Origin of the sequence: Luteimonas sp. RC10, from assembly GCF_014192745.1 — a bacterium.
Lineage (GTDB): Bacteria > Pseudomonadota > Gammaproteobacteria > Xanthomonadales > Xanthomonadaceae > Luteimonas.
In genome coordinates this window covers 164,989-222,659 of the sequence record NZ_JACHYJ010000002.1, presented here as the reverse complement: position 1 = coordinate 222,659, position 57,671 = coordinate 164,989, and the positions used below count along the sequence as shown (strand labels likewise).

Sequence of the window (57,671 nt, the reverse complement as noted above, 5' to 3'; positions counted from 1 at the left end):
TCTGTCCGGCGACCAGCGCGAACGGTGCGCTCGACTGCGCGAGTTCGGCGACCGGTACGATGCCCATCATCAGCACCGAGGACACCAGATAGACGACACCGGCCAGCAGGATGCCGCCGAGCGTGGCGATCGGCACATTGCGGTCCGGGTCACGGACGACACCGGCGACCATCGCCCCGGTCTCCAGGCCGATGAACGCCCAGAACACCACCGACAGCGAGCCGATCGCGACCGCTGCGTCCGATTGCCCGCTGACGTTCCAGCCGGCCAGGTACAGGTCGGGATCGAAGTGCGCCCAGCCGGCGATCAGGATCGCGGCGACCGGCAGCAGGCCGAACACCACGCAGAACGACTGGAACCGGGCGATGGTGCGCGGCCCGAACAGGTTCAGCGCGAACATCGACCAGATCAGCACGACCTGGCCGACGACCTGCGCGACGGGCGTCGCCTCGATCGGCAGCAGGATGATCAGATAGCCAAACGCAGCCACCGCGATCGCGTTGTTGCCGATCCACGATGACAGCCAGTACAGCGTGGAGGCCAGAAAGCCCATGTCGCGACCCAGCGTCGGGCGGATGTAGTCGTCGGGCGATTCGAGGTTCGGGTACTGGCGGGCCAGGCGTGCGAATGCGCCGCCCAGTGCGACGGCCAGCAGCGTGCCGAGCAGCCACGACAGCGCGGTCACCGCGCCCGAGCGCGCCAGTGTGGCCGGCAGCAGGAAGAAGCCCGAGCCGATCATGTTGTTGGCGACCATGAACGTCGCCAGCACCGGTCCGATCTTCCTGGCCGTGGGAGCAATGGACATCGCGGAATCTCGCAGTGGCGCGCGGCGCCGGGTCGGAAACGACACGGCCCGCGCGATGCGGGCCGTGGAGGGCACTCAGCGGGCGTTGCGCAGCTTGCTGTGCCGGTAGCCGTAGGCGAAGTAGATCGTGAAGCCGATCACCGTCCAGCCCAGCAGCACCATCCAGTTGAGCATCGGCATGATCGCCACCAGCCCCAGGCACGCCAGCACACCCAACGTGCCGACGACGTAGACCGCGGGCGTGCGGAACGGGCGGTGCAGCCCCGGCTGCGTGCGCCGCAGCACCATCACGCCCAGGCACACGGTCGCGAACGCAACCAGTGTGCCCATCGATACCACATCGCCCAGCAACTGGATCGGCAGCAGCGCGGCCATGACCGCGGCGACCGCGGCAACCAGCACGGTGCCCTTGTGCGGGGTGCGGAAGCGCTTGTGCACCGCGCCGAAGAAGCGCGGCAGCAGCCCGTCCTGGGCCATCGAGAAGAAGATGCGCGGCTGGCCCATCAGCATCACCAGAATCACCGTGGTCAGGCCGGCGATCGCGCCGACTTCCACCAGGATCTTGAGCCAGGCGAGGCTCGGGTAGGCCTCCAGCGCGGTTGCCACCGGCTTGGCGGTACCGAGCGCGGTGTAGGGCACCATGCCGGTCAACACCGCCGAGACCGCGATGTAGATCAGGGTGCACAGCACCAGCGAGCCGAGGATGCCGATCGGCATGTCGCGCTGCGGGTTCTTGACCTCCTGGGCGGCGGTCGAGACCGCGTCGAAGCCGATGTAGGCGAAGAACACGATCGAGGCGCCGCGCAGCACGCCCTCCCAACCGAAGCGGTCGCCGCCCTGGTTCTCGGGAATGAACGGCAGCCAGTTGTCGACATTCACGTACTGGGCGCCGAACGCCAGCAGCAACAGGATCACCACGACCTTGATCGAGACGATGATCGCGTTGGCGGTCGCCGACTGGGTGATGCCGACGTAGCACAGCGTGCCCACCGCGCCGACGATCAGCAGCGCCGGCAGGTTGAACAGCGCGCCGGTCAGCACGAACCGGCCGAACTCGCAGGCGCCGGCCTGCGCGGCTTCGTGGGTACAGAAGTTGATCGGCGCCTGGGTCAATGCCGCGGGCAGATGGAGCCCGAACGATTCCAGGAAACTGACCGTATAGCCCGACCAGCCGACCGCGACCGTCGAGGCCGCGAACAGATACTCGAGCACCAGGCTCCAGCCGACGAACCAGGCCAGCGCCTCGCCGAGGGTGGCGTAGGTGTAGCTGTAGGCGCTGCCCGAGGCGGGGATCATGGCCGCGAACTCGGCGTAGCACAGGCCCGCCATCGCGCAGGCGAAGGCGGCGATGACGAAGCTGAGCATGATCGCCGGCCCGGCATGGTTGGCGGCCGCGGTGCCGGTGATCACGAAGATGCCCGCGCCGATCACCGCACCCAGTCCCAGCATCACCAGGTGCTTGGCGGTGAGCGTGCGCTTGAAGCTGGCCTCGCCCGACAGGCTGCCTTCGACCGGCTCCCCGGCGTCGACATGCGGTTGGGCCTGGATGGGCTTGGTGATCAGCAGGTTCTTGAGCATCGGGTTCCCCGGGTTGGACGGTCGGTCGGGCACACGAATGGGCGGCTCCCTGCCGATACCCCTTTTCCCGATGCGCCCCGCGAATCGCCGTACCTTGCCAAACGCAGCGTTCCGGCACAAGCAACGCGCCGCATTCATTGCAGGCCGTCAGACGAGGCGTCCCGACAGCAGTGGCGGCAGTGGCGATACCGTTGGCCCCCGGCAGATTCCCGGTGGGTTCATGCTGCAGTGCGCAACGTCCGGTCCCACAGTCGGCATGCGTTCGTCGCTACAATTGTCCGCTGACCTTGGTGCAGAAGCGGAGCGGCCGTGGAGTTCGGTTTCAACGAAGAGCAGTTGATGATCCAGGACATCGCGCGCCGGATCGCAAAAGAGAAGATCGCGCCCAGTGCCGAGCACTTCGACCGCACGGGCGAGTTTCCGCTGGAGAACATCCGGCTGCTCGGCGAAAACGGCCTGATGGGCATCGAAGTGCCGGTCGAGTACGGTGGCGCGGGCATGGACCCGATCGCCTACGTGCTGGCGATGATCGAGATTGCCGCGGGCGATGCCGCGCACTCGACGATCATGTCGGTCAACAATTCGTTGTTCTGCAACGGCATCCTGACCCACGGCACCGAGGCCCAGAAGCGCACCTACGTCTCGGCGATTGCCGAAGGGCGGCAGATCGGCGCGTTCGCGCTGACCGAGCCGCAGTCGGGCTCGGATGCGACCGCGATGCGCTGCCGCGCGGTGAAGCAGGCCGACGGCAGCTTCGTCGTCAACGGCAAGAAGAGCTGGATCACCTCCGGCCCGGTCGCCAAGTATTTCGTGCTGTTCGCGATGACCGAGCCCGACAAGGGCGCGCGCGGCGTCACCGCGTTCCTGGTCGACGGCGAGCGCGCGGGCTTCCATCGCGGCAAGACCGAGCCCAAGCTCGGCATCCGCGCGTCGGCGACCTGCGAGATCGAGTTCCAGGACTATGTCGTCCAGCCCGACGAGGTGCTGGGCGAGGAGGGGCAGGGCTTCAAGATCGCGATGGGCGTGCTCGATGCCGGGCGCATCGGCATCGCCTCCCAGGCGATCGGCATCGCCCGCGCCGCGTACGAGGCGACGATCGCCTACGTCAAGGAGCGCAAGGCCTTCGGCCAGCCGATCGGCGCGTTCCAGATGACCCAGGCCAAGATCGCCGACATGAAATGCCGGCTCGATGCGGCGCTGCTGTTGACCTTGCGTGCGGCCTGGACGAAAGGCCAGGGCCAGCGCTTCGGCAACGAGGCCGCGATCGCCAAGCTCACCGCGTCCGAGACCGCGATGTGGATCACCCACCAGGCGCTGCAGATCCACGGCGGCATGGGCTATTCGAAGGAAATGCCGATCGAGCGGTATTTCCGCGACGCCAAGATCACCGAGATCTACGAGGGCACCTCGGAGATCCAGCGGCTGGTCATCGCCCGCAACGAGACCGGCCTGCGCTGAGCGCTTCGTGATCCTTCGCCCTGTTCCCGTCGTTCGTTCCACCGGTCCGCGCCGCCCTGAGGGCTGCGCGGCCGCTTCTGTCGTCCCCGATCCGGCCGCCAGCCGCACTGCGTGCAGCTCGCCACCCGTCGTTTTCCTTTTCCCTGTCGGCCCGCGTGAGAACGCGGGCCTCATTGCATCGGACCTATCGTCGTCATGAGCACATCCCGCAAGACCGGTACTCCTTCTTCCAAACGCAAGGCCGCCGCGGCCCCGGCCCCGGCACCGCGCAAGCGCGCCAAGCCGCAGGGCAGCGACGCCAGCGTCATGCCGGCGCCGTCCCGGCCCGCCGGCGCCAGCTTGCTGGACCCGATCTTCGAGGCGGTGCGGCGGCGCACAGGCAAGGCCGCGGGCCGCGGCGCCGATGCGTTCGCGCAAGGCTTCTACCGGCGCATGACCGAGGACGAGATTCCGCTGCACAGCGCCGAGGGCTGGGCGGCCCTGGCCGCCGACCTGTTCGAGTTCGCCGCGCGCCGCAAGCCGGGCACCGCCAACGTGCGGTTGTTCAATCCGGCCCAGGACAGCCACGGCTGGGAATCGCCGCACACCGTGCTGCAGATCGTCAACGACGACATGCCGTTCCTGGTCGACTCGGTGACCATGGCGCTGGCCGAGCGCAGCATCGGCGTGCACGTGCTGGGACACCCGGTCCTGCACATCGCGCGCGACCGCAGCGGCCGTTTGACCGGCGTGGGCGAGGGCGATGCCGAGTCGGTGATGCACCTGGAGATCGATCGGCAGACGCCCGAAGCGAGCGCGCAGATCGAACAGGTCGTGCGTCGCGTACTCGACGACGTGCGCGCGATCGTGGCCGACTGGGGCCCGATGCGCGAGAAGATGCAGGAGGTCGCCGCCGATCTCGTCTCCCGGCCGATGCCGGTCGCCGACGCCAGCCGGCGCGAGGCGCAGGAGTTCCTGCGCTGGGCCGCCAGCGACCACTTCACGTTCTTCGGCTACCGCGAGTACAAGGTGCGCCGCAAGGGCGCCGACGGCGTGCTCGAGCCGGTCGCCGACAGCGGCCTGGGCCTGCTGCGCACGCCGGCCACGGTCAAGTCGCGCCCGCTCAGTGAGCTCGGCGCCGATGCGCTGCGACGTGCGGGCGAGGTCGACGCGCTGATCCTCACCAAGACCAGCGCCCGTTCCACCGTGCATCGTCCCGGCTACATGGACTACATCGGCGTGCTGCGCTACGACGCCAAGGGCCAGGTGATCGGCGAGCAGCGTTTCCTCGGCCTCTACACGTCCAGCGCCTACACCCGCCGGCCGTGGGACATCCCACTGGTGCGCGAGCGGTTCGAGCACGTGATGAGCGAGTCCGGCCTCAAGCCGACCGGCCACAGCGGCAAGACCCTCAAGCACCTGCTCGAGACCCTGCCGCGCGACGAGCTGTTCCAGTCCACGCCCGATGAGTTGTTCCGTCTGGGCACCGGCATCCTCGGGCTGCAGGAGCGCGTGCGCAGCCGGTTGTTCCTGCGCCGCGACCGTTACGGCCGCTTCTACTCGGTGCTGGTCTACATTCCGCGCGACCGCTTCAACACCGACGTGCGTCACCGGGTGGAGGACATGCTGCGCGAGACGATGCAGGCCGACCACGTCGATGCGCACGTGGTGCTGGGCGAGTCGCCGTTGGCGCAGTTGCACCTGATCGTGCGCCCGCGCGCGGGCGTGCAGGGCGATGTCGACCAGGCCGCGCTGGAGCAGGCGCTGCAGAAGATCGTGCGCAACTGGCACGACGACCTGCGCGACGAGCTCGTGCGTCGCCAGGGCGAAGGCGAAGGTCTGCGCCTGGCCGGTCGCCTGGGGCGTGGCCTGTCGGCCGCCTACATCGAGTTCGCATCGCCGGCGGTCGCGGCCACCGATGTCGAGAAGCTCGCCGACGCCCAGGCGAGCGGCGCGCTACAGCTGAGCTTCTATACCCAGGCCACGTCACCGGCCGGCGACGCGCTGCTGCACTTCAAGCTCTACCGCAGCGGTCAGCACCTGCCGCTGTCGGAGGTGCTGCCGGTGATGGAGAACCTCGGCCTGCGGGTCATCGCCGAGAATCCGACGCGTCTGGTCGTCGACGGCACCACGCTCTACATCCAGGACTTCTTCGTCGAGACCCTGGCCGCGAACGTCGACATCGACGCGCGCGCGGCCGCGTTCACCGAAGCGTTCGACCGCGTGTGGCGCGGCGATGCCGAGAACGACGGCTTCAACCGGCTGATCCTCGCCGCCGATCTCGATTGGCGCCAGGTGGCGATGCTGCGCGCGTACTGCAAGTATCTGCAGCAGGTCGGCGTGCCGTTCTCGCAGGCCTACGTCGAAGACACGCTCGGCCGCTATCCGCTGCTCGCGCGCTTGCTGGTGGAAGTGTTCCAGGCCCGCTTCGATCCGGCCACCGGCCGCGAGAGCGGGGCGCAGGTCGCCGCCGGCATCGAAATGCTGTCCAGCCAGCTCGGTGCCCTGTCGGGCGATGAGGCCACGCTGGCACTGCTGCAGCCGGTGCTCGATGCCCGCGCACAGGATCGCGAGGCGCAGTACGAGGCGGCCCGCACCGCGCTCAAGGGGCTGCTCGACCGCGTCGCAAGTCTCGACGAGGACCGGATCCTGCGCAGCTACCTGGGCGTGATCGACGCGACCTTGCGCACCAGCTACTACCAGCGCACCCGCGAGGGCGCAGTGCGCGACACGATCGCCTTCAAGTTCGACTCGGCGCGTGTGCCCGAACTGCCCAAGCCGCGTCCGTATCGCGAGATCTTCGTCTACGGCCCGCGCGTGGAGGGCATCCACCTGCGCTTCGGGCCGGTCGCCCGCGGTGGTCTGCGCTGGTCGGATCGCCGCGAGGACTTCCGCACCGAGGTGCTGGGCCTGGTCAAGGCGCAGATGGTCAAGAACACCGTCATCGTGCCGGTCGGCTCGAAGGGCGGCTTCATCGTCAAGCGCCCGCCGGCCGGCAGCGACCGTGATGCGCTGTTCGCCGAGGGCGTGGCCTGCTACACGCTGTTCATCAACGGCCTGCTCGACATCACCGACAACATCGTCGACGGCAAGATCGTGCCGCCGCGCGACGTGGTCCGCCACGACGACGACGATCCGTACCTGGTCGTCGCCGCCGACAAGGGCACCGCGACGTTCTCCGACATCGCCAACGGCATCGCCCGCGAGCACGGCTTCTGGCTCGACGATGCGTTCGCGTCGGGCGGCTCGGTCGGCTACGACCACAAGGGCATGGGCATCACCGCGCGCGGCGCCTGGGAATCGGTCAAGCGCCACTTCCGGGCGATGGGCCGCAACTCGCAGACCCAGGACTTCACCGCGGTCGGCGTCGGCGACATGTCCGGCGACGTGTTCGGCAACGGCATGCTGCTCTCGCAGCACATCCGGCTGGTGGCCGCGTTCGACCATCGCCATGTGTTCATCGATCCGGCACCGGATGCGGCGGTCTCGTTCGCCGAGCGCCAGCGGCTGTTCGCGCTGCCGCGTTCGAGCTGGGCGGACTACGACGCCAAGCTGATCGCTAAGGGCGGCGGCGTGTGGCCGCGCAGTGCCAAGTCGATCCCGCTGTCGAAGGAAGCCCGTGAGGCGCTGGGCATCGACGGCGACACCGCCGCGCTCAGCCCCAACGAGCTGATGTCGGCGATCCTGCGCGCGCCGGTCGATCTGCTGTGGAACGGCGGCATCGGCACCTACGTCAAGGCGTCGTCGGAAAGCCATGCCGATGTCGGCGACCGCGCCAACAACGCGCTGCGCGTCGACGGTCGCGAGCTGCGCTGCAAGGTGGTGGGCGAGGGCGGCAACCTGGGCATGACCCAGCTCGGCCGCATCGAGGCCGCGCAGAATGGCGTCCTGCTCAACACCGACTTCATCGACAACTCCGCCGGCGTGGACACCTCCGACCACGAGGTCAACATCAAGATCCTGCTCAACGATGTGGTGCAGGCCAAGAAGCTGACCGTGCCCGCGCGCAACAAGCTGCTGGCGTCGATGACCGACGAGGTCGCCGAACTGGTGCTGTGGGACAACTACCGCCAGAACCAGGCGCTGAGCCTGATGGAGCGCATGAGCGTCTCGCGGCTGGGCTCCAAGCGCCACTTCATCCGCACCCTCGAAGCCCAGGGCCTGCTCGATCGCCAGATCGAGTTCCTGCCCTCGGATGCCGAACTGTCCGAGCGCAAGGCCAAGGGCCTGGGCCTGACCCGTCCCGAGCTTGCGGTGCTGTTGTCGTACTCCAAGCTCGTCGCCTTCGACCAGATGCTCGCCTCCGACATCCCCGAGGACCCGTACCTGTCGCGCGAACTGCAGCGCTATTTCCCTGTGCCGTTGCAGAAGAAGTACGCCGCGACCATGGAGCAGCACCGCCTCAAGCGCGAGATCATCGCCACCGCGGTGACCAATCAGATGATCAACCGCATGGGCGCGACGTTCCTGCTGCGCATGCAGGAAGACAGCGGTCGCTCGCCGGGCGAGATCGCCAAGGCATTCACGATCACCCGCGAGACGATCGAGGCGCGCGCGCTGTGGAACAGCATCGATGCGCTCGATGGCACCGTGCCCGAGTCGGTGCAGGTCGATGCCCTGCAGGTGATCTGGAACCTGCAGCGGGCCTTCACTCGCTGGCTGCTGGCGCGTGCCGGTGCGATCCCGGACATCACCACGGCCGTGGCGCGCTATCACGACGGCTTCCATGCCATCCGCATCGGCAGCCAGATCATCGCCGACAGCCAGCGTGCCGAGCACGACGCCAGCCTGCAGGCCTGGCGCGAGAAGGGCGTGCCGGAAGACCTGGCCGAGCAGCTCGCGGCGCTGCCGTATCTGGAAGCGGCCTGGGACATCATCGAGGTTGCCAGTGAGACACGGCGCAAGCCGATCGATGTCGCGCGCGTGCACTTCCGTCTCGGCGAAGCGCTCAATCTGCCGTGGCTGACCGCGCAGATCGACGCACTCGAGGTCGATGGCCGTTGGCACGCAGTGGCACGCGGCGTGCTGCGCGAGGACCTCGGCCAGCAGCATCGCCTGCTCGTGGGCCAGGTGCTGGCGATGCCCGGCGACACGCCCGAGGAGAAGGTGCGGACCTGGCTCGAGCGCGACGATCCGACGCTGCGCTTCACGCTGGCGATGCTGGCCGAGCTCGCGGCGCAGAAGACGCTCGACTACCCGACCGTGTCGGTCGCGGTGCAGCGCGTCTCGCAGCTGGTCCAGCGCAGCTGAGGCAGGCAGGGAGGGCGCATGGGCGCCCTCCCTGCACGTTGGCGGGGCCGAGTCGTCGACCTACTGCTGCGGCATCGACCCGCCACCCCATCACCTGCGCTAAGCTGCGCGCCGACGTTCCCGCACCGGCCCGCCGATGACCGCAACGCCCCGCATCGCCTTCGTTGCCAGCCAGACCGCCGATGCCCAGGAGGCGCTGCAGGTGCTCGGCGCCGAGCACGGCCAGTGTGATCCGGCGGATGCCGATGTCCTGGTGCCGCTCGGCGGCGATGGCTTCATGCTGCAGACGCTGCATCGCCATGGCCATCTCGGCAAGCCGGTCTACGGCATGAAGCTGGGCACTGTGGGGTTTCTGATGAATCAGCACCGGCAGGGCGACCTGCTGGCGCGCATCGCCGCGGCCCAGCCCGCGGTGCTGCATCCACTGGAAATGCTGGCCGAGACCGAGTCCGGTGCGACCGTCTCGTCGCTGGCCTACAACGAGGTCTCGCTGCTGCGCCAGACGCGTCAGGCCGCGCACATGCGCATCGAACTCAACGGCGTCACGCGCCTGGAGGAGCTGGTCGGCGATGGTGTGATCCTGTCCACCGCCGCCGGTAGTACGGCCTACAACTTCTCCGCGCACGGCCCGATCCTGCCGCTGGGCGCGGGCATCGTCGCGCTGACCCCGATCGCCCCGTTCCGTCCGCGCCGCTGGCGCGGCGCCATCCTGCGTGCCGAAACCGAGGTCCGCTTCCGCGTGCTCGATCCCTACAAGCGCCCGGTCAGCGCGACCGCCGACTCGCACGAGGTCCGCGATGTCGTGCAGGTCACCGTGCGCGAATCCGAGCGCACGGTGACGTTGCTGTTCGACCCCGAGCACAATCTCGAGGAACGCATCCTCAGCGAGCAGTTCGTGGCGTGAGCCGCACGGGCGCTGATGGCGCCCATGCCGGCCGGCGGGTCCGTCCCTGGACCCGCCGGACGCAGCCTCAGCGCAGGCCTTGCTCGATCGCCCGCGTCAGCGTGCCGCTGCTGTCGTCGCCGCTGAACTCCCAGAAGAACGCACCGCCCAGGCCCTGGGCCTTCACGTAGGCCATCTTCTCGGCGATCAGCGCCGGGTCGTCGAACGACCAGAACGTCGTGCCGTTGTAGATCCACTGCGCGCGCGCGGTCGAATCGACGAAGCGCGGCCAGCCGAGCGTCTTGAGCACCTTCCAGTCCTCGATGCCGGCCTCGTACGTGCCCGGCGCCGCGGTGCCGGTCTGGTACAGCCCGTTGTTGGTGTTGGGGACGTTGGTCCAGCCGCGCCCGTAGTAGCCGATGCCCAGGTTGAGCTTGGATGCCGGCACGCCGAGGTCCAGGAACGCCTGGATCGCATCGTCGGTGTTGTACAGGCGCACATCGCCCGTGGACGGGTCGCTCGGCGATGCGAACAGCGCCGAGTGGTGGTTGGTGCGAGGCTCCCAGCCGCCGTGGAAGTCGTAGGTCATCACGTTGATGTAATCGAGCGACGGGTGGTAGAGGTTCGGGTCGGTGACGCGGATCTTGTCGACGCCCGCACCCACCGCCACGGTCAGCAGCAAGCCCGGCCGCACCGCATTGAGCTGGCGACGGAACTCGGCCAGCAGCGCGGTGAAGTTCTGCCGGTCCTCCGCCGTCCCGCAGGCGATTCCGCAGGCCACCGGATACTCCCAGTCGATGTCGATGCCATCGAACACGCCGGCCGCAGCTGCTGCGCCGCCCGCCCCGTCGGTCACCGGCAGGTTGCCGCGGATGTAGGCATCGATGCATGAGGCCACGAAGGCCTGCCGGTTCTCCGGCCGCGCGGCTTGCGAGAACCCGCGCGACCAGGTCCAGCCGCCGAGCGAGATCAGCACCTTCAAGCCCGGATGGCGGGCCTTGAGCTTGCGCAGCTGGTTCCAGTTGCCGCGCAGCGACTGGTCCCAGGTATCGGCCACGCCATCGACGCTTTCGGCGGCCGAGAACGCCTTGGTGTAGTCGGCAAACGCGTCGCCGCCGGCCCCGGTGTTCGGGTCGGCCGGCTGGGTGACGCCGACCTCGCAGCGGTTGTTGCGCACATTGCCGAACGCGTAGTTGATATGGGTGAGCCGGGCGGCCGAGCCGCTGGTCTCGATATCGCGCACGCGGTAATTGCGCCCGTAGATGCCCCATTGGGTGAAGTAGCCGATCACCCGCTTGTCGCCGCCGGCATTGGCCGCGGTCGTGCGCGCGACGATCTCCGGCGATGAGGCCGACGCGTTGCCGCTGCGGTCGCGTGCGCGGACCCGGTAGGTGTAGGCGGTATTGGCCGATAGGGGGCTGTCGGTGTAGCCGGGCGTGGTCGGCGAGCCGACGATCTGGCCGTTGCGATAGACGTCGTAGCCGGCCATACCGCTGCCGCCGACGTTGTCGGTCGATGCGGTCCAGCTCAGCGTGATGCTGGCGGCCGTCTGCTGCGTCGCCTGCAGCCCGGTCGGCACGCTGGGCGCGGTGGTGTCCGGGCCGGTGCCGCCGCTGACGGTGATCGTCACGGCGGCCGACGTGGTGGTAGCCCCCTTGTTGTCGGTGGCCACGGCGGTCAGCACGTGCTGGCCTGCGGTCGCGTTCTGCCAGGTCAGCGAATACGGCGCGCTGGTATCGGTGCCCAGCGACACCGCGCCGCGGAAGAACTGCACCGAGGCGATCGTGCCATCGTTGTCATTGGCGTTGGCGGAGATCGTGACGTTGGCGCCGGTGGCGAACGTCGCCCCCTGAGCCGGGGCGGTGAGCGAGACGGTCGGCGGCTGGTTGGCGGTGCCGCCGCTGCAGGCGCCCAGGTCCTGGTACCAGCCACAGGACGTGCAGTAGTCGGGCGCCGCGTTCCAGATCTGGGTGCGCGCCTCGTAGAGGCGGTTCTGGTAGGTCAGGCGGTCGCCCGGGTTGTAGATCGTGCCAGCGTTCCATGCGGGAACGCCGGCGCAGGCGGCGGTTTGCGCCTGTGCGCTGGTGGCCATGCCGGCCGAAGCCAGCAGGCACAGCGACCAGGCGGCGAGTCTGTGATGCATCATGACGAAGTCTCCTTTTCCGATGCCGAGTGAAGCCGGCGCCCAGCCGCCGTCGGCAAGCCGATCGCGGAGCGCAGCGCCGACCGGATGCCCTTTCCGCCGCCTCCTGTGATCCAGGGGGCAGCGGAAACCGGTACGAGGTCGGGACGAGGAGCGGTCGGCCGCCATGTGCCTCCCGAAAGACAACGTTGTCAATGCCGAATGCCCGGAATGCGAGGCCAGTCACGCTTGTGCGGACTGCGGGCCGACAACACCGGGCATTCATGATGCGGCGCAGCGAACGCAGCCGCTGCGTTTGCGGCGCGCGGCCCGGCACTTCGGGCGCATCAGGCAGCATGAGGCGACGCGCATGCGGTCGGAGGCCTGGGCGTCTTGGCCGCCTCGACCCGAGGGCGGCTCCGTCTCGACAGCGCGAGCGGGCGGCGGGGGCAAGCCGCAGCCCGGGGCTGGCATAATGCGCGGTCGGCCCGCGATGTAATTCGGCGGCGCGGTCCTGCCGCTGATCCGACGATCCCCGCTGGCGCGGAGGCGCCGTCCCCTCGAGCTCACGACATCCTGCCATGCCCGACACTTTCGTTCCCACGCTGACCGTCGCGATCTCTTCGCGGGCGTTGTTCGACCTCGAAGACAGCCATGCGCTGTTCGAGAGCGAGGGGATCGATGCCTACGCCGAGCATCAGCGCGCGCACGAGGACGACGTGCTGGAGCCGGGGATCGCATTTCCTGTCGTGCGCAAACTGCTGGCGCTCAACGTCGATGCGCCGCCCGATGCTCCGCGCGTGGAGGTGATCCTGCTGTCGCGCAATTCGGCCGACACGGGCTTGCGGATCTTCAATTCGATCCAGCACCACGACCTGGGGATCACCCGGGCGACCTTCACCTCGGGCGAGCCGACCTGGCCGTACATCAAGCCGTTCGGCACCCAGCTGTTCCTGTCGGCCAACCCCGATTCGGTGCGGCGGGCGTTGGAGAACGGCATCGCGGCGGCGACGATCATTCCGGCGCGCGCGCCGGCGCATCGCAACGACCAGTTGCGGATCGCATTCGACGGCGATGCGGTGATCTTTGGCGACGAAGGCGAGCGTCTGTCCCAGGAAGGCGGCCTGGACGCGTTCCACAAGCACGAGCGCGAGCGTGCGCGCGAAGAAATGACCGGCGGGCCGTTCCGCGGATTCCTGGCCGCGCTGCACGACCTGCAGGCGGCGTATCCGGCGGGCAAGGACGCGCCGATCCGCACGGCCTTGGTCACTGCGCGCTCGGCGCCGGCGCACGAGCGGGTCATCCGCACGCTGCGCGCCTGGGGCGTGCGCCTGGACGAGGCGCTGTTCCTGGGTGGGCGGCCGAAAGGCCCGTTCCTGGATGCGTTCGGGGCAGACATCTTCTTCGACGATTCGCAGCACAACATCGATTCGGCGCGGCCGCACGTCGCCGCCGGGCATGTGCCGCACGGCTGGTCCAACCGCTGAGCGCCGGCATGGGGCAGGGGGACGACACCGGGGGGGCGTCGTGGTGGACGCGATGGCTGGCGCATTGGCGCGGCCGCGGCGCACCCAAGCGGCCCTATGTGCGCCGGCACGATGGCTTCACCTCGCTGCAGTTCGTACGGCGGCAGACGCAGAGCCGCATGGTCAGCGGCGATCCCGATCGGCTGCTGGTCGACTACACGCGCACGATGTTCGCCGCACTGTTGTGGCAGCCGGCACCGGCGGTGCTGGGCATGATCGGCCTGGGGGGCGGTTCGCAGGCCAAGTTCGCCTATCGCCAGCTGCCGGACACGCGGATCGAGGTGGTCGAGAACAACCCGCACGTGGTCGCGCTGCGCGCGGAGTTCGGCGTGCCGGCCGACGACACGCGGCTGGAGGTCGTGATCGATGACGGCGCGCGGTTCGTGGCGTCGCGTCCGGGGCGTTTCGACCTGCTGTTGGTCGACGGCTACGACGAACACGGCATTCCGGCGGCACTGTCGAGCCAGGCGTTCTACGATGCCTGTCGCGATGCGCTGGTCGCCGATGGCGTGCTGGCCTGCAACCTGTATGTGCGCGATCCCGAGACCCACGTGGCCCGGCTGCGACAGGCCTTCGGAAACGCGCAGGTGCTGGTGGTCGACGAGCCGAAGATGAGTAACCGGGTCGCCTTTGCCTGGCGGGGCCCGCTGCCGGCATTGGAGGCCGAGGCGCTCGTGGCGCGGGTGCCCGAACCGGTACGCGCGTTGTTGCCGGAGGTGTTTGTGCGTATCGCCGCGCGCGTGGTGCGGCACAGGACGATGGCCGCGCGCGCGCCCTAGCGATGTGAGCCACGTCGCGGTTCAGCGCATGGGAAGCTTGAAGATGGGCGGCTTGTGTCTGCCGCAGATGAGGACATGGGGAGATACAGCATGCAATTGATCTATCTCGCGCTATGCGTGTTGGGCGCTGTGCTTCCGCTCTCGCGGTTCCTGCCGTGGCTTGCCCAGCATGGCCTCGATGTTCCGCGATTGATGTCTGAAGCAATGGCGAGCCCTGTTTCCGCATTCGCCTGGGCGGATGTGCTCGTGTCTGGAATCGTCGTCATCGTGCTGATCGTTGTCGAAGGGCGACGGATCCAGATGCGCAGGCTGTGGCTTCCACTTGGATGCTTGGTTGTCGGCCCTTCGCTCGCCTTGCCCGCGTTCCTTCTGATGCGAGAGCGCCATCTGGCCGCTGTCGGGCGCCTGCGATAGCGTCGAATGGGGCGCGCGTGGTGGACAGACGCGGCTTCGCCCGGCGTCTTGATGCCGCTCGGCCCGCGCGCCGTTGCGCCCCCTGCCGAAGCCGGTCAAAGTCCGGGGCTGTCTTTCGATCGGGGAACCCGAATGCAACGTTGGATCATGGGGATCGCCTGCGCGCTGGTGCTGGCGACCGGGACACCGGCCGTCGCCGCGCGCCAGAGCGCGGGCATGACGCTCGAACAGGTGGCGCAGACGCGGACGGCGAACCAGGCCGCGATCAGCCCCGACGGCAGCGAAGTGGCCTACGTCCTGTCGGTGCCACGCGCCCTGGGCAAAGACCCCGATGGTCCGGCGCGCAGCGAGTTGCACGTGGTGGACCGCGCAGGCCATGACCGTGGATTCGTGACCGGCCAGGTCGATGTGTCCGCACCGCGCTGGCTGCCCGATGGCCAGTCGATCGCGTACCTGAGCAAGCGCGAAGGCGACGCGACCCGGCGGCTGTACACGATCCCGCTGCGCGGCGGCGAATCGACCGCGGTCGCGCACCTGGCCGGCGACATCAGCAGTTTCGATCTCTCGCCCGACGGCCGCCGCGCCGTGCTGCTGGCCGCGCAGCCCGAGGACGCGGCACGCAAGCAGCTGCGCGAGCAGGGCTTTTCGCAGAAGGTCTACGAGGAGGACTGGCGCCCGGTCGAAGTGTGGATCGCCGAGCTGGGCGGCAGTGCATCGCCGCGCAAGCTCGCGATCGACGGCAGCGTGCGCACCGTGCGCTGGAGCCCGGCCGGCGATCGGCTGGCGGTGGTTGTGGCCCCGCGCCAGCTCACCGACGACATGATGGTCGATGCACGCGTGCGCATCTATTCGGTCGAAGGCCGTGAACTGGGGCGCGTGGACAATCCCGGCAAGCTCGGCGAGATCGCCTGGAGCCCGGACGGCGAGCACCTGGCGATCATCTCGGCCGCCGACGCCAACGACCCGAGCGAAGGCCGGCTGACCGTGGTCGGCAAGAGCGGCGGCGCGCAGCGCGACCTGCTGCCCGGACTCGAAGGCCACGTCTGGCATGTCGGCTGGCGCGATGCCTCGACGCTGGTGTTCCTGAGCCAGGAAGGCGTGCAGAGCCGGCTGGCCGAGATCGGTGTGGACGGCACCGGTCAGCGCACGCTGCTGCGGGCCACGGGTCCGGTGCACATGGGCTTGAGCGTGGCGCGCAACGGCGACGTCGCCCTGGTCGGCAGCACGCCGGCGCATCCGTCCGAGATCTTCCACCTGGCCGCCGGCAGCGCCGAGCCCAGGCGGTTGACCGACAGCAATCCGTGGCTCGCCGATGTGCGCCTGGCCCGGCAGGAGATCGTGCGCTACACCGCGCGCGATGGCCTGGAGCTCGAAGGCCTGTTGGTGCACCCACTCGAGCGTCGGGGCCAAGCGCGGGTACCGCTGGTGGTGGTCGTGCATGGCGGCCCGGAATCGCACAACGTCAACGGTTGGCTCAACAGCTACGCGCAGCCGGCGCAGACGCTGGCCGCGCAGGGCTTCGCCTCGTTCTTCCCCAACTACCGCGCCAGCACCGGTCGCGGCGTGGCGTTCTCCAAGCTCGACCACGGCCGGCCGGGCATGGAAGAGTTCGACGACCTGGTCGACGGCGTCGATCATCTGATCGACATCGGCCTGGTGGACCGCGACAAGGTCGGCATCACCGGCGGCTCCTACGGCGGCTACGCCAGCGCCTGGGGCGCCACGTACTACAGCGAGCGTTTCGCCGCTTCGGTGATGTTCGTCGGCATCTCCGACCAGGCCAGCCTGGTCACCACCGGCGACATCCCGCGCGAGCAGTACCAGGTGCACATGCAGACCTGGCCGTGGGAGAGCCCGGAGATGTACCGCCAGGCCAGCCCGATCACGCATGCCCAGAAGTCGCGCACGCCGACGCTGATCCTGCACGGCGAGGCCGACCCGCGCGTGCCGGTGATGCAGTCCTACATGCTCTACCGGTATCTCAAGCTGGCCAGCCAGGCCCCGGTGCGTCTGGTGCTGTATCCCGGCGAGGGCCATGGCAACAGCCGCGGAGCCTCGCGCTACGACTACTCGCTGCGCCTGGTGCAGTGGATGCGCCACTACCTGACCGGACCGGGCGGCGAACCGCCGGCCTACCAGCTCGATTACGCGCTGCCGAAGGCGGACGCCACGCGCTGAGATCTGTATCGAGGCCGCGTCCTTCCCGATGCATCGGGAGGGCGCACGCCTGGGACGGCAGCCGCCGCGCAAGCGCATGCAGGGCGGTCGCGCTTTCACAAGATCGTCGCTCGCGCGTCACGTGTCCTTGCCCGACGCGTGGCTAGGGTAGGCGCCATCGCTCCACGGCAACGCGCAGTCATTGCCCGCCTGGACGATGCGGCCCGCGGCCCTGATCGCGATCACGCCGCGCCATCCCTCATTCGATCGGAGACCCAGATGACCAACAAGTCCGCGCATACGCTCAACGACCTTATCGCCATCGCCCGCGACGGCAAGGATTTCTACGAGGAGGCTGCGCAGAAGGTCGATCACGCCGAACTCAAGACGCTGTTCTCGCGCATCGCCGCGCACAAGTCGCAGCTGGTCACCGACCTGAGCGCCGCGGTGCAGGCCGTCGGCGGCAAGCCGGAGACCTCGGGCACGATGGTCGGCACCCTGCAGCAGTTCTACGGCAAGGTCCGCGCCGCCTTCGGCGACAAGGAATATGGCTACGTCGCCGAGCTGGAAGAGTCGGAAGACCGCCTGCTCGAGGCATTCGATGAAGCCGCCCGCGACGCCGACACGCCGCCGGCCGCGCGCGATGTCGTGACCCGTCTGCTGCCGGAGGTCCGTGCGACCCACGACGAGCTGCGCGCCCGCAAGCATGCGCTCAAGGCGCTCAAGGACCGCGGCTGATGCTTCGGCCGGTGTCTCGGACCGGCTGACATGGTTGCTTCCAAGCCCCGGCTCGCGCCGGGGCTTTTTTGTGGCTCGTGGCCAGGCATTCGCTCTCTGACGAGCAAATGCGCAACCTTCAGTCGACGCGCAGCAACCCGCGCAGCAACAGGTCCAGCGCATCGAGACTTCGCGCCAGTCGTGTGGGGCCGTCGTCGCCGGTCGCAATCCAGAACGCAGCCTCGGCCAGGCTGCCGTGAATCAACGCGGCCAGCGCCTGCGGATCGGTCGTGGCGACGACGCCTTGTGCCATCAGCGCTTCGAGCAGGCCCTGCATCGATGCGATGCACGCGCGCTGCGATTGTGCCGATGCGCCGCCCAGCACGATCCGGGCATCGCGTAGCACGACCTGCTGAATCTCCGGTTCCAGGGCCATTTCCAGATAGGCGCGGCAGCGGCTGGTGAGTCCGGTCCAGGGCGTATCGGCCGCCTCGGAGAGCGCGTGCAGGCGCGCGTCCATCTCGGCATCGATCTGCGCGACCACGGCGGCCAGCAGGCCCGGCTTATCGCCGAAGTGGTGGTACAGCGCGCCCCGGGTGAGGCCGGCCTGCGCGGTGAGCGCATCCATCGACGCCTCGGCATAGCCATGGCGAGCGAATGCGTCGCGGGCGGCGGCCAGCAAGGCCGTTCGGGTTTTCTCCATCTCCGCGCGGGTGCGACGCGCCATCGCCCATCTCCTCGATACCGGCACAGTGGTGTTTACATACGATGCGTATGAATCTACGATTGGATTCATACGCGATGTATGTATTGTCTGCTTGCCGCTCGACCTCGGCAAGCGCATCCAGGAGGCCCGTGTGCGCAATCCCTATGTCGACCTGTTCGCCGCGCCCGGCACCCGGGGGCTGGTGCTGGCCGGAGCGCTGGCCCGACTCCCGTTGCCGATGGCCGGCATCGGCATCATCACGATGCTGGCGCAACTGCGCGGCAGCTATGCGCTCGCGGGCGCGGTGTCGGCGACGTTCGTGCTGACCTACGCGCTGCTGTCGCCGCAGATCTCCAGATGGGTGGACCAGTACGGGCAACACCGCGTCTTGCCGATCGCGACCGCGATCAGCGTTGCCGGCTTTGTGCTGCTGATCGCAGGATCCCACTGGCCCGTCGCCGACTGGGCACTGTTTCCGGGCGCGCTGCTGGCCGGCTGCATGCCGAGCATGTCGGCGATGGTGCGGGCGCGCTGGACGGCGATCTATCGTGGGCAGCCGCGGCTGCAGACCGCGTACTCGCTGGAAACAGTGCTCGATGAGGTCGTCTTCATCGCGGGTCCGCCGCTGTCGGTGGGCCTGTCGGTGGTCGTCTGGCCCCAGGCCGGGCTGCTGGCGACGGCGCTGTTGCTGGCCCTGGGCACGGCGGCGCTGGTCGTGCAGCGTGGCACCGAACCGCCAGCCGCCGGGCAGGCGTGCGGCGATGATCGTTCGGCATCGGTGATCCGCCTGACTGAAGTGCGGTTGCTGGCGCTGCTGATGCTGGCAATGGGCGTCATCGTCGGCACGGTGGATATCGTGAGCGTGGCGTTCGCCGGGCAGATGGGCCAGCCCGCTGCTGCGAGCCTGGTGCTGTCGGCCTATGCCTTCGGATCGTGTCTGGCCGGATTGCTGTTCGGCGCCGTGCGCGTCCCGATGTCGCTGCATCGGCAACTGCTGGCCGGCGGGCTGGCGACGGCCGCGACGACGTTGCCCTTGCTGCTGGTCGACAGCATCGGCGCACTGGCAGGTGCGGTCTTCGTCGCCGGGCTCTTTTTCGCGCCCACGATGATCGTGGCCATGTCGCTGATTGAGCGGGTGGTGCCGGCGCGCCGATTGACCGAAGGCATGACCTGGCTGCTGGCCGGCCTGAATGTCGGCGTGGCGCTGGGGGCGGCGGCGTCCGGACAGGTCGTCGATCACAGCGGCACGCGCGTCGGCTTCGCCGTTGGACTGGTGGCTGGCGCCGCGGTGCTGCTGTTCGCGTTGTGGGCCAGCGTCCGCCTGCGCGGATGCGGCGCGCAGGCCGGCGAGCTCGTGTGACGCGCGGCATCGCGAGCGTGTGGCGCCGGTCGTGACCGGTCAGCGCAGGCTGCGCAGGGCGCGGGTGCAGATGCGACGCGTGGCCTCGGTCGGCTGTCCCTGGCGCCAGTGCGCGCAGAGCGCGCGCACCCAGTCGGGGCGATCCTTTGCCGCATCGTTGAGCCAGTTCGCCACCGAGTCCTGGACGTAGGTGGCGGGGTCGGCGTGGAGCGGTTCGAGGATGGGCAACGCGGTCTGCGGCTGCTGCTTGAGTGCCGGGATGTGCGCGCACCAGACGCCGCGCGGGCGCAAGGCTTCGCTGGCGAAACGGCGCAGTCGCTCGGATGGCGAGGCGGTCCAAGGAGTCAACTCCGTGATGGCTGCCTCCAGGTCCCGGGCCAGATGCGGGCGAACCGCCATCCAGGCCCATTCGCGCACGCCAAAGTGCGGGTCGTCGGCCAACGGTCGGATCGCTTGCAGCCGGCCGGGCAGGTCGAGGTCCAGCTGCTGCCCGATCATGAAACAGGCCCAGCCGCGCACGGTGTCGGCGGCATGCGCCTGGCAGCGCGCAATGCTGGTCGGGCCCAAGGCCTGCAGCAGCATCCCGGCGATCGCGTGCATGCGCTTGAGGATGCCGATCCCGCAGGCGGCATCCGCCTTGGCCAGCGCGTGCGGCGGCAAGTCCGGAAAGACCGCCCGCAGCAGCCGAGCCTGATCGAGCGCGAGACCTTCGGCCAGCGTCGCACTGGACAGCGTGCCGAGCGACAGCGCCTCGAGCACGTCGGCCGGGATGTCGGCGCTGCGGGTGGCGCCTGTGCGACGGATTGGCGCGCTCATCGCGTCGCCGCCTCCAGGGCATGGGGCAGCCGCGTTGCGACCTTGTCCAGCAGCGTCGCCAACTGCGTGCACTCGCTTGCGCTCAATCCACCGAACAGGCTGGCGATCCACCGCGTGTGCGCATCGAACACCTGACGCGCCCGCTGTTTGCCCTTGCGGGTGAGGTGGATGCGCAGGGCGCGGCGATCATGGGGATCGGCCCGGCGTTCGATCAGGCCGTTGCGTGCCAGGCCGTCAAGCAGCCCGGTGACGGTGGCGCGGGTGACGCCCGCGCGTTCGGCCAGTGCATGCGGGGCCAGCCCGTCGCCGGCCTGGAGCAGGAAGAGCAGCACAAAGCGCCCTTCCGACAGGCCATGGGGGGCCAGCAGCGCGGCGCAATCGCGATCGATCGCTGCGGCCAATGACAGTGTCTGGAAGCACAGGGCCATGCCGTCGACATCCGGGAGTTGCCGATGCTCGGCTTCCTGCAGCAATGCCCTGTACTTCTGCGCCAATTCCATAAGGGTGCCGCCAGATGATATGGCGGCTAATCATAGCCGCGACGTGCCGAGGTGTCGACCGTGGCAGCGTCATCACAGCTGCGGCCCAAGCGCGCCGGCTCGGCCAGAAGTGAAGTGGAGCGTTGACAGTTCGTTAACGAACGATAATCATTCTCGTATCGGCGCATGCATACGGCGCTGATCCGTCGCAGTCGCCACCCGTGCGAGACCGCTCGCACCGGCCAGCCCTCCCTGCCACCCGTCGCGTCGCTTTGGCGCGCGACGCGTGCCGCCTTTTGCCCGTCCTAAGGAACCCCCATGTCCCGTTGTACCGCTCGACCTGTCCGCCCCACCACGTCCCCCGTGCTCGGCTGCGCCGTCGCCACGACTGCGCCGCCGGCCCGTCGTCCATTGGCGCTGGCGCTCGGGGTGCTCGTGGCGGCCGCGCCGCTGCTGGCGCAGGCCGAAGACAACGACAGCGGCCGGTACGCGGATGCGACCTCGCTCGACCAGGTGGACGTGCACGGCACGCGCTACGCGGCCGGGATCAAGCAGGCGGTGGACCTGAAGGACATTCCGCAGACGATCTCGGTGATCTCGCGCGAGCAGATCGAGCTGCGCAATCTCTACACGCTCGAGGACGCGCTACTGCAGACGCCGGGCATCACGGTGACGGGCGTCAGCTCCGAGGGGCAGACCTACATCTCGCGCGGGTTCAACATCAGCACCTATCTCATCGATGGCGTGCCCTCGACCGGCTATCCGGGGCCGCGCCCGGACCTGACCGTATACGAGAGTGTCGAGGTCCTGCGCGGTGCATCGAGCCTGTTCTCCGGTGCCGCGCAGCCCGGCGGCGCGATCAACCTCGTGCGCAAGCGCCCGCAACACACCTTCCACGCCAGCGGCGCGCTGCTGGCCGGCAGCTGGGACAACACCCGCGCCGAGATCGATGTCGGCGGGCCGCTGGTCGAGGGTGGGCAACTGCGCGGCCGCTTCGCGGCCTCGGCGCACGAATCCGACATGTTCTACGACGTCGGCCGCCGCGAGCGCTACGTCGCCTATGGCGTGACCTCGCTGGACCTGGGCGACGCCGCCACGCTGACCGTCGGTGCGCACTATCAGGATTACCTGGCGCCGATCCAGACCGGCCTGCCGGGCTACGTGGGCGGCGGTCTGCTGCCGGTCCGGCGGTCCACGTATCTGGGCGCCGACTGGAACGCGCTCGACAGCCAGAGCCTCGTCGGCTTTGCCGAACTCGACTGGCGTCTGGGCGAGGACTGGCGCGCCAAGGTCACGTTCCAGCGTGCCCGCGACGAGTCCGAGAACTACTACGCCTACGTCGGCAACGGCGCGGTCCGGCCGGACAACGGCTGGGTCAACCAGATCGCCTACTACGGCGACACCACCGAGCGCTGGACCAGTGTCGACGTCAACGTCGGCGGCGCGTTCGAACTGTTCGGTCGCGACCATGACGTGCTGATCGGCGCCGACCTGCAGAAGAGCGACTACAGCTACGTCGAATGGCGCGACAGTGCGTTCGCGCGCATCGACGTGTTCAATCCCGATACCGCGATCCCGCGTCCGGCCTACCAGCCCAACAGCGGGGGCCTGAGCAAGACCCGCCAGTGGGGCGTGTACGGCCATGCCAACCTGAGCCTGAGCGAGCACCTGCACCTGTTGGCCGGCGCGCGCCTGAGTCAGTGGCAGATCGAACAGCGCGACGGCTTCACCCGCGACCGTCCCAGCCTGAGCAATCCGCAGCCGGTGCGTCTGGGGCCGTGGACCGAGAACCGCATGCCGTCGGAAGTCACGCCGTTCGCCGGCCTGACCTACGCGTTGAGCACGCAGTGGACGGCCTATGGCAGCTACGTCGAGAGCCTGCAGCCGCAGCAGAACCGCACCGCCGACGGCAGATTGATCGATCCCTCGCGCGGCGAGCAGTGGGAAGGCGGCGTCAAGGGCGCGCTGATGGACGGTCGCCTGCTGCTCAGCGCAGCCGCCTATCGCATCGACCAGGTCGGCCGCGCCCAGCCCGATCCCGACAACGAGGGCTTCTACGTCGCCGAAGGCGAGGTGGAATCGAAGGGCGTCGAACTCGAAGCCAACGGCCGCATCACCGACAACTGGTCGATCTTCGGCGGCTACGCCTACAACATCAACGCCTATGCGAAGGACACCACCAACGAGAACCGGCCGTTCACGCGGATCTCGCCCAAGCACGGCCTGAAGCTGTTCACGCACTACGACGTGACCGCCGGCGTGCTGGCGGGATTGCAGCTGGGGGCGGGCGTGAACTGGTACTCGCCGGTCGAGGGCGGCATTGCGGAGGCGGCCGTGCCGACCGTGGTGCGGCAAGGCGGCTACGCCGTGGTCGATGCGCTGGTGGGGTACCGGGTGCGTGACAACCTGACCGTGCGCTTGAACGTGGGCAACCTGTTCGACAAGGTCTACTACACCCGCATCTCCGCCACCGGCCGCGGCAACTTCTACGGCGAGCCGCGCAACGTCACGCTGTCGCTGCGTACGACGTTCTGATCGGGGGCGTGTCGGGCGGGCCCGTGCCCCCACCCGACACGCTGCGCGTGTCGACCTCCCCCGCACGCGGGGGAGGTGATCGTGTGCAGTGCCTGGCGCCTCCCCGCGTTGCGGGGCATTGCGCCCTTTTCGGGTGGAAGGCTGGGATGGGGGGCGCTTTCCGCGCCGAGCCCGCGCCCCACCCGACACGCTGCGCGTGTCGACCTCCCCCGCGCGCGGGGGAGGTGATCGTGTGCGGTGCCTGGCGCCTCCCCGCGTTGCGGGGCATTGCGCACTTTTCGGGTGGAAGGCTGGGATGGGGGGCGCTTTCCGCGCCGAGCCCGCGCCCCACCCGACACGCTGCGCGTGTCGAATTCCGCCGCAGGCGGGTGAGGGGACGCGGCGCAGTCCGCACCTTTGCAAGCCACGGCCCGTCCTGTCCAGAATGCCGGCTCCCCCCGCGCCGCTTTCGCCATGTCCACGACGCCGCCCAACTCGAAAGGCCGTGTGCTGTTCGCCAGCCTGATCGGCACGACCATCGAGTTCTTCGACTTCTATATCTACGCCACGGCCGCGGTGCTGGTGTTTCCGGCGCTGTTCTTTCCCGACGCCGATCCGGCCGCGGCCACGCTGCAATCGCTCGCCACGTTCGCGTTGGCGTTCATCGCCCGCCCGATCGGTTCGGCGGTCTTCGGCCACTATGGCGACCGCATCGGTCGCAAGGCCACGCTCGTCGCCGCGCTGCTGACGATGGGCATCTCCACCGTCGTCATCGGCCTGCTGCCCACGCACGCCCAGATCGGCATCGCCGCGCCGATCGCGCTGGCGCTGTGCCGCTTCGGCCAGGGCCTGGGACTGGGCGGCGAGTGGGGTGGGGCGGTGCTGCTGGCGACCGAGAATGCGCCACCGGGCAAGCGCGCCTGGTACGGCATGTTTCCTCAGCTCGGCGCGCCGCTGGGCTTCTTCCTGTCGACCTCCACCTTCCTGTTGCTTGGCCGGCTGATGGACGAGGCCGCGTTCCTCGCCTGGGGCTGGCGCATTCCGTTCCTGGCCAGTGCCCTGCTGGTGCTCGTCGGTCTGTGGGTGCGCCTGCGCATCACCGAAACGCCCGATTTCCAGCGCGTGCTCGACCGCCATGCGCGGGTGCGCCTGCCGATGCGCGAAGTGCTGCTGCGCCATGGCCGTGGCGTGGTGCTGGGTACGCTGCTGGCGCTGGCGACGTTCGTGCTGTTCTATCTGATGACGGTCTTCGCGCTGAGCTGGGGCACCGCGCAGCTTGGCTATACCCGTGAGCAGTTCCTGCTGCTGCAACTGGTCGGCGTGCTGTGCTTCGCCGCGACGATTCCAGTCTCGGCGCTGTATGCCGATCGCGTCGGTCGTCGTCGCACGATGATCCTGGCCAGCATCGCGATCGCGCTGTTCGGCCTGCTGGGCTTTGCGCCGTTGTTCGTCGCCGGCAGCCCCGGCGCCACACTTGCGTTCCTGATGCTCGGCCTGGCGCTGATGGGCCTGACCTATGGCCCGGTCGGCACGCTGTTGGCCGAACTGTTCCCCGCCACCGTGCGTTACACCGGCGCCTCGCTGGCGTTCAATCTGGCCGGTATCTTCGGCGCTTCGCTCGCGCCGTACCTGGCGACGTGGCTGGGCGGGCGCTTCGGCCTGCAGGCGGTCGGCGCCTACCTCGCGGTGGCGGCGCTGTTGAGTCTGGGCGCACTGCTGGCCTTGCCGCGCGACCGCCCGGCGGCAAGCGCGCGCGCAGACGCCGGCCGCGGCACGTAGACTGATCCGCCGCCGTGCCGGAGTCCCGCATGAACATCTGGCTGTGGTCCAGCATCGCGCTCGCCGCGGTCGTGGGCATGGCGTTGCCTTTGCAGGCATTGCTCAATGCACGCCTGGGCGCGTTGACCCACGGCGCGCTGTTCGCGTCCTTCGTTTCCTTTGCTGTCGGCACCTGCGCGCTCGGCATTGCGCTCGCCGCCAGCCGCACGCCCTGGCCGACGCTGCGCGAGCTCGCCGCGTTGCCGCCGTGGCTGTGGCTGGGCGGGCTGATCGGCGCGGTGTTCGTGTTCAGCGGCACCTTGCTGGTGCCGCGGCTCGGTGCGGCCGGGATGATCTGCCTGATCGTGGCCGGGCAACTGGTCGGCTCGCTGCTGGTCGATCATTTCGGCGTGCTCTCGCAGCCGCGCCCGATCGACGCGATGCGCGTCGTTGGCGCGGTGCTGGTGGGCATCGGCGCGCTGCTGGTGGTGCGGCCGTGGCGGGTGGCGACATGACCCGACCGGACCCGATCGTGTTGCCACCGCCGATGCGGGCGGCGTTGGAGACCGCCTACGCCACACCGCCGCGCGCCTATCACAACCTCGAGCATGTGGCCGAACTGCTGCGCCACTACGACGCCGTCGCCGCGGATGAGGGCTGGGCGCAGCCGGTCGAGGTGTGGCTGGCGGTGCTCTATCACGACGCGATCTACGAGGCCGGCCGCAGCGACAACGAGGCCCGCTCGGCGCAGTTGGCGGCCGATGCGATCGCGCGTTGGCTGCCCGAGGCGGGCGTCGATACCGCACGCGTGATCGAGCTGATCCAACTCACCGCGCGCCACGGCAGCCTCGCGCCGGACGACTTCCCGCACGATGCGCAGGGCGACGACACCCGGCGCTTCCTCGACTGCGATATGGCGATCCTCGGCGCCGAGCCGACCGCATTCGATGCCTACGACCGCGGCATCGCGTCCGAGTACCGCCACGTGCCGCGTTGGCTCTACGCGCTCAACCGTCGCCGCTTTCTCAAGTCGCTGCTGGCGCGCGATCGGCTGTACCTTGACGACGGCTTCCATGCCCGGCTCGATGCGCAGGCACGCCACAACCTGCGCCGTGCGGTGACGACCAAGCGCTGAGGCCGGGCTATCATCGCCGCACGCTGCCGCTGCAGCGGCGCCGCCGTCTCCGTCTTCTCCGATCGCCCATGGCCAAACTGCTGCTCAACCTGCGCTACGTGCCCGAGGACGAGGCCGCCGATGTGCGCGCCTTCCTCGACGAGGCGCGCATCGACTGGTACCAGACCCGGCCCAGCCCGTTCGGCATCTCGCAGGGCGGGATCTGGCTGCGCGACAACGACGACCTGCCGCGCGCCAAAGCGCTGATGGCCGACTACCAGGCCAAGCGCCAGACGCAGGCGCGCGCAGCCCAGGCGCAGGCAGAACGCGAGGGCACCGCCGAGACCTTCGCCGACATCGTGCGGGCCGATCCGCTGCGGGTGGTGCTGATCGTCGTCGCGATCGTGGTGCTGATCGGGTTGATGGCCGTGCCCGGCTACATGCTCTCGCGCTGACGCCACGTCACGCCGATGCGACGCCGGTCGTCGCACGCTCTGATCGTCCCGTCGTCGTCCTGGCCGGCATTGCTGCCGGCGGACGGGGACGGGCTCTCCTTCGCACTCGATGAGCGCATCGTCATGTCCGGCACGCCGACCCGCGCGCAGCCCAAGCCCAAGAGCAAGCCGTGGACGCGGCCGAACCCGAAGCCGCGAGCCGCACGTACCCGGCTGAGCACAGCGCAGAAGGATGCGGCGCAGCAGCGCGCCGATGAGCACGGTCGGCGTTATCCCAACCTCGTCGACAACATGTGGGCCAGCCGCCATCTCGCGAAGGATGGCTCTCCGAAAGCGTGAGCGCGGTCCGCCGGGCATGACCATCGGCACGGCGCCGGGTGCGCCGGGATTGTTAAGGTCGATGGTTGCCCGCGCATGCGGGCCCGCCCCATCGCCTTTCGGAGATTCCATGCGTCGACCCCGACCGCTGCAGCCGCTGCTGCTCGCGAGCCTGATCGCGACCTTCGCCCTGCCTGCCGCCGCGCAGCGCGACATCCGCTTCGACAGCGCACAGGCCCCGGCCGGTGGCACGCTGGTGCTGGCGGTCCCGGAAGTGGCCGAGGGCGCTGTGCGCGACGGTGCGTTCGCGCGGATCGACGCCGCCAGCCAGGGCGCACTCTCGCGGGCCATCGCTGCGGCGGGCTTCAGCGGCAGGGCCGACAGCCAGCTCGACCTGCCGGGGATCGCCGGCTACGACCGCGTGCTGCTGATCGGGACCGGGGCAGGCACGCCCGATGCGCGCCGGATCGAGGACGTCGGCGGCCTCGTCGGACGGTTTGCCGCGCGCAGTCGAGCGCCGCAGGTCGACGTGCTGTGGGAGGGCGCCGAACCGGGCGCGGCCGCGCAACTCGCGTTTGGCGCGGCGCTGGGCCAGTACCGCTTCGACAAATACCGCAGCGGTGGCGATACCGAGGCAACCGGCACCGGCACCCTGGTCGTGCGCAGTCCCGCCGGCGCCGAAGCCGCGCGCCAGTGGGACGGCGACTGGAAGGCGGTGGCCGAGGGTGTGGCGTTCGCGCGCGATCTCGTCACCGAGCCGGCCAACGTGCTGTACCCGGAAGAGTTCGTCGCGCGCACGCGTGCAGCCTTCGCCGGCAAGGCGAACGTCAGCATCGAGGTGCTCGACGTGCCGGCGATGGAGAAGCTGGGCATGGGCAGCCTGCTGGCCGTGGGGCAGGGCAGTGCGCGACCGCCGCGGCTGATGGTCGTGCGCTACAACGGGGGCACGCGCGGCGAGGCGCCGGTCGCGTTCGTCGGCAAGGGCATCACCTTCGACACCGGCGGCATCTCGATCAAGGGCAGCGACAACATGTGGCGCATGAAGTACGACATGACCGGCGCGGCCAGCGCGACCGGCGCCGTGCTCGCACTCGCGGGCCGCAACGCCAAGGTCAACGCCGTGGCTGTCGCCGCGCTCGCCGAGAACATGCCCTCGGGCACTGCCGCGCGCCCCGGCGACGTGGTGCGCACGGCGTCCGGCAAGACCTACGAAATCATGAGCACCGATGCCGAAGGGCGCATGGTGCTGGTCGATGCGCTGTGGTATGTGCAGCGTCAGGACAACCCGCGGGTGATCGTCGACATCGCCACGCTGACCGGCGCGATCGTCACCGCGCTGGGCAATGACTACGCCGGCCTGTTCACCCGCGACAATGCCCTGGCCGCACAGCTGACCGCCGCCGGCCAGGCCGCCGGTGAGCCGGTCTGGCGCATGCCGATGCATCCGGGCTACGGCAAACTGCTCGAGTCGCCGATCGCCGACCTGCGCAACGGCGGCGGCCGCCCGGGCTCGGGCACGGCGGCGCATTTCATCGGCGAATGGATCGATCCGGGTCGCGCGTGGGCGCATCTGGACATCGCCGGCATGGCCTGGCGCGACGGCAACGAACTGTCGACAACCCCGGCCGGCGCCTCTGCTTTCGGTGTGCGGCTGTTCGACCGCTTCGTTCGGCAGAATTACGAGCGCTGAGGTCCAGCCACCGCGCGCCACTGCAATCGCGCTCCCTCCCCGCGGCGCGGGAGGCTGTCCCGCAACAACGGCACGCCGATGCGATCGTGCTCCCCCACACCGCGGCGCGGGAGAGGCTGTCCCGCAGCAACTGCACGCCATTGCGATCGTGCTCCCTCCTCCGCAACGCGGGGGAGGGCTGGGGTGGGGGGATGGACCGCTGGCGGAACGTCTCGACCCCCGAGATCGGCTCACATGTCACGCTCCGGTTGCTTGGCGCCCCGATCGTTCGCGCGCTTTCAACCGGTTCCCGCAGGGGGCGCAATTCGGCGCAGGGGCCGTGGGCGGGCCCGCTACAATTGCGCCCATGATCGACAACCTCGCCGCCTACCACTTTGTCGCCATCGACGACCCCACTGCCGTCGCCGACTGGCTGCGCGCGCTGGCCGAAGCCGGCGAACTGCGCGGTACGGTGCTTGTCGCGCCTGAGGGCATCAACCTGTTCCTGGCCGGCCGCGTCGAGGCGATCGACACGCTGGTCGACGCCGTACGCGCAGACCCGCGCTTCGCCACGCTGCAGATCAAGCGCAGCCGCAGTGAAGCGGTGCCGTTCGCGCGGCTGAAGGTCAAGGTCAAATCCGAGATCATCAGCTTCCGCCGGCCCGACGCGATGCCCTTGGCCGCACCGGCGCGCGCGCCCGACGTCGCGCCCGAGGACCTGGCGCGCTGGATCGCGCAGGGCCACGACGACGCGGGTCGCCGGCTGGTGCTGCTCGACACGCGCAACCGCGAGGAAGTCGCCCATGGCAGCTTCGCCGGCGCGCTGACCCTGCCGATCGACAACTTCACCGAGCTGCCCGATGCGCTCGTGCCGCACCGCGACGCGTTGCGCGATGCGACCGTCGTGAGTTTCTGCACCGGCGGCATCCGTTGCGAGAAAGCGGCGCTTTGGATGCGCGCCGACGGCATGAACAACGTGCTGCAACTCGACGGCGGCATCCTGGGCTACTTCGAGCGCGTGGGCGGCTTCGGCTACGACGGCCGCTGCTTCGTGTTCGACGATCGCGTCGCGCTCGATCCCGCGCTGCGCCCCCTGCACGACGGCGTGGAGGCCGCATGAGCTGGCTCGGCTTCGTGCTGGTCATCGTCGGTATCTGGCTCGCGTTCAAGGTCGCGGGCGTGGTGCTGCGGCTGCTGGTGACCGGGTTGATCCTGGTCGCGGCCTACTGGTGGCTGGCGCCGTACTTCGGCTGGCCGCCGCTGGCCGAGGTCTGGCACGTGCTGGGGCCGGACGTCCGGCTGCCGGATGTGTCGCTGCCGGAGATCGGGGGACGGCTGTAAGCGGCAAGCCCGAACCCCCACCCGACGCGCGGTGCGCGTCGACCTCCCCCGCAGGCGGGGGAGGTAGGGCTCTGGCCTTCCCTGCAACGCGGGTGCTTCCGCTCAGCCGAACTCCCGCGACGGCAGCACGAAGCGGCGATCGGGCCGGCCAACCAGGTCGAGAAAGGTGTTGAACACCGCTTCGGCGCGCGTCTGCATCGGCGCGATGTGCTGAGCGGTGAGTGCGCGGATCGCCTCAGCATCGTGCGGCAGGCCGGCGCTGGCGAGTTCGTCGCGATAGGCCGGCGTCCCGAGCCAGCGTTCGATCAGCGGCGCGTCCATCTCCAGATGGAACTGGAACCCGTAGGCGTTGTCGCCGTAGCGGAAGGCCTGCTGCTCGCAACTGTCGGTGCGCGCCAGGTGCACGGCGCTGCTGGGGATTTCGAAATGCCGGCCATGCCACTGGAACACCGGCGCGCCTGCGCCGAGCGGGGCGAGCACGGGGTCGCCGAGCCCGGCCTCGGTGCTGCGCAGCGGGTACCAGCCGATCTCCGGCCGCGCGATGCGCCGCACCGGCGCGCCGAGCACGTGCGCCAGCAACTGCGCGCCCAGGCAGATGCCCAACACCGGACGGCCGAGTTCGAGCATGCGCTCGATCGCGCGCAACTCGGTCAGCAGGTGCGCCCGCGCATGCCGGTCCTCGACGTTCATCGGACCGCCCAGCACGATCAGGCCGCGGTAGCGGTCGACATTGGGCTGCGCATCGGGCTCGCGCTCGAAGTTGACGAAGCGGATCCGGTGCCCACGCCGGCGGATCAGCGGATCAAGCGTCCCCAACGGCTCGGCGGCGACATGCTGGAAGACAAGAATGCGGGGCATCCCCCGATTCTAGGCATTCCCCAAACCGGGGTCAGAGTCGAATTTCGACAACAACCGGGGTCAGAGTGGATTTTCGGGTGAAATTCGACTCTGACCGCGGTTTTGGAGTCAGTCGCGGCGGGGGCCTTTGCGCGGGCCGCCGGGGCGGAAGCCGGGCTTGCCGTGCGGCTTGCCGGCGAATGGACGCTTGCCGGTACGCGGCGGGGCGGCGGCCATGTCGGCCTCCTCGGCGCGGCGCATGCGGATCGACTGGCCGGCGACGCGGACTTTCTTCAGGTGTTCGAGCAGTTCGCGCGGCATGCCTTCGGGCAGGTCGACCAGGCTGTAGTCGTCGCGGATGTCGATCCGGCCGATATAGCGGCTTTCCAGGTCGGCCTCGTTGGCGATCGCGCCGACGATGTTGCCCGGCTGCACGCCATGCACATAGCCGACCTCGATGCGGAAGGTCTCCATGCCCACGTCGGGCTCGCGCGGACCCTGGTCGGGGCGCGGCGCGCGGGGCTCGCGGGGTTCCCGCGGCTCGCGTGCTGCGCGCGAGGCCTCACGGCCGCCGGGGCGCTCGACGAACTCGCGCTCGAACGGCTTCTCGGGCTTGCGCGGCGGGTCGAGCAGCAGCGGCGTGTCGCCCTGGACCAGCGTGGCCAGGGCCGCGGCGATCTCGACGGCGGGCACGTTGTGCTCGCGCTCGTAGCGGTCGACCAGGTCGCGGAACTGCGCCAGCTGCGGGCTCTCCAGCGCGCCGGTGATCTTTTCAAGGAAGCGGTCGACGCGGCGCTCGTTGACGATCTCGACCGTCGGCAGCTGCATCTGCTCGATCTTCTGCCGGGTCGCACGTTCGATCGCGCCGAGCATGCCGCGCTCGCGCGGGGCCACGAACAGGATCGCCTCGCCGCTGCGCCCGGCACGACCGGTGCGGCCGATCCGGTGCACGTAGCTTTCGGTGTCGTAGGGGATGTCGTAGTTGAGCACGTGGCTGATGCGCTCCACGTCCAGCCCGCGTGCGGCGACGTCGGTCGCCACCAGCACGTCGATGCGCCCATCCTTGAGTTGCTGGATGGTCTTCTCGCGCTGCTTCTGGTCGAGATCGCCATTGATCGCGGCCGCGGCCAGACCGCGCGCCGAGAGCTTCTCGGCCAGTTCCTCGGTCGCCAGCTTGGTGCGCGCGAAGATGATCATCGCGTCGAACGGCTCGGCTTCCAGGATCCGGGTCAGCGCATCGAGCTTGTTGGTGCCGCTGACCATCCAGTAGCGCTGGCGGATGTTGGCGGCGGTCGTGGTGGTCGCCTTGATCGCGATCTCGACCGGCTCGCGCAGGTAGGTCTGCGCGATGCGCCGGATCTGCGTCGGCATCGTCGCCGAGAACAGCGCCACCTGGCGCGAGTCTGGCGTCTTCTTCAGCACCGCTTCGACATCGTCGATGAAGCCCATGCGCAGCATTTCGTCGGCCTCGTCGAGCACCAGCGCGCGCAGTTCCGACAGGTCCAGCGAGCCGCGCTCGAGGTGGTCGATCACCCGGCCCGGCGTGCCGACGATCACCTGCACACCGCGCTTGAGCGCCGACAGCTGCTGGGCATAGCCCTGGCCGCCGTAGATCGGCAGCACATGGAAGCCGGGCATGTGCGCGGCGTACTTCTGGAACGCCTCGGCGACCTGGATCGCCAGCTCGCGGGTCGGCGCCAGCACCAGCGCCTGCGGCTTGCGGGCGGCCGGGTCGATGCGCGCCAAGATTGGCAGCGCGAACGCGGCGGTCTTGCCGGTGCCGGTCTGGGCCTGGCCGAGCACGTCGCGACCTTCGAGCAGCGGCGGGATGGTCGCGGCCTGGATCGGCGACGGCGACTCGTACCCCACGCCGGCCAGCGCGCGCAGCAGCGTCTCGGGCAGGGCGAGGTCGGTGAACTTGGGGGAGGGGGCGTTGGGGATGGGCGTCTCGGCGCTCATGGTGCGGTCTCTCGTAGCGCCGGCGCAGTGCCGGTCGGGGGAACCGCATAGTGTAACCCGCCGGGGCGCCTGGATTCGCGGAAAAGACGGTGCAACGCCAGGGTGACGCCGATCAGGGGCGCCGCGGAGGCGTGGTCCCGGCTTTGGTGCGGGCGCCTGCGATGGGCCGGGTGAGGTCCTGATCCCGAGCGAGCGCAGCGGCCCATTGGGGGGGCGGGCTTGCAGCGATTGCCGGCCCTCTCGGTGCGCGGGTCACCCCGATTCTCCGCGTCTTGTCATGCCCTGGCCCATCATGGCCGCCAAGAGCCGAACGCAGAGGACCCGATGGCGACGATCCGCGTGCATCACCTGAACAACTCCCGCTCCCAGCGCGTGCTGTGGTTGCTCGAGGAACTGGGGCAACCCTACGAGGTCGTGCGCTACCAGCGCGACGCCCGCACGATGCTCGCCCCCGAGGCGTTGCGTGCGGTGCATCCGCTGGGCAAGTCGCCAATAGTGGAGCTCGACGGCCGCGTGCTGGTGGAGTCGGGGGCGATCGTCGAAACCCTGGTCGAGCGCTTCGACCCCACGCATACGCTGTCGCCCGAACCGGGCGACGAGGACGCCTGGCTGCGCTACCGGCAATGGCTGCATTACGCCGAAGGCTCGGCAATGCCGCCGTTGCTGTTGACCCTGGTGATGGCGCGCCTGCGCAGCGCGCCGATGCCGTTCTTCGTGCGACCGGTCGCGCGCGGTATCGCTGACCGGACGATGCAGGCCTTCGTCGGCCCGCAACTGTCCACGCATCTGGGTTACGTCGAGCGCGAACTGCAGGCGCAGCCGTGGCTGCTCGGCGAGCGCTTCAGCGCGGCCGACATCCAGATGAGCTTTCCGCTGGAGGCGGCAGTCGCGCGCGCCGGCGAGTACGTCGGTCCCCGCATCCGCGATTTCGTCGAGCGGATCCATGCACGGCCGGCCTACCGGCGTGCGCTCGAGGTCGGCGGCCCCTACGAGCTGGGGCGATGAGCGCGACGGTTCTGCCGCAGGTCGCGCTGGCGCATGGCCTGCGCTTCGACAACCGTTTCGTGCGCGAGTTGCCGGGCGATGCCGAGGCCGGCAGCCGGCGGCGCCAGGTCGAGGGTGCGTTGTGGTCGCCGGTGCTGCCGACGCCGGTCGCCGCACCGCGCCTGCTCGCCCATTCGGCCGAGATGGCGCAGGCGCTGGGCTTCGATGCCGACACCGTCGCCTCGCCGGCGTTCGCGCAGGTCTTCGGTGGCAATGCGCTGGTGCCGGGGATGATGCCCTACGCCGGCAACTACGGCGGGCACCAGTTCGGCCATTGGGCCGGGCAGCTCGGGGATGGCCGCGCGATCACACTGGGCGAGGGCGTCGCCGACGACGGCCAGCGCTGGGAACTGCAGCTCAAGGGCGCCGGCCCCACGCCGTACTCGCGCACGGCCGACGGCCGGGCGGTGCTGCGCTCGTCGATCCGCGAGTTCGTCTGCAGCGAGGCGATGCATCACCTGGGCATCCCGACCACCCGCGCGCTGTCGCTGGTGGCGACCGGCGATGCGGTCGTGCGCGACATGTTCTACGACGGCCATCCCGCCGCCGAGCCGGGGGCGGTGGTGTGCCGGGTCGCGCCGTCGTTCGTGCGGTTCGGGCATTTCGAATTGCCGGCCGCGCGCGGGGACCTTGCGCTGCTCAAGCGGCTGGCCGACTTCACGATCGCGCGCGACTTCCCGCATCTGGCCGGCCACGGTGAGACGCGCTACGGCGACTGGTTCGCCGAAGTCTGCACCCGCACCGCGGAGATGATCGCCGGCTGGATGCGCGTGGGTTTCGTGCACGGCGTCATGAACACCGACAACATGTCGATCCTGGGCCTGACGATCGATTACGGTCCCTACGGCTGGATCGACGACTACGATCCGGACTGGACGCCCAATACCACCGACGCCCAGGGCCGGCGCTATCGCTTCGGCTGGCAGCCGCGCATCGCGCACTGGAACCTGGGCCGGTTGGCGCAGGCGCTGGCGCCGCTGTTCGGCGAGGTCGCGCCGCTGCAGGCCGGGCTCGACGACTATGCCGCCGCCTACGGCGCCGCCGATCGCCGCAATACCGCCGCCAAGCTCGGCCTGCCGGATGTGCGCGAGGGCGACGTCGCGTTGATGCAGCGCCTGCACGGGCTGCTGCAGGCAGGGGAGGCCGACATGACGCTGTTCTTCCGCGGGCTGGCCGATCTCGACCTGGCCGCGCCCTCGCTCGATGCGATCGGCGAGGCGTTCTACGACCCGGCGCGCCGCGCGGCGGTCGAGGAGGGGCTGGTTGCGTGGATGCGCGACTATGCCGCGCGCCTGGCCGACAGTGCCGAACCCGCTGCGGACCGGCGTGTGCGCATGCACGCCGCCAATCCGCGCTACGTGCCGCGCAACTACCTGGCGCAGCAGGCGATCGACCGCGCCGAAGGTGGCGACGCGGCGGGCATTGCCGAGCTGCTGGACGTGCTGCGCCGCCCCTTTGATGACCAGCCGGGCCGCGAGGCCTTCGCCGGCCGCCGTCCGGACTGGGCGCGCACCAAGCCGGGCTGCTCGATGCTGTCGTGCAGTTCCTGACGCGCGGTGTCCCGGGCGACCGAACGGGACGTGGCGCCGGTCGTGACCACGGTCGCGGCTTGCCGACACCGGGCATGGCAGGCTGGTGTGGTCTCTGGCTGCCTGGAGGTTCAATGAAAGCGCTCGCTGCCTCGCTCTCGGTGCTGCTACTTGCCGCGTGCACCGACGCAGATCGTGCGCCGACAGCGTCCGACGCTGCGGCCGACCCTGGCGTTGCGCCGGCATCGGACGCCCGCGCCGTCACCGTTGTGCCGCCTGTCACGACCGGCGATCCGGTGCCGGCGCCGGAGAACGCCCCATTCTGTCCGGACGGCGAGACCGTGGTGTTCGGCTGCCGCAACGCGGACGGAGCCAATGCGCTGTGCGGGTCGCCCGACAGCGCGCGCCTGACCTACCGGAGCGGCGCAGCGCTGGGCGCGCCGCCGCCCGTGGTCTATCCGTCCGGCGACACCGCGCCGTCGCAGGCATTTCGTGGCGGCACGTTGACGTACTCGGGCGGTGGCGGCGCCTTCCTGCGTTTCGACCACCAAGGGCAGGTCCACACGCTGTACACCGGCATCGGCCGCGGCTGGGAGAAGGCGGGCGTGGCGATCGCGCCAGTCCCTGGTGGCGACGCGGTCGAGCGCAGTTGCGATGGCGAAGCGCTATCGCAGATCGGGCCTGCGCTGTTCGCGCAGTACGGCATCCCGACCGACCCGGCAGGCTTCGAGATTCCCTGAGTGTGACGCGCGCGGTGTCGGTGTCAGGCGCGCGCTTATACGTCCGGTCGCAGTGCAATTGGACGACCGTGCCGCGACCGGGGGTCCGCAATGCCGCCACCGACCATCGCCGGTGGCGGGGCGTGGCTCAGTTCAGGATCGCGCTGGCGCGCGCGTAATAGGCCTCGCGGTCGGCCAGGCCATTGGTGCCGCCGTTGATCAGCCGAGTGACCTGGGTAAAGTCGCCGGCATCGGCGGCGGCATTGATGTCGCGGCTCTGCCAGTACCAGGCGGCGATGCGTGCCGCGTTCTCGGGCTGCGCGGCGAGCTCGGGATTGTTGACCAGGTCCAGACCCAGCGCGCGCCCGGCCTCGGTGTAGTTGTGGCGGCCGGTCACCTGGATGTAGCCGCGGCCTTTGTAGCGCTCGCCGTCGCCGGGCTGGGTATTGCCCAGGTCCGCGCGGCCTTCGTACGCCGCGCCGCTGGCGATCTCTTCCATGTAGTGGAAGCCGCCGCTCTCGTGCGCCAGCTGCGCGATGAACATCGCCTGGCGCTGCGGGGTGTCGATGTTGGCCTCGGCCATCGCTGCGTTGAGATGCGGCGCGACCGCTTCGGCCTTCGCCGTGCTGAGCGTCGGCACGATCTGCTGCAACTCGGCCGCGGTGACGCCGTCCGCGCCACCGGTCGCCGGCGGTGCGGTCGGATCCGGGCCCTCGACCGGGCCGGCACCGTCGCCGCCGGTCCCGCCGCCGCTACCGCCGGGCAACTGGATCCGGTCGCCGACGACGATCAGGTCGGGGTTGCGGATCTGCGGGTTGGCCTCGAGCAGCGCCTGCACGGTCGTGCCATTGGCCGAGGCGATGCCCGACAGCGAGTCGCCGGGCTGCACGGTGTAGCTGCCACCGGCGCCGCTGGCGGCCTGCGTGGTCCCGCCAGGGACGTTGATGGTATCGCCGGGATAGATGACATCCGGGTTCAGCACCTGCGGGTTCGCCGCCAGCAGCCGGTCGAGCGGCACGCCGAGCTGTGCGGCCAGGCCGGATAGGGTGTCGCCGTGCTGGACGGTCAGCGCGCGCCCGCTGGGCGCATCGGAGGCGGGAAGGGCGGTCTGTGGACCGACGGCGGAAATGGCGTTCATCGACGTCTCCTTCGGGGGCGGATCGCGCTGCGAAGCGGGCGTGCGATCAAGGGGGTGCCTTCTGGATACCCCGGTGCCGGCGCCGGTCCAACTAGGGATCACCCTAAGGGCGCGGCTTCAGGTTCGTCCGATGTCCAGGACTGCGACGACGGTCCGGTGCGCGGCGCGGACCGCTACACTGTGCGGATGCCTTTGATGACCTTGAATGCCGTCGACTACAGCGTCGGCGGCCCTTTGCTGCTGGACGGTGTCGAGCTGGCGATCGAGCGTGGCGAGCGGATCGCGCTGATCGGCCGCAACGGTGCCGGCAAGTCCACCCTGATGCGCCTGATCGACGGCGAGCTCAAGCCCGACGACGGCGAGATCCGCCGCGAGCAGGGCGTGCGCGTGACGCGCCTGGAACAGGAAGTGCCCGCGGGCGCCGACGGCAGCATCTTCGACGTGGTGGCCGGCGGTCTGGGCGAGGCGGGCGCGGCGCTGGCGGAGTACCACCGCCTGCTGCACGCCGAGGACTACGACGCACTCGCCGACGTGCAGGCGCGCATCGAGGCCCTCGACGGCTGGCGCATCGACCAGCGCGTGACCGAGGTCCTCGAACGTCTGCAGCTAGATGGCGATGCGGCCTTCACCCGGCTGTCGGGCGGCATGAAGCGCCGCGTGCTGCTGGCGCGTGCGGTGGTGTCGGCGCCAGACATCCTGCTGCTCGACGAACCGACCAACCATCTCGACATCGCCGCGATCGACTGGCTCGAGGGCTTCCTCAAGCAGTGGTCCGGCGCAATCGTGTTCGTCACCCACGATCGCCGATTCCTGCGTTCGCTGGCGACGCGGATCATCGAGATCGACCGCGGCAAGCTGACCAGCTGGCCCGGCGACTGGGACAACTACGTGCGCCGCCGCGAGGAACGTCTCAACGCCGAGGCGCAGGAGCAGGCGCGTTTCGACAAGCTGCTGGCGCAGGAAGAGGCGTGGATCCGCCAGGGCATCAAGGCCCGCCGCACCCGCGACGAAGGCCGCGTGCGCCGGCTCAAGGCGATGCGCCTGGAACGGGCGCAGCGCCGCGATCTCACCGGCAACGTGCGGATGGCCGCGGCCTCGGCCGGCAATTCCGGCAAGAAGGTCGTCGAGCTCAAGGACATCAGCTTCGGCTTCGGCGATCGCACCCTGATCCGCGATTTCTCCACCACGATCTTCCGCGGCGACCGCATCGGCCTGATCGGCGCCAACGGCACCGGCAAGACCACGCTGCTCAAACTGCTGCTGGGCGAACTGCAGCCGCAGACCGGCGAGGTGCGTGCAGGCACGCAGCTGCAGATCGCGTACTTCGACCAGTACCGCGCGACGCTGCGCGAGGACTGGAGCGCGTTGGAGAACGTAGCCGAGGGCCAGGACTTCGTCGAGATCAACGGCGCCCGCAAGCACGCGATCGGCTATCTGCAGGATTTCCTGTTCACGCCCGAGCGCGCGCGGGCGCCGATCACCCGCCTGTCGGGCGGCGAGCGCAACCGTCTGCTGCTGGCCAAGCTGTTCGCACAGCCGTCCAACCTGCTGGTGATGGACGAACCGACCAACGACCTCGACGTCGAAACGCTGGAGCTGCTCGAAGAACTGCTGGGCGAGTATCCGGGCACGTTGCTGCTGGTCAGCCACGACCGCGAGTTCCTCGACAACGTGGTCACCTCGACGCTGGTGATGGAAGGCGAGGGTCAAGTCGGCGAGTACATCGGCGGGTACGAAGACTGGCTGCGCCAGCGCCCGCAGCCGGGCGAGGCGCTGCCGGCGACCACGCTCGCGCCGAAATCCGCGGCGAGCGCGGTCCAGGCCGCTTCGGCGCCAGCGGTGGCCGAGGCGCCGGTCGCGGCCAAGCGCAAGCGCAGCTACAAGGACCAGCGCGAGCTCGAACAGTTGCCCGGCCGCATCGAGCAGTTGGAGACCGACATCGCGCGCATGACCGAGGAGATGAACACGCCGGCCTTCTATCAGCGCGATCCCTCGGCGATCGCCGCGCACGGCCAGGCGTTGCAGGAGGCGCAGGACGCGCTCGATGCGGCATACCTGCGCTGGACCGAACTCGACGCCTGACCCTCAACCACGACGGCCGCCCCGTGCTGATCACTCGACCGCTGCCCGCCGACACCGATCTGCTCGCGCTGCAGCGCGCCGCGCCCGCGCGCCATCCGCTGCTGCTGCAGTCGGTCGCGCACGGGACCGCACAATCGCGCTGGGACCTGCTGCTGGCGACCGACGGCGCCTCGCTGCGACTGGACGTCGACGGCACCACCCGCGATGCCGACGGCGAAAGTCTCGACGGCGCATTCCTCGATCTGCTCGATGCGCAGTGGCATGCCGCACGCATCGATCGCGATGAGCCCCGCTGGCCGTTCCGCGGTGGCTGGGCGCTGTACATGGGCTATGAACTCGCCGCCCAAGTCGAACCGGTGCTGGACTTACCCGACGCGGTCGGCGATCTGCCGGTCGCAATGGCCTGGCGCTGTCCGGCCGCGGTGCTGCGCGACCACGCCACCGGCGAGGTCGTCGCGGTCGCCGAGCCCGGCCACGCTGCGCTGCTCGATGCCCTGACCGAGGCGGCTTCGGTGGCGGTTGCGCCGCTGCCGGCCTGGCGCGAACCGGTCGCGCTCGACGAGGACGCTCCGGCGCGCTTTACCGACGGTGTGCGCTGCGTGCTCGATTACCTCGCCGCCGGCGATGTGTTCCAGGCCAACCTCTCGCGCGGCTGGCGTGCGCGCTTCGACGGCGCACTCGATCCCGCCGCACTCTACGCCCGCCTGCGCGAGCACAACCCCGCACCGTTCGCCGGCCTGCTGCAGGGCGCGGGCTGGGCGGTCGCCAGCGCCTCGCCCGAGCGTCTGGTCTCGGTGCGCGGCGATCTCGTCGAGACCCGGCCGATCGCCGGTACCCGCGCCCGTTTCGACGGCGACGACGACCTGGCCCGCGTGCAGGAACTGGTGGGCCACCCGAAGGAGCGCGCCGAACACGTGATGCTGGTGGACCTGGAGCGCAACGACCTGGGGCGCGTGTGCGTGGCCGGCAGCGTCGAGGTCGACGAGCTGATGTGCGTGGAGAGCTACGCGCATGTGCACCACATCGTCAGCAACGTCCGCGGCCGGCTGCGCGCGGACGCGACGCCCGGCAGGACGATCGCCGCGGTGTTTCCCGGCGGCACGATCACCGGCTGCCCGAAGGTCCGCTGCATGCAGATCATCGCCGAACTCGAAGGCCAGGGCCGTGGCGCCTACACCGGCGCGATGGGCTGGCTCAACCGCGACGGCGACCTCGACCTCAACATCCTGATCCGCAGCGCCGAGATCGAAGGCGACACCGCACGCTTCCGCACCGGCGCCGGCATCGTCGCCGACTCCGACCCTGTGCGCGAACTCGACGAAACCCGCGCCAAGGCCCGCGGCACCCTCCGTGCGCTGGGGCGCGAAGGCTGAGGCGCGTTTCGCGCAAGCACGGATGCCTCGCGTGATCACCTCCCCCGCCTGCGGGGGAGGTCGGCGCGCAACGCGCGCCGGGTGGGGGCACGGGCTCGTCGCGTAAAGCACCCCCATCCCAACCTTCCCCCGTAAACGGGGGAAGGAGCTAAAAGCCGTCATCGCACGAACACCTCCCCGCCCGCGGGGAGGTCTGCGCACAACGCGCGCCAGGTGGGGGCAAGTGCTCGTCGCGTAGAGCACCCCCATCCCAACTTCCATCCGTGAAGGGTGCAATGCCCCGCGATGCGGGGGAAGGCGAACGGCCGCCGCGCGCGATCACCTCCCCCGCTCGCGGGGGAGGTCGGCGCGCATCGCGCGCCGGGTGGGGGTGCGGGCTCGTCGAGTAAAGCGCCCCCATCCCAACCTTCCACCCGTGAAGGGCGCAATGCCCCGCGATGCGGGGGAAGGCGAATGGCCGCCCAGCACGATCACCTCCCCCGCTCGCGGGGGAGGTCGGCGCGCAACGCGCGCCGGGTGGGGGCAAGTGCCGTCAGTGCTCCGTCACCGACACCAGCGGCACGCGCTTGACGCCGCACAGCAGCCGGTACGCGCTCGTCTGGCTGCGCGCGACGACCTCGCCGGCCGGGACCTGGCGGCCCCACAGTTCGACCCGGCTGCCGACGCCGGCGTCCGGATGCTCGGTCAGATCGATGGTGAGCATGTCCATCGACACCCGACCGATCAGCCGGCCGGGCTGGCCGTCGATCGCGACTGGCGTGCCGGTGGCGGCGAATTGCGGATAGCCGTCCGCGTAGCCCATCGCCACGACGCCCACGCGCGTTGGCCGCGGCGTGACGAAGGTGCCGCCGTAGCCAACGGGTTCGCCGGCCGGCAGGTCGCGCACTGCGATGACCTGCGATTCCAGCGTCATCACCGGCTGCAGCTGGGCCGCGGCCGGATGCCCGGTCGCAAATGGCGACGCGCCATAAAGCATCAGCCCTGCGCGCCCCCAGTCGCCGCGCGCCTGCGGCCAGGCGAGCAGGGCGGGGGAGTTGCACAGGCTGGTCTCGCCGGGCAGGTCGGCGGTCACCGCGGCGAACGTGGCGATCTGCTCGCGTGTGCGGTCATGCGCAGGCTCGTCGGCGCGCGAGAAGTGGGTCATTTTCACCAGACGGCCGACCTGCGGTAGCGCGCGCAGCCGCTGCCAGGTGGCGGCATAGGCATCGGGATCGATCCCGACGCGGTGCATGCCCGAATCGAGCTTGAGCCACACGTCCAGCGGCCGCGACACCGTCGCGCGCGCGAGCGCCTCGACCTGCCAGGGCGCGTGCACGACCATCCACAGATCGTGTTCGGCAACCAATGGCAGCTCGTCGGCGGCGAGCACGCCCTCCAGCAGCAGGATGGGCGCGGTGACGCCGGCCTCGCGCAGCGCCAGCGCTTCTTCCAGGAACGCGACCGCGAACCCGTCGGCTTCGCGCGACAGTGCCTGCGCGCAGCGCACCGCGCCGTGACCGTAGGCGTCGGCCTTGATCACCGCCAGGGCCTTGCCGCCGGCGAGGCGGCGAGCGAGTCGATAGTTGTGGCGCAGGGCGTCGAGGTCGATCAGCGCACGAGCGGGGCGCATTGCGGTGTCCTTGCTGCGGGGGAAATCAGCGCGCCATTGTCGCGCCTGCGACACTGCGCGTGTCCGACCGCGACGCAGTGTCCCGCGCGTGTCCGTAGCGGGAGAGGTCGAGCCCGTCGCCGCGGATCGCGGTCGGCTGCATCGCCATCAGATCGGCCAGATAGCGGCCCGAGCCGCAGGCCATCGTCCACCCCAGCGTGCCGTGGCCGGTGTTGAGGAACAGATTGCGATAGCGGGTGGCGCCGACCACGGGCGTGCCATCGGGCGTGGTCGGCCGCAGGCCGGTCCAGAAATCAGCCGCAGCGAGGTCGCCGCCCTGCGGATACAGGTCGCCGACCACTTTTTCCAGCGTCGCGCGCCGACGCGGATCCAGGCGCATGTCGAACCCGGCGACCTCGGCCATGCCGCCGACGCGGATCCGAGTGTCGAAGCGCGTGATCGCGACCTTGTAGCTCTCGTCGAGCACCGTGGAGACCGGCGCCATCGCCGGGTCGCGGATCGGAATCGTCAGCGAATAGCCCTTGAGCGGATACACCGGCAGGTGCAGGCCCAGCGGCCGCAACAAGGCCGGCGACCAACTGCCCAGCGCCATCACGTAGCGGTCGAAGCGTTCCAGGCGGCCCTCGATGCGCACGCCCTCGATCCGGTCGCCGCTGCCCTCGATGCGCTCGATCGTCTGTCCGAAGCGGAATGTCACGCCCGCGTCCCGGGCCAGTTCGGTCAGCCGCTCGGTGAACAGCCGGCAGTCGCCGGTCTGGTCGTCGGGCAGGCGCAGCGCGCCGGTCAGGCGGTCGGCGACGCCGGCCAGCGCCGGCTCCACGCGCGCGATGCCGGCGCGGTCGAGCAGTTCATAAGGCACGCCGGCTTCGTCGAGCACGGCGGTGTCGCGCCCGGCGTGATCCAACTGCGCCTGGGTGCGGAACACCTGCAGGGTGCCCAACTGGCGCGCCTCGTAGGCGATGCCGGTCTCGGCGCGCAGGGCGTCCAGGCAGTCGCGGCTGTACTCGGCCAGACGCACCATGCGCTCCTTGTTCACCGCATAGCGCGCGGCGGTGCAGTTGCGCAGCATCTGCGCCAGCCACAGGTACTGCTGCGGATCGGAGGTGAGGCGGATCGCCAGCGGCGCGTGGCGTTGCATCAACCAGCGGATCGCCTTGAACGGCACCCCCGGCGCCGCCCACGGCGACGCATAGCCGGGCGAGATCTGGCCGGCGTTGGCATGGCTGGTTTCGCAGGCCGGGCCGTTCGCCCGGTCGACCACCGTCACCTCGAACCCGGCGCGCGCCAGATACCAGGCGCTCGTCACGCCGATCACACCGCTTCCCAGCACCAGCACCCGCATGTGCGCGACTCCGCAAGACATTTCGCCGGCGCAGGGCGCGGCCGGCACGCAATCCGCGCAGTATAGTGGCGGTCCGATAGTCGATTCCGCTGTTTTGAGGCGCGGTTCACGGCGGATTGTCCTGTCGCGCGCCGCTCTTGCCCGGAGTTTTTCATGCCCGTTCCGCGCACCACCCGCAGTCGCCCGCTCGACCGCATCGACGCGCGCATCCTGCGCATCCTGCAGGAGGATGCGCGCATCTCGTTCACTGAACTCGGCGAGCGGGTCGGGCTGTCGACGACGCCGTGCACCGAACGCGTCCGCCGGCTCGAGCGCGAGGGCGTGATCCAGGGCTATCACGCCCGGCTCGACCCCGCGCGGCTGAAGGCTGGACTGCTGGTGTTCGTGCAGATCGGCCTGGCCTACAAGTCCGCTGACATCTTCGAGGAATTCCGCCGCGCAGCCCTGCGCGTGCCCAACGTGCTCGAATGCCATCTGATGTCGGGCGATTTCGACTACCTGATCAAGGCGCGCATCCCGGAGATGGCCGCCTATCGCGAACTGCTCGGCAGCAGCCTGCTGACGCTGCCGCATGTGCGTGAATCGCGCAGCTACATCGTGATGGAGGAAATCAAGGAGACGCTGGCGCTGGCGATTCCGGACTGAGACGTCGGGCGGCGCTTGCGCCCGACGTTTCATCGATGACGCCGCCTCTTGCCATGGCCCGTATCCGTTGCCCTCGCTGTCTGCGCCCGGTCTCGCATTGCCTGTGCGCGTGGATCCCCGATCTGCCCAGTCGCAGTCGGATCCTCGTGCTGCAGCACCCCGACGAGGCGGCGCATCCGCTCAACACCGCACGGCTGGCGGCACTCGGCCTGCGCCGCGCGACGCTGTGGGTGGGCGAGCGATTCGCCGACCTGCCGGCCTGGCTCGAGGCGCCCGGTGTGCGTGCGCTGCTGCTGTTTCCAGGCGAGACGGCCGTCGATCCCGAGGCGTGGACGGCGGCAGGCGAGGGCGCGCCGACCCTGCTCGTGGTGCCGGACGGCACCTGGCGCACGGCGCGTCGCCTACTGCGCCTGAACCCCGAGCTCGCAGCGCTGCCGCGCCTGGCGCTCGCGCCGGACCGGCTCTCGCGCTACCGCGTGCGCCGCGCCCGCGAACCGCACGCACTCGCGACCGTCGAAGCGATCGCCGCCGCACTCGACGTGCTCGAGCCCGGCGGCGGCTTCGAGGCGTTGCTCGCCCCGTTCGACGCGATGGTCGACGGGCAGATCGCGGCGCAGGCAAAGCGGGAGACGGGCGAGGCGGGGGTGTCGGCCGATACCGCGGTTACGGACGAAGCCCGGGCTGCAGACCGATAGGCCATGGATGGCGCATGACGTGGGGCGTTCTGCCCGCACGCGTATTGGTGCGGAGACGCCATCGCGCCAGCCCATGCCCCCACCCGCCACGCTGCGCGTGTCGACCTCCCCCACGCGTGGGGGAGGTGACCATGCGACGCAGCGTTGCTGACGTCTTACCCGCGCGCTGGGGACGAACAATGCGCGACCTGCGGTTTACTTCGTGAAGGGCGCACGTGACGACTCCTTCCCCCGCTTGCGGGGGAAGGTTGGGATGGGGGCGCTTCTCACGCGCGGGTCTGGTCCTTCCGAGAGCTGCGCGCGTTGTGCCTTGCGGCGGACGTGGCCATGCGCCTCGGTGTGGGTTACTTCGTCTTCATCTGCAATGAAGCGGACGCGCTGCTACTCCTTCCCCCGCTTGCGGGGCATTGCGCGCCCTTCAGGGGTGGAAGGTTGGGATGGGGCGCTTCTCGCACATTCCGATCCGCTGCTCGCGCGCGCCTTCAACCCGCGCAGCAATGGCATCCTTGCCGACTGTTCTCGCCTTGATGGATATGCCGATGTCGCTCCCACTCTCCGACCAGATCGTCCTCGTCACCGGCGGCGCCCGTGGCCTGGGGGCCGCGATCGTGCGCGCGTTCCTCGGCCAGGGCGCGCGCGTGGTGGTCAATCATTTCCGCAGTGTCGCGGCCGCGCAGGCGCTGGCGGAGGAATTCGGTCCCGAGCGCGCGCTCGCGTTGCGCGCCGATGTCACCGATCCCGCGCAGGTCGCGGCGTTGTTCGAGCAGGCGCGCGCCCGGTTCGGTGCGCCGGTGACCACTGTGGTCAACAACGCGCTCGTCGATTTCGCGTTCGATGGCGATGCCCGCCCGCAGGGCGAGACGATCGATTGGGCGCGGTTCTCCGCGCAGTTCGAGGGCAGCGTGCGCGGGGCGCTGAATACTCTCCAGTCCGCCGTGCCCGGCATGCGCGAGCGCGGCTTCGGGCGCGTGATCAACATCGGCACCAACCTGTTCCAGAACCCGGTCGTCCCGTACCACGACTACACCGCGGCCAAGGCCGCGCTGCTCTCGCTCACGCGCACGATGGCCGCCGACCTCGGCCCGCACGGCATCACCGTGAACATGCTGTCCGGCGGCCTGCTGCGGACCACCGATGCGAGCGCCGCGACGCCCGAGGCCGTGTTCGACCTGATCGCCGCCAGCACCCCGCTGCGCCGCGTGACCACGCCAGCCGAGTTCGCCGACGCGGTGCTGTTCTTTGCCTCACCATGGGCCCGTGCCGTCACCGGGCAGAACCTCGTTGTCGACGGCGGGCTGGTCAAGGACTGAGCGGTCGCCGAGCGCAGCGGCTCGCACCGCCGCGCTCGGCGACCGCTGTTGTGCCGACACGCGGGTGCGTATGCTCGCTGCCGGTCACGAGCAGGGGACAGGCATGGCGCATCCGCAGGGCGGCTTTCGCATTCGCAACGGCGTCGTGGTCGGCGGCGTCCTGCTGGCGTTCGTGCTGGTCGCCGCCTCGCTGCCATTGATGTTCTTGATGCTGCCGCCCCTGGTGTTTCCGCCGGTGGCGTGCGCGATCAGCGCCGCGCTGTTCGCGCTGTGCTGCGCCGATCGCAGCAAGTCGTGGCAGCTGCGGCTGGCCACGCTGTCGCCGATCCCGTTCGCGGTCGCGGTGTTCGTGCTCTTCCTGGGGCTGATGTCCAAGGAGCACTGGCACTGACGCCGCCGGTCGCGGCTCCTGAGACCGCCCGCGCGCACGCTGCCGCGACGGCGACCTGCAACCGGTGCACACTGCATCCGGGCATCCGCCAAGGCCGGTGGCAGGCATCGGCCGCGTTCGACGCAGGCACGCAGGAGGCAGCATGGCGACCACGACCCCCCGCGCCGGCAAGGCGCCGCGCACGACAGCGGCCACGCCGCGGCTGTTCGACGCCCGGCCCGACACCGCCGACTTCCGCGACCGCATGTTCGAGCCTTCGCTGGTCGACGTGCCCTCGGAGATGCCGCTCGCGCACTTTCTCGCGCTGAAGGTCCCCGTGCTCGACCAGCGCAGCGACGGCGCCTGCACCGCCTACGGCCTGGCGACCGTCGCCCACACACTGCTGCGCCGCCGCCGGCCCGAACCGGTCACCCGGCGCGTGAGTACGCGCATGCTCTATGACATGGCGCGTCGTTACGACGAATGGGAAGGCGAGGACTACACCGGCTCGAGCTGCCGCGGCGCGATGAAGGGCTGGCATCGCCATGGCGTCTGCGCCGAGGAGTGCTGGCCGGCCCGTCCCGGGCCGCTGCACGAGGTCTACACCGAGGAACGTGCCCGGGCCGCGCAGGAACATCCGCTCGGCGCCTACTACCGCGTCAACCACAAGGACCTGGTGGCGATGCACGCCGCCTTTGCCGAGGCCGGCGTGCTCTACGCCTCGGCGGCGGTGCACGACGGCTGGCTGGCGCCACCGGCCACCGGCGTCATTGCCTGGGCCGAGCAGCCGGTGGCCGGCTGGCATGCGTTTGCGATCGTCGGCTACGACCGCGACGGCTTCTGGCTACAGAACTCCTGGGGCACGCGCTGGGGCCGACGCGGTTACGGCTGGGTGAGCTACGACGAATGGTTGCAGCGCGGCACCGATGTCTGGGTCGCGCGGCTGGCCGTGCCGGTGCGCCTGCAGCGCGTCCAGGCCACTGCCACCAGTAATTCGTTTCTGGCCCGTCAGTCCAACAGCTACGCCCAGGCCGACCTGCGCCCGCACATCGTCAGCCTCGGAAACGATGGCCGTCTGCGCACGACCGGCCGCTTCGGCACCAGCCAGGAGGCCGTGCGCCACTTGGTGCGCGACGATCTTCCGCGCATCACTCGCGACTGGCCGAAAAAGCGCATTGCACTCTACGCGCACGGTGGCCTGGTGCCCGAGGAGGCCGCCATCCAGCGCGTCGCCGACCTGCGCGAGCTGATGCTGCCGCAGCAGGTCTACCCGCTGTGCTTCGTCTGGAAGACCGGCTTCTGGAGCACGCTGGGCAACCTGCTGCGCGATGCCGTGCGCCCGCGCACCGAGGGCCTGATGGACCGCGCCAAGGGTCTGCTGCTCGACCGCGTCGACGACACCATCGAACCGCTGGCCCGCGCACTGGGCGGCAAGGCGCTGTGGGACGAGATGAAGGAGAATGCGCTGCTGGCGACCAATGCGGTCGTGCGCAGTGGCGATGCGATCACCGAAGCCGGCGGCGCGGCCCAGGTCGCACGCCTGCTGGGCGAGTGGATGCAGGCCGACCCCGACGTCGAGCTGCATCTGGTCGGCCACAGCGCCGGGGCCGTGCTGCTTGCGCCGCTGGCGCAACTGTTGACCACCGAGGGCCGCGTCGCCGACGGCCCGGCCGAGACGATGCAGGGCATCGGCCAGCGCATCGCCAGCCTCACGCTGTGGGCGCCGGCGATGACCATGGACTTGTTCGAGCAGACCTTCCAGCCGGCACTGCAGAGTGAACGCATCGGCCACGCCGCGCTGTTCACGCTGACCGACCGCGCCGAGCAGGACGACCATTGCGCGCGCGTCTACAACAAGTCCTTGCTGTACCTCGTCGCCCACGCCTTCGAGGTGCGTGCACGCAGCTGGGTACGCAGCGAATATCGCCATGGCACGCCCTTGCTGGGCATGGCCCGCTTCATCGAAGCCCACTCCGGCATCCGCGACCTGCTGGCCACCGATCGCCTGGACTGGATCCAGTCTCCGGCCCGCGAGCCGCCGGCCGCCGTTGCCGATGGCAGCGCGGCGACCCGGCACGGCGATTTCGACAACGACCCCGAAACCCTGCAGGCCACCGTGTGCCGGATCCTCGGCCGCCGCGACGGCCGCGCGCCGGTGCGCATCCACCGCACCGAGTCCGGCCTGGAAGACAGCCGCAATCGCCTATGCGAGGCATTGGACGCCGCGCCGCCGCGGGGCTAAGTGCCGGCGGCGCGTATCACCACGTCGCCCATCGGAGGCGGGCGACGCTCAGGGCGTTTCGAGCCGGCACCGCGGCGGAGAAAACATCGTGTTCGCGCACGGGGACCTGCCGACCTGGACGAGCTGCAAGCTGCCGAGCGTCGCCGCTTGCCGCACGACCGCAGCCAGCCACCGGATCTCGAACTGCGAGCCGATGCAGGCCCCAGGGCCAGCGGAGAAGGGCATGAACGCCGCCGGACGCGGGTCCTCGTGCCAGCGCTGCGGCGCGAAGGCGCACGCGTCCGGCCAGGTATCGCGATGCCGGTGCAGCACGAACACCGGAATCACCAGGTCGTCATCGCGCAGCGCTTTGACCGGCCCGACCTGATGGTCCTTGAGCACGCGCCGGCCATGCGCCGAGGCCGGTGGCCACAGGCGCAGCAATTCCAGCGCGACATGCTCGGGCTTGCAGGTGAACACCTGCGCCCGGCTGTCCGCGGAGGTGTCGACGCCGGCCACGGTGTCCATGTGCAAGACACACGCAAGCCACGCCAGCATCACCGCCGAGGCGCCGACCACCGACAGCACGGCGTGCAGATAGACCTCGCCGCGCGCCGCGCCGGTCAGGACGCCATCGTTGCGCAGCACCGCCGGCAGGTCCGCATCGCAGGTCGTGAGCAAGGCCGCGACCCGCGAGGCCAGCCCCTGCGCGCGTGCGATCTGCGCATCGTCGAGTGGCGCGTTGACGAGCTTGGCGTGGAAGACATCACCGATGTACACCCGGACTGCAGCCGCCAACTCGGGATTGCAGTCGAAGCCCAGCATGTCGGCGACCGAGTCGAGCGCGGCCAGCAGGGCGGCGCGATGCAGATCCCCCGATGCCGCCGCGAGCGCCACGACGGCGATACGCGCTGCCGCATCGACATCGTGCCGGGCGGCAGCGCCGTGCAGCCAGCGGTTGAGTTCGGTGACGGTGGCGGCCGGCACCCGCTGCTTGTCGCCGAACTGCCACACGCTCGGCTCGCGCGCCAGGCAGTTGTCGCTGTCGAGCAAGGCCCGGCGTGCCAGCGTGGCATCGCACACCACCACATCACCGATCCAGGCGCGGTAGACCGGCCGGCGTTCGCACTTGCGCAGCAATGCCTCCATGCGCCGCCAACCGGCATCGTCGGCGACACGGCCGCCCAGGAATCGGCCCACGACGGGGAGCTTGTCGAGCATGGATGTCCTTCTCCATAAAACAAACGCCGCGCAGCATGACGCTGCGCGGCGCAGTGTCGACGCGCGACTCAGCCCAGATAGATGCTCGGCCAGAGGTAGGCGTACTTCCACACAGCCTTCTGGCGGCCAGACCCGGTACGCAGCACCGAACGCACGAAACGCTTCATGATCCTGTCTCCTTGTGTCGTCATGAGATCGAGAACAACGGGGCAAACCGCCGATATGACCGCAAACCGACCCGCGGGACGTACCGACACCCGTTGCGTTCCAACTGTCCTAGCGCGAACCGATGCGTCTGCGCATTCTTCCTGCAAGCGCCGCGATCCGCGCCGGCAGTCTAGGCACAGTTTTTGGTCGCTTGCAATCACCGGGCGCGCTGGACGCTGGGGGCGTCCCGAGAGTGCAGGGCCATGGCCAGACGACGCCCTTCACGGGCATTCGTTGGCCGCCAACGCATGGGATACCCGGGCAGGCGATAGCCCACGCGCCGTGCTCGTGACAGTGCGGTGGCGGGACGCAGGTCATCCGAGTGCTGACAAGCGCATACTCCGGGCCTCTGTCGTCGATGGCTTCTGGAGGCCGCTATGCCGCTTGTTCGTATCGATCTGCGTAAAGGCAAGGACGCCGAGTATCGCGAGCGGGTGGGGCAGGCAGTCCAGGACGCACTGGCAGGCGTGGGCGTACCCAGCGACGACCGCTTCCAGGTCATCCAGGAGCATGACGAGGCGGGGCTGGTGTTCGATCCCGGCTATCTCGGCATCGCGCGGACAGATGACTTCATCGCCATCCAGATCACCTGGAGTGAAGGCCGCAGCCTTGAGCAAAAACGGGCGCTTTATCGCGCGATCGCCGTCGGCTTGCACGCCCAGGTCGGCCTGCGGCCTGAGGATGTGTTCATCAACCTGGTCGAGGTCAAGAAGGAAAACTGGTCGTTCGGGAACGGCGAGGCGCAGTACGCGCCCTGAGGTCGGCTGCGATCGTGCCCACCGCGGCGTGCTTGGCATCGGCTGGTGACGAGTCCGTCGCGAAAAGCACGGTTCTTTGCTGAAAATCGGCGTTCAACGTGTTTCCAGCGAAGCCTGCAGCGCCGTGGCCAGTGCCGCGTCGCCGCTGACCAGCTCGGTCCAGCGCAGTTCGAGGCCCTTGCGCTTGCCCTTGGGCACGAGCTTCAAGCCGTCGGGGTCGATGGTCAGCACATACGGCGCATCGTCGATCTGCACTTCGCGCTTGAGGGGCTTGTCGAGTGGGGTCACCGCGAACTCCGGCAGGGGATATCGACTTTCGACGCTACAGCGCGCAGCATCAAGATGGGCCGGTCCCGCCGATGGCCGGGCACCGCCTGTTCGCCGGCGCATTGAGACGGCTTCTTGCATTAGACTCAACCACCACCACGCCAAGGAAGAACGCGTGCGTCATTCATACGCTCATCGACCAGAGCGGGAATCAATTTCATCGCCGACTCTGGGGCGGACGCCTTTGACTTTGACACGCTCATCGACATTGTCCAAGAGGCCGTCGATAGGTCGTTTGAGTTCCTCAGAGAGCGCGATGGTGTGCTGGGCGCCATGGGCCAGCGCGATAAGATCTAGGCACGTCCATGGTCGCAACGAGAAGCGCGGCTGCGCATTGCTCTTGGTCGGCGTGAACATGTTTCTGCTTAAAGAAGGCGGCGGCGAAGTCGCTACCGAGATCGCTCTGGTCCGATCTGCGGAGGAGAGGAGGGCGCAGCAGATCCCCAACGTCCAGGCGTGGCAGGCCCGCCGCAGCCGTCTAGCGTCCCAGAGCGAGACCGAATTCGTCCACACCACGGACGGCGGAGGCTCAGACGAACGTTTCGTTCACGACGGCTAAGGTCTGTCGTATCTTCAGCGCACCGCCCGCGAGCGCAAGGGCGCGTTCGCAGCGCCGATGGAAGCGGTCAGAGTAAGAGACGTAGCCTGTTAAAGATCAGTCATGCGCTGTATGACGTGGGTGCGGAGTGGTGGCAAAGATATGTAATCTCAGGGATGGGTTGCTGTGCGCGAATATTTATCGACTTTATCTGGTGGACTGATGGAAACTTTCTGCGTATTCAACAATAAAGGCGGAGTCGGAAAAACTACATTGCTCTGCAATCTAGCGGCCTATTTTGCGCTGGGGAAAAACAAAAAGGTTCTCGTTGTTGACGCCGATCCGCAGTGTAACGCTACTGCGTATATGCTCGCCGAAAGTAAGGTCGAGAGAATATATGCATCTGGCAGTGAGGGGAAGACCATTAATAGTCTGATCACCTCGTTGAAGAAAAGTCGTGGCTACGGACCAATCCCAGTGGTCAGAAGTGATGACTTTGGCTTGGATCTCGTGGCGGGAGACCCAAAGTTCGCCTTGGCGGAGGATTTTTTGGCTAAGGACTGGTTTGACGCGACTAATGGCCAGGAGCGGGGCCTAAAAACTACGTACTTTTTGAAAGCTTTAATTGCTTGGGCCGAAGATCAGGCGTACGACTATGTTTTCTTCGATATCGGGCCGTCACTTGGTGCTATAAATCGAACGGTGCTTCTAACTTGTGACTACTTCATACTCCCGATGTCTTCGGATATTTTTAGCTTGCGAGGACTGCAAAATATCCAAGTTGCTATCCAGGGCTGGATGAAAGGGATATCTCGCGGCCTCGAAGTATACGAGGAGGAGAATGGCGAGAAGTTCCAACTCGAGGGGGGCGTAACTATCGATGAGGGCGGGATTAAATTTCTAGGGTATGTTACTCAGCAGTACACTGCGAAGACGGTTGGCGGGAAGAAGCAGCCTGTTAAATCCTACGAAAAAATAATCAAGAGGATTGCTCCTGCGATTAGTAAACACTTGATAATTCCATTGAATAATGGATTAAAGGTGGATTACAAGCTTGGTGAAATTCCTTATTTTCAGAGCTTGGTCCCGATGTCACAAACTTCGACCAAGCCGATATTTGCGCTTAAATCTGCTGACGGAATCGTTGGCGCGCATTTCGATAAGGTCAAAGAGTTCAATAAGGTGATATGTGAGATTGCCGATAATGTTGAAAATAACGTTAAGGTCGTTGACCAGTGATGAGGTGGCCTGATCAGCTGGTCAAGGACATCGCTGCAAGACGAGCAGTCATCTTCCTCGGCGCCGGCGTGTCAATGAACTCGGTCGCGCAAGATGGGAAGACACGGCCGAAGAGTTGGCCTGCATTTCTGTTGGCTGGGGCGAAGAGGCTTGGCTCCAGGCAGAAGAGGATTGTCAAACAGGTCGAAGACCTTATTGTAAAAAATGATCTTCTGACGGCGTGCGAAGTTATTAAGACTCAACTTGGCCGTAATGATTTTGTTGAGTTTATGAAGAGCGAGTTTCAGGATCCGGGGTTTCGGCCCGCCGAAATACACGAGACTTTGTGGGGGCTCGATTTACACGTAGCTGTTACGCCAAATGTAGACCAAATTTACGATACGCTTCTCGCGGACCGTGGAAATGGTACGGTGGTCGTGAAGACCTTTAAAGATAATGATGTGGCCGAGACGATAAGGCGCAGGGAGCGCGTGTTGATCAAGAGTCATGGTTCGATTGGATCGCCGAACGCATTAATATTTACTAGAAGCGAGTATGCAAAAGCAAGGAGTGAGCATCGAGAATTCTACGAACTAATCTATTCGCTCTTGAGTACGCATTCTTTTCTTTTTGTGGGTTGCGGATTGGAAGACCCTGACATCCGATTCCTGCTGGAAGATTATAGATATAGAAATATTTACTCGCATAGTCATTATTTTACAATTCCTGAAGAGAGTTACGTGAAGGAGATTCGCGACGTGCTTGCCGATTCTCTGAATCTATCTTTTGTTACTTACAGTAGTGTGAGTAATCACGTTGCGCTTTCAGCTGGGCTGGTTTCGCTAAAGAATCGCGTAGATCTAATGCGCGTTGAAATGGGGCGTGGCCTGGTGTGGTGAATTTTTGTTGAGGGGCTAGTAAAATAGCACGCGAATGCGATTGGAATTTGAGCTTTGTCAGCGCACTCATGGTCGGATAGTGATGGTGGATAACGCGATCAGGTTTATTGTCTAGGATGAAGCCGCGCGAGCGGTGACGTAAGCCAGTCAGGGGGACGGCATGCGACAGGGATTGAAGCGAGTAGCGCACCGTCGCGACGATGCGCTGACGGGGGTGCGGTGGGACCGGCTGGAGCATCTGCTTGCCGCGTACTACCGCGATGCGGGTTATCAGGTTGCACACGTGGGGACGGGCGCGACGGCTGGCCGGTTCGATGGCGGTGTCGATCTGGAGTTGCGGCGTAATGGGCGACTGCTGCTGGTCCAGGTCAAGCACTGGAACGCCTACAAGGTGCCGCACAACGACGTGCATCAACTGATCGGCGTGATGGTCAACGCCAGGGCCGATGGGGCCATTGTCGTGACCAGCGGTGAGTTCACTCGTGCCGCGATTGAAGCCGCCGCCCGCAACGGGCATGTGCAACTGATCGACGGCGACGAACTCCGTGGCATGCTCGGCCCGCTGCCGGACGTGCCGCCCGCCGCAGCCCATACCGCCGACACGCTGGCCGCCCAGGTGGGGGAGCGCCTGTTGAATGCCGCACTCAGTCGCGCTTTGCCTACTGGACGCAAGGCAGCGAGGTCATATGCCAAAGCCGCTGGGATGGCGCTGCTGCTGAAGTTCGCAGCGCTTTGCTTCCTGTTGCTGGTTGCCTATCAGGTGATCCAAGGCCTAAGCCGAAACCTGAATCTGAGGCTCCAGAGCGTCGATCGGTCTGCTGTCGTTATGCCGCCGCGTTACGAAGCGTCGCCGTCCGTGGCGCCATCTCGTGCTGCGATCGCGGCGCCGCCTGCGGCTCACAATTTCTGTATCGAGCGCGACCGTCGCACAGGCGCGACTGTAGATCGCTGCGTCGAGCACGCCATGCGTCCCAAGCCGACGCTTGCAGAAGTCCGAGAATCGCAGCGAAAAGCGGATGCGGCGATGGAGGTGCTTCGCGCTTCGACACCGGAAATGTAAGGACGTGCTTTCTGCTTCGGTCGGAGTTAGTGGTTACGTCAGTAGCACAAGTTCGGGGAGTCAAACGCCTTCTTCGGCGTTTCGTAATAACAAAGATGAGAAATTTGATGAAGCGAGTAGGCATGCAAAGTAAGGAGCTTTTTGCGTCGGTGCGGGAGATGCTGTTGGATGCCCAGCGCAGTCGCACATTCGGGTCAGTGGCCTTGCTCGGCGCTCTGGTGGCGGCTGCCGGTAGTGCACCTGCCGCGGTAATGAACCTGCCTGCAATACCGGACAAGCCCCAAGACGAACAGTTTGTGGGCGTGCGGGCGCCATGGCGCGACTATCTGATCGCCGTGCGCGCCGCAAGGCAGATCGACGACCCGCTTGCCCGTTGCTTGGCGTGGCCTGATCTGCCAGACATCGCTTGGCCCGCCGGTCACGCGGCGGCGCATTGTCACTATCACTTCGCCAATGCGCCTTCGCCCGCGCAGACGAAGGCGCTGCTCGATGCCGGGCAGGTAGACGTGCTCGAGGCGCAACTCGCCGCGGTTTCGGCAGGTCATGGGCAGCGCGAGGAGGCCGAGCGCATCCATACGTTTGTTCACGACGTGGCCAAGCTGCCGGACGGTGAGCGCGATGCACTCACGGCGCAATGGATCGAGGCAGCGCCTGACAGCGCGTTTGCGTCGATGATGCGCGGGCACCACTACTCGAGAATGGGGTGGGCGGCGCGAGGCGTGGCGTGGGCATCGGAAACCACCCCTGCCCAGATCGAAGCGATGGAGGGCCACTTCGTCGAGGCTGTACAACTGTATGGCCGGGCCATCGAACTGGATCCTGCGTTGACGCAGGCCTACATTGGCCTGATGGAAATCGCGAAGGCAGTGTCCGACAGGGATCTAGAAGCTTGGGCATTCGCACAAGCTCAGCTCGCAGGGCCTGCGTGCGCCGAGGTTGCACTGTCGCGTATGGGCGCGTTGCAACCGCGATGGGGCGGGTCGTTGCAGGCAATGGCGCAGTACGCGCAGACCTTGGCACCGAACGTGGAGATGTATCCGCTACAGGCCAATCAGCTTGCAGCGCCTTACGTCGAAGCGGTGCGTATCGAAATGGCGGAAGATCGCTACACCCAGGGTGCTGCGGATGTCATCGAGGACGCGGTTCGGATGGCGTCGAATGAGGACGCGCTCGCAAGAGCCGCGCAGCTGAGTCTTCATCGTTCTGACGGATCGTCCGAGGATGGTATCAAGGGCCTTGCACTGCTCCTGCAACGCGAACGCTTCACACAATTGACGCCCTGGCAAGCGCGGCAGGTTGCAAGCCGGCTCGTGCGGGGGGAGCCCGAATGGGCATTTGCGACGGCGGCGGATGCCGTCGCGCGTAGCCCGGACGACGCATACGGCCAGTATCTCCTGGCAGCAGCCAGCTACAGCATCGGTCGGTTCGAACTTGCCGAAGCCCACTATCAGCTGGCCCGGAAGGACCCGAGGCAGGAGCAGGTGGTCCTGCGCGAACTGGTGACGATGTGGATGTACGACGCCGGGTTGCCTACCGAGGACGCAATTGCGAAGGCAAGCCCGTATCTCGATGCGCTTTTGGAGAAGTATCCTCGCGACGGTCGCGCGCATATCTTGGACTGGTCGCGTCGTGAGTCCCTAGGCCAACCCATTTCGAGGCGGTGGTTCGAGAATTTCCTTGAAGTGGCGGATTCGAACGACCCGCTTCAGGTACAGGCAATCGAGAACGTGAAGCACGCGCTTGCCGAGTGATACTTGAGCCTGATTTCGGCAGCGCCGGAGAGTAAAGTCCGACCCCTGGCTCTGGCGCCTATGCCTGGAAGCGATGGCGGTCAATCGCTGTCTTCATGAATTATGTGGCAGGTGGGCTCGTAACCCCTCGATAGCAAGCCGACGCCGGGACCTTTGGTCCTAGGGGGGGCGCCGCTGTACAACACGAATGAGAGTGGACCACCAAGCGGCGGCGTGACATCGCACCGATCTGCATTGAGCGATCGCGGCCCGCAGCCGCTCGCGTGCTGCCGGTCGCATCGGTGTCTGAGTTCACTCGCTTCTGTTTGCGGTAGTCGCTTGGTGTCCCACCGCTGGTCAACGGCAAAGGCATTGCGCCGCCGTGCGTCACGGGCGCCGGTACATTGACGACACGCGGATGCAGACCTCGCTCGTTAGATCCAGTCTGATGGGCGCAGCATAAGAACGTCTTTCTGCCATCTAGGGGCAGCCCTAGATATGGAAATCAGCCGCCTTTCACCTGCCATTTACGTAGTCCAATCTCGCCTGAAGGCGCATGGAGGCGACTGCAAGAAGGTCGCTATATTCCGGACTCCCCCGAAGCAGGAGAACCCGAATGTTGCTCACCCCTCAGCGTCGTCG

48 protein-coding genes (2 of these 48 only partly in view) are annotated in these 57,671 nt (G+C 68.3%); 34 read left to right on the top strand and 14 right to left on the bottom strand.

From position 1 onward, the window contains the following. Together FHW73_RS04800 and FHW73_RS04795 are read right to left on the bottom strand one after the other, a co-directional pair. Positions 1–805, bottom strand: the 5' portion of a protein-coding gene (locus FHW73_RS04800) for an amino acid permease (protein WP_183425581.1). 503 nt of this gene lie to the left of the window's left edge; 805 of the gene's 1,308 nt are visible here — the first part of the coding sequence; its start codon is at positions 803–805; its stop codon lies off the left edge, out of view. A 75-nt stretch (positions 806–880) separates the two neighbouring features. After that, a complete protein-coding gene (locus FHW73_RS04795; protein ID WP_183425580.1) occupies positions 881–2,383 on the bottom strand; it encodes an amino acid permease in 1,503 nt (500 codons plus the stop codon). A gap of 309 nt (positions 2,384–2,692) precedes the next feature. On the opposite strand from FHW73_RS04795, the gene FHW73_RS04790 reads away from it, so the two are divergent. From FHW73_RS04790 to FHW73_RS04780, 3 genes are all read left to right on the top strand, one after another. After that, positions 2,693–3,841: an acyl-CoA dehydrogenase family protein gene (locus FHW73_RS04790; RefSeq protein WP_183425579.1), complete on the top strand. Its 1,149-nt coding sequence runs from the start codon at positions 2,693–2,695 to the stop codon at positions 3,839–3,841. Between the two features lie 306 nt (positions 3,842–4,147). Next, positions 4,148–9,070 (top strand): NAD-glutamate dehydrogenase domain-containing protein, encoded by a 4,923-nt coding sequence (locus FHW73_RS04785; RefSeq protein ID WP_345776156.1) that lies wholly within the window; start codon positions 4,148–4,150, stop codon positions 9,068–9,070. 136 nt (positions 9,071–9,206) lie between these two features. Then, positions 9,207–9,974, top strand: coding sequence for an NAD kinase (locus tag FHW73_RS04780; RefSeq protein WP_183425577.1), 768 nt, complete (start codon positions 9,207–9,209; stop codon positions 9,972–9,974). 67 nt (positions 9,975–10,041) lie between these two features. Here FHW73_RS04780 and FHW73_RS17550 read toward each other — a convergent pair whose 3' ends face one another. Next, positions 10,042–12,045 (bottom strand): glycosyl hydrolase family 18 protein, encoded by a 2,004-nt coding sequence (locus FHW73_RS17550; RefSeq protein WP_183425972.1) that lies wholly within the window; start codon positions 12,043–12,045, stop codon positions 10,042–10,044. A 611-nt stretch (positions 12,046–12,656) separates the two neighbouring features. Between FHW73_RS17550 and FHW73_RS04770 the strand changes: the two genes are divergently transcribed. From FHW73_RS04770 to FHW73_RS04750, 5 genes are all read left to right on the top strand, one after another. Next, complete coding sequence (locus FHW73_RS04770) at positions 12,657–13,562, top strand: 5'-nucleotidase (RefSeq protein ID WP_183425576.1); 906 nt, start codon at positions 12,657–12,659, stop codon at positions 13,560–13,562. Positions 13,563–13,570: 8 nt separating this feature from the next. Further along, positions 13,571–14,380, top strand: coding sequence for a transferase (locus FHW73_RS04765; protein WP_183425575.1), 810 nt, complete (start codon positions 13,571–13,573; stop codon positions 14,378–14,380). Positions 14,381–14,470: 90 nt separating this feature from the next. After that, positions 14,471–14,794, top strand: a complete 324-nt coding sequence (locus FHW73_RS04760) for a DUF2834 domain-containing protein (RefSeq protein WP_183425574.1) — start codon at positions 14,471–14,473, stop codon at positions 14,792–14,794. Positions 14,795–14,926: 132 nt separating this feature from the next. Beyond that, positions 14,927–16,972, top strand: coding sequence for a S9 family peptidase (locus FHW73_RS04755; protein ID WP_183425573.1), 2,046 nt, complete (start codon positions 14,927–14,929; stop codon positions 16,970–16,972). Between the two features lie 258 nt (positions 16,973–17,230). Further along, a complete protein-coding gene (locus FHW73_RS04750) occupies positions 17,231–17,689 on the top strand; it encodes a PA2169 family four-helix-bundle protein (protein WP_183425572.1) in 459 nt (152 codons plus the stop codon). A gap of 118 nt (positions 17,690–17,807) precedes the next feature. On the opposite strand, the gene FHW73_RS04745 is transcribed toward FHW73_RS04750, so the two are convergent. After that, positions 17,808–18,395, bottom strand: coding sequence for a TetR family transcriptional regulator (locus FHW73_RS04745; protein ID WP_183425571.1), 588 nt, complete (start codon positions 18,393–18,395; stop codon positions 17,808–17,810). A gap of 130 nt (positions 18,396–18,525) precedes the next feature. Between FHW73_RS04745 and FHW73_RS04740 the strand changes: the two genes are divergently transcribed. Further along, positions 18,526–19,734: an MFS transporter gene (locus FHW73_RS04740; protein ID WP_183425971.1), complete on the top strand. Its 1,209-nt coding sequence runs from the start codon at positions 18,526–18,528 to the stop codon at positions 19,732–19,734. Positions 19,735–19,773: 39 nt separating this feature from the next. Here FHW73_RS04740 and FHW73_RS04735 read toward each other — a convergent pair whose 3' ends face one another. Both FHW73_RS04735 and FHW73_RS04730 read right to left on the bottom strand, forming a co-directional pair. Beyond that, positions 19,774–20,550, bottom strand: coding sequence for a DNA alkylation repair protein (locus FHW73_RS04735; RefSeq protein WP_183425570.1), 777 nt, complete (start codon positions 20,548–20,550; stop codon positions 19,774–19,776). Next, the gene (locus FHW73_RS04730) at positions 20,547–21,050 is read right to left on the bottom strand and encodes a MarR family transcriptional regulator (RefSeq protein WP_183425569.1); all 504 of its coding nucleotides are present in this window, start codon (positions 21,048–21,050) and stop codon (positions 20,547–20,549) included. The genes FHW73_RS04735 and FHW73_RS04730 overlap by 4 nt, the downstream gene beginning before the upstream one ends. 297 nt (positions 21,051–21,347) lie before the next feature. Here FHW73_RS04730 and FHW73_RS04725 point away from each other — a divergent pair, with 297 nt between their 5' ends. The 9 genes from FHW73_RS04725 (at position 21,348) to FHW73_RS04685 (ending at position 30,198) form a co-directional block, all read left to right on the top strand. Then, a complete protein-coding gene (locus FHW73_RS04725) occupies positions 21,348–23,564 on the top strand; it encodes a TonB-dependent siderophore receptor (protein WP_183425568.1) in 2,217 nt (738 codons plus the stop codon). 453 nt (positions 23,565–24,017) lie between these two features. Continuing rightward, positions 24,018–25,322 (top strand): MFS transporter, encoded by a 1,305-nt coding sequence (locus FHW73_RS04720; protein WP_183425567.1) that lies wholly within the window; start codon positions 24,018–24,020, stop codon positions 25,320–25,322. Positions 25,323–25,351: 29 nt separating this feature from the next. Beyond that, positions 25,352–25,816 (top strand): DMT family transporter, encoded by a 465-nt coding sequence (locus tag FHW73_RS04715; protein WP_183425566.1) that lies wholly within the window; start codon positions 25,352–25,354, stop codon positions 25,814–25,816. After that, positions 25,813–26,436 (top strand): hypothetical protein, encoded by a 624-nt coding sequence (locus FHW73_RS04710; protein WP_183425565.1) that lies wholly within the window; start codon positions 25,813–25,815, stop codon positions 26,434–26,436. Before FHW73_RS04715 ends, FHW73_RS04710 begins: the two co-directional genes overlap by 4 nt. 68 nt (positions 26,437–26,504) lie before the next feature. Further along, positions 26,505–26,870: a DUF6164 family protein gene (locus FHW73_RS04705; RefSeq protein WP_183425564.1), complete on the top strand. Its 366-nt coding sequence runs from the start codon at positions 26,505–26,507 to the stop codon at positions 26,868–26,870. A 123-nt stretch (positions 26,871–26,993) separates the two neighbouring features. Continuing rightward, positions 26,994–27,209: a hypothetical protein gene (locus FHW73_RS04700; RefSeq protein ID WP_183425970.1), complete on the top strand. Its 216-nt coding sequence runs from the start codon at positions 26,994–26,996 to the stop codon at positions 27,207–27,209. 109 nt (positions 27,210–27,318) lie between these two features. Next, complete coding sequence (locus FHW73_RS04695; RefSeq protein WP_183425563.1) at positions 27,319–28,878, top strand: leucyl aminopeptidase; 1,560 nt, start codon at positions 27,319–27,321, stop codon at positions 28,876–28,878. Positions 28,879–29,224: 346 nt separating this feature from the next. Continuing rightward, entirely contained in the window at positions 29,225–29,977 is a 753-nt protein-coding gene (locus FHW73_RS04690; RefSeq protein WP_183425562.1) for a sulfurtransferase, read from the top strand. Further along, positions 29,974–30,198, top strand: a complete 225-nt coding sequence (locus FHW73_RS04685) for a hypothetical protein (RefSeq protein WP_183425561.1) — start codon at positions 29,974–29,976, stop codon at positions 30,196–30,198. Before FHW73_RS04690 ends, FHW73_RS04685 begins: the two co-directional genes overlap by 4 nt. Positions 30,199–30,300: 102 nt before the next feature. Here FHW73_RS04685 and FHW73_RS04680 read toward each other — a convergent pair whose 3' ends face one another. Further along, the gene (locus FHW73_RS04680) at positions 30,301–31,056 is read right to left on the bottom strand and encodes a glutamine amidotransferase (RefSeq protein ID WP_183425560.1); all 756 of its coding nucleotides are present in this window, start codon (positions 31,054–31,056) and stop codon (positions 30,301–30,303) included. A gap of 108 nt (positions 31,057–31,164) precedes the next feature. Beyond that, a complete protein-coding gene (locus tag FHW73_RS04675) occupies positions 31,165–32,994 on the bottom strand; it encodes a DEAD/DEAH box helicase (protein WP_183425559.1) in 1,830 nt (609 codons plus the stop codon). 324 nt (positions 32,995–33,318) lie between these two features. Between FHW73_RS04675 and FHW73_RS04670 the strand changes: the two genes are divergently transcribed. The 3 genes from FHW73_RS04670 to FHW73_RS04660 all read left to right on the top strand — a co-directional run bounded on the left by FHW73_RS04670 (position 33,319) and on the right by FHW73_RS04660 (position 36,307). Beyond that, on the top strand, positions 33,319–33,999 hold the full coding sequence (locus tag FHW73_RS04670) for a glutathione S-transferase (protein WP_183425558.1): 681 nt from the start codon (positions 33,319–33,321) through the stop codon (positions 33,997–33,999). Next, entirely contained in the window at positions 33,996–35,588 is a 1,593-nt protein-coding gene (locus FHW73_RS04665) for a YdiU family protein (protein ID WP_183425557.1), read from the top strand. The genes FHW73_RS04670 and FHW73_RS04665 overlap by 4 nt, the downstream gene beginning before the upstream one ends. Positions 35,589–35,701: 113 nt before the next feature. Further along, on the top strand, positions 35,702–36,307 hold the full coding sequence (locus tag FHW73_RS04660) for a hypothetical protein (RefSeq protein ID WP_183425556.1): 606 nt from the start codon (positions 35,702–35,704) through the stop codon (positions 36,305–36,307). A gap of 127 nt (positions 36,308–36,434) precedes the next feature. Here FHW73_RS04660 and FHW73_RS04655 read toward each other — a convergent pair whose 3' ends face one another. Further along, complete coding sequence (locus FHW73_RS04655; protein WP_183425555.1) at positions 36,435–37,424, bottom strand: LysM peptidoglycan-binding domain-containing protein; 990 nt, start codon at positions 37,422–37,424, stop codon at positions 36,435–36,437. A gap of 186 nt (positions 37,425–37,610) precedes the next feature. On the opposite strand from FHW73_RS04655, the gene FHW73_RS04650 reads away from it, so the two are divergent. Both FHW73_RS04650 and FHW73_RS04645 read left to right on the top strand, forming a co-directional pair. Continuing rightward, on the top strand, positions 37,611–39,506 hold the full coding sequence (locus FHW73_RS04650; protein ID WP_183425554.1) for an ATP-binding cassette domain-containing protein: 1,896 nt from the start codon (positions 37,611–37,613) through the stop codon (positions 39,504–39,506). A 23-nt stretch (positions 39,507–39,529) separates the two neighbouring features. Continuing rightward, a complete protein-coding gene (locus tag FHW73_RS04645; protein ID WP_183425553.1) occupies positions 39,530–40,879 on the top strand; it encodes an aminodeoxychorismate synthase component I in 1,350 nt (449 codons plus the stop codon). A gap of 532 nt (positions 40,880–41,411) precedes the next feature. On the opposite strand, the gene alr is transcribed toward FHW73_RS04645, so the two are convergent. Together alr and FHW73_RS04635 are read right to left on the bottom strand one after the other, a co-directional pair. Beyond that, complete coding sequence (gene alr, locus FHW73_RS04640; protein ID WP_183425552.1) at positions 41,412–42,488, bottom strand: alanine racemase; 1,077 nt, start codon at positions 42,486–42,488, stop codon at positions 41,412–41,414. A 25-nt stretch (positions 42,489–42,513) separates the two neighbouring features. After that, positions 42,514–43,830, bottom strand: a complete 1,317-nt coding sequence (locus FHW73_RS04635) for a D-amino acid dehydrogenase (RefSeq protein ID WP_183425551.1) — start codon at positions 43,828–43,830, stop codon at positions 42,514–42,516. Between the two features lie 153 nt (positions 43,831–43,983). On the opposite strand from FHW73_RS04635, the gene FHW73_RS04630 reads away from it, so the two are divergent. The 5 genes from FHW73_RS04630 (at position 43,984) to FHW73_RS04610 (ending at position 49,092) form a co-directional block, all read left to right on the top strand. Continuing rightward, the gene (locus FHW73_RS04630; protein ID WP_183425550.1) at positions 43,984–44,475 is read left to right on the top strand and encodes an AsnC family transcriptional regulator; all 492 of its coding nucleotides are present in this window, start codon (positions 43,984–43,986) and stop codon (positions 44,473–44,475) included. 53 nt (positions 44,476–44,528) lie between these two features. After that, complete coding sequence (locus FHW73_RS04625) at positions 44,529–45,170, top strand: DTW domain-containing protein (protein WP_183425549.1); 642 nt, start codon at positions 44,529–44,531, stop codon at positions 45,168–45,170. A 539-nt stretch (positions 45,171–45,709) separates the two neighbouring features. After that, the gene (locus FHW73_RS04620; RefSeq protein WP_255492653.1) at positions 45,710–46,480 is read left to right on the top strand and encodes a 3-oxoacyl-ACP reductase; all 771 of its coding nucleotides are present in this window, start codon (positions 45,710–45,712) and stop codon (positions 46,478–46,480) included. Between the two features lie 103 nt (positions 46,481–46,583). Next, positions 46,584–46,871, top strand: coding sequence for a hypothetical protein (locus FHW73_RS04615; protein ID WP_183425547.1), 288 nt, complete (start codon positions 46,584–46,586; stop codon positions 46,869–46,871). 142 nt (positions 46,872–47,013) lie between these two features. Beyond that, complete coding sequence (locus tag FHW73_RS04610; RefSeq protein ID WP_183425546.1) at positions 47,014–49,092, top strand: C1 family peptidase; 2,079 nt, start codon at positions 47,014–47,016, stop codon at positions 49,090–49,092. Positions 49,093–49,140: 48 nt separating this feature from the next. Here the strand turns inward: FHW73_RS04610 and FHW73_RS04605 are convergent, their stop codons facing one another. Beyond that, complete coding sequence (locus tag FHW73_RS04605) at positions 49,141–50,292, bottom strand: cytochrome P450 (protein WP_183425545.1); 1,152 nt, start codon at positions 50,290–50,292, stop codon at positions 49,141–49,143. A 584-nt stretch (positions 50,293–50,876) separates the two neighbouring features. Here FHW73_RS04605 and FHW73_RS04600 point away from each other — a divergent pair. Next, positions 50,877–51,257, top strand: coding sequence for a tautomerase family protein (locus FHW73_RS04600; protein WP_183425544.1), 381 nt, complete (start codon positions 50,877–50,879; stop codon positions 51,255–51,257). Between the two features lie 93 nt (positions 51,258–51,350). Here FHW73_RS04600 and FHW73_RS04595 read toward each other — a convergent pair whose 3' ends face one another. Together FHW73_RS04595 and FHW73_RS04590 are read right to left on the bottom strand one after the other, a co-directional pair. Continuing rightward, a complete protein-coding gene (locus FHW73_RS04595) occupies positions 51,351–51,545 on the bottom strand; it encodes a hypothetical protein (RefSeq protein WP_183425543.1) in 195 nt (64 codons plus the stop codon). A 171-nt stretch (positions 51,546–51,716) separates the two neighbouring features. After that, positions 51,717–51,941 (bottom strand): hypothetical protein, encoded by a 225-nt coding sequence (locus FHW73_RS04590; protein WP_183425542.1) that lies wholly within the window; start codon positions 51,939–51,941, stop codon positions 51,717–51,719. Positions 51,942–52,344: 403 nt separating this feature from the next. On the opposite strand from FHW73_RS04590, the gene FHW73_RS04585 reads away from it, so the two are divergent. The 5 genes from FHW73_RS04585 to FHW73_RS04565 form a co-directional block, all read left to right on the top strand. Further along, positions 52,345–53,361, top strand: coding sequence for an AAA family ATPase (locus tag FHW73_RS04585; RefSeq protein ID WP_183425541.1), 1,017 nt, complete (start codon positions 52,345–52,347; stop codon positions 53,359–53,361). Beyond that, positions 53,361–54,239: an SIR2 family protein gene (locus FHW73_RS04580; protein ID WP_183425540.1), complete on the top strand. Its 879-nt coding sequence runs from the start codon at positions 53,361–53,363 to the stop codon at positions 54,237–54,239. Before FHW73_RS04585 ends, FHW73_RS04580 begins: the two co-directional genes overlap by 1 nt. A gap of 160 nt (positions 54,240–54,399) precedes the next feature. Continuing rightward, positions 54,400–55,299, top strand: a complete 900-nt coding sequence (locus FHW73_RS04575) for a restriction endonuclease (RefSeq protein WP_183425539.1) — start codon at positions 54,400–54,402, stop codon at positions 55,297–55,299. Between the two features lie 95 nt (positions 55,300–55,394). Beyond that, positions 55,395–57,050, top strand: a complete 1,656-nt coding sequence (locus FHW73_RS04570) for a DUF4034 domain-containing protein (protein ID WP_221187423.1) — start codon at positions 55,395–55,397, stop codon at positions 57,048–57,050. 595 nt (positions 57,051–57,645) lie between these two features. Next, positions 57,646–57,671, top strand: the beginning of a protein-coding gene (locus FHW73_RS04565) for a hypothetical protein (protein ID WP_183425537.1). Its footprint extends 244 nt past the window's final position; the window shows 26 of its 270 coding nt (coding positions 1–26); it begins with the start codon at positions 57,646–57,648; its stop codon lies off the right edge, out of view.

Coding starts and splice junctions, on each gene's coding strand:
- FHW73_RS04795 (WP_183425580.1), bottom strand. CDS start 2,383: ATGCTCAAGAACCTGCTGATCACCAAGCCCATCCAGGCCCAACCGCAT.
- FHW73_RS04785 (WP_345776156.1), top strand. CDS start 4,148: ATGCCGGCGCCGTCCCGGCCCGCCGGCGCCAGCTTGCTGGACCCGATC.
- FHW73_RS04780 (WP_183425577.1), top strand. CDS start 9,207: ATGACCGCAACGCCCCGCATCGCCTTCGTTGCCAGCCAGACCGCCGAT.
- FHW73_RS17550 (WP_183425972.1), bottom strand. CDS start 12,045: ATGGCCACCAGCGCACAGGCGCAAACCGCCGCCTGCGCCGGCGTTCCC.
- FHW73_RS04770 (WP_183425576.1), top strand. CDS start 12,657: ATGCCCGACACTTTCGTTCCCACGCTGACCGTCGCGATCTCTTCGCGG.
- FHW73_RS04765 (WP_183425575.1), top strand. CDS start 13,571: ATGGGGCAGGGGGACGACACCGGGGGGGCGTCGTGGTGGACGCGATGG.
- FHW73_RS04760 (WP_183425574.1), top strand. CDS start 14,471: ATGCAATTGATCTATCTCGCGCTATGCGTGTTGGGCGCTGTGCTTCCG.
- FHW73_RS04755 (WP_183425573.1), top strand. CDS start 14,927: ATGCAACGTTGGATCATGGGGATCGCCTGCGCGCTGGTGCTGGCGACC.
- FHW73_RS04750 (WP_183425572.1), top strand. CDS start 17,231: ATGACCAACAAGTCCGCGCATACGCTCAACGACCTTATCGCCATCGCC.
- FHW73_RS04745 (WP_183425571.1), bottom strand. CDS start 18,395: ATGGCGCGTCGCACCCGCGCGGAGATGGAGAAAACCCGAACGGCCTTG.
- FHW73_RS04735 (WP_183425570.1), bottom strand. CDS start 20,550: ATGAGCGCGCCAATCCGTCGCACAGGCGCCACCCGCAGCGCCGACATC.
- FHW73_RS04730 (WP_183425569.1), bottom strand. CDS start 21,050: ATGGAATTGGCGCAGAAGTACAGGGCATTGCTGCAGGAAGCCGAGCAT.
- FHW73_RS04725 (WP_183425568.1), top strand. CDS start 21,348: ATGTCCCGTTGTACCGCTCGACCTGTCCGCCCCACCACGTCCCCCGTG.
- FHW73_RS04720 (WP_183425567.1), top strand. CDS start 24,018: ATGTCCACGACGCCGCCCAACTCGAAAGGCCGTGTGCTGTTCGCCAGC.
- FHW73_RS04715 (WP_183425566.1), top strand. CDS start 25,352: ATGAACATCTGGCTGTGGTCCAGCATCGCGCTCGCCGCGGTCGTGGGC.
- FHW73_RS04710 (WP_183425565.1), top strand. CDS start 25,813: ATGACCCGACCGGACCCGATCGTGTTGCCACCGCCGATGCGGGCGGCG.
- FHW73_RS04705 (WP_183425564.1), top strand. CDS start 26,505: ATGGCCAAACTGCTGCTCAACCTGCGCTACGTGCCCGAGGACGAGGCC.
- FHW73_RS04700 (WP_183425970.1), top strand. CDS start 26,994: ATGTCCGGCACGCCGACCCGCGCGCAGCCCAAGCCCAAGAGCAAGCCG.
- FHW73_RS04695 (WP_183425563.1), top strand. CDS start 27,319: ATGCGTCGACCCCGACCGCTGCAGCCGCTGCTGCTCGCGAGCCTGATC.
- FHW73_RS04690 (WP_183425562.1), top strand. CDS start 29,225: ATGATCGACAACCTCGCCGCCTACCACTTTGTCGCCATCGACGACCCC.
- FHW73_RS04685 (WP_183425561.1), top strand. CDS start 29,974: ATGAGCTGGCTCGGCTTCGTGCTGGTCATCGTCGGTATCTGGCTCGCG.
- FHW73_RS04680 (WP_183425560.1), bottom strand. CDS start 31,056: ATGCCCCGCATTCTTGTCTTCCAGCATGTCGCCGCCGAGCCGTTGGGG.
- FHW73_RS04675 (WP_183425559.1), bottom strand. CDS start 32,994: ATGAGCGCCGAGACGCCCATCCCCAACGCCCCCTCCCCCAAGTTCACC.
- FHW73_RS04670 (WP_183425558.1), top strand. CDS start 33,319: ATGGCGACGATCCGCGTGCATCACCTGAACAACTCCCGCTCCCAGCGC.
- FHW73_RS04665 (WP_183425557.1), top strand. CDS start 33,996: ATGAGCGCGACGGTTCTGCCGCAGGTCGCGCTGGCGCATGGCCTGCGC.
- FHW73_RS04660 (WP_183425556.1), top strand. CDS start 35,702: ATGAAAGCGCTCGCTGCCTCGCTCTCGGTGCTGCTACTTGCCGCGTGC.
- FHW73_RS04655 (WP_183425555.1), bottom strand. CDS start 37,424: ATGAACGCCATTTCCGCCGTCGGTCCACAGACCGCCCTTCCCGCCTCC.
- FHW73_RS04650 (WP_183425554.1), top strand. CDS start 37,611: ATGCCTTTGATGACCTTGAATGCCGTCGACTACAGCGTCGGCGGCCCT.
- alr (WP_183425552.1), bottom strand. CDS start 42,488: ATGCGCCCCGCTCGTGCGCTGATCGACCTCGACGCCCTGCGCCACAAC.
- FHW73_RS04635 (WP_183425551.1), bottom strand. CDS start 43,830: ATGCGGGTGCTGGTGCTGGGAAGCGGTGTGATCGGCGTGACGAGCGCC.
- FHW73_RS04630 (WP_183425550.1), top strand. CDS start 43,984: ATGCCCGTTCCGCGCACCACCCGCAGTCGCCCGCTCGACCGCATCGAC.
- FHW73_RS04625 (WP_183425549.1), top strand. CDS start 44,529: ATGGCCCGTATCCGTTGCCCTCGCTGTCTGCGCCCGGTCTCGCATTGC.
- FHW73_RS04620 (WP_255492653.1), top strand. CDS start 45,710: ATGTCGCTCCCACTCTCCGACCAGATCGTCCTCGTCACCGGCGGCGCC.
- FHW73_RS04615 (WP_183425547.1), top strand. CDS start 46,584: ATGGCGCATCCGCAGGGCGGCTTTCGCATTCGCAACGGCGTCGTGGTC.
- FHW73_RS04610 (WP_183425546.1), top strand. CDS start 47,014: ATGGCGACCACGACCCCCCGCGCCGGCAAGGCGCCGCGCACGACAGCG.
- FHW73_RS04605 (WP_183425545.1), bottom strand. CDS start 50,292: ATGCTCGACAAGCTCCCCGTCGTGGGCCGATTCCTGGGCGGCCGTGTC.
- FHW73_RS04600 (WP_183425544.1), top strand. CDS start 50,877: ATGCCGCTTGTTCGTATCGATCTGCGTAAAGGCAAGGACGCCGAGTAT.
- FHW73_RS04590 (WP_183425542.1), bottom strand. CDS start 51,941: ATGTTCACGCCGACCAAGAGCAATGCGCAGCCGCGCTTCTCGTTGCGA.
- FHW73_RS04585 (WP_183425541.1), top strand. CDS start 52,345: ATGGAAACTTTCTGCGTATTCAACAATAAAGGCGGAGTCGGAAAAACT.
- FHW73_RS04580 (WP_183425540.1), top strand. CDS start 53,361: ATGAGGTGGCCTGATCAGCTGGTCAAGGACATCGCTGCAAGACGAGCA.
- FHW73_RS04575 (WP_183425539.1), top strand. CDS start 54,400: ATGCGACAGGGATTGAAGCGAGTAGCGCACCGTCGCGACGATGCGCTG.
- FHW73_RS04570 (WP_221187423.1), top strand. CDS start 55,395: ATGAGAAATTTGATGAAGCGAGTAGGCATGCAAAGTAAGGAGCTTTTT.